This is a genomic window from Hypnocyclicus thermotrophus, assembly GCF_004365575.1.
Lineage (GTDB): Bacteria > Fusobacteriota > Fusobacteriia > Fusobacteriales > Fusobacteriaceae > Hypnocyclicus > Hypnocyclicus thermotrophus.
On sequence record NZ_SOBG01000005.1, the window covers coordinates 57,672 to 115,342 of the forward strand.

Here is a 57,671-nt window from a genome sequence, read left to right on the forward strand (position 1 = left end):
TTTCATGAATACTTTCTCCATTTGGGGTAAAATATTTTGCAATTGTTAATTTTATTCCATCACCATTTGCTAAATAAAATATATTTTGTACAGAACCTTTACCAAAACTTTTTTCTCCTACTAGTAATCCTCTTTTATAATCTTTTATTGCACCAGATACTATTTCACTTGCTGAAGCCGATCCTTCATTTATCAATATCACTAATGGAAAATCTCCTAAATAATCTCCTTCTCTTTTATATACATACTCTTTTCCTTTTGCATCTTTCATACTTACTATCTTACCTTCTTTTATAAATAAAGATGCTACTTTTATTGCTTCAGCTAATTGTCCACCAGGATTTGTTCTAAGATCAAATATAAGCCCTTTCATTCCTTGCTTTTTTAAATTTATTATAGATTTTTCTATATCTTTAGATACATTGCTACTAAATTGTGTAAGTCTAACATATCCTATTTTATTATCCAACATTTTACTTTTTACATACTTTAATTCTATTATATCTCTTTTAAGAGTAATATCTATTGTTTTATCTATACTTTCTCTATAAATTTTTATATTAACTGTTGTATCTTTAGCTCCTCTTAATTTTTTTTGACATTCTTCACTTGTAAGAGGTATAGTACTTTCTCCGTTTATTTCTAATATTCTATCTTTAGGCTTTATTCCAGCTCTAAATGCAGGTGTATCTTCTATTGGTGATACTACTAAAAGTGCTTCATCTTGTTTTTTATTTATTACCATTCCTACACCAACAAATTCACCTTCCATATCTTCTTCAAAACTTTCTAATTCTTTTTTTTCAAAATATGTAGTGTGTGGATCATCTAATACTGATATCATTCCTTTTAAAGCCCCTTGTAAAAGTTTCTCTTTTGTTACTTTATCTTGTTTTTCATATGTTAAAACAAAATTTTCATCTATTAAATTCATTACAGATTCTATTACTAACTCTACATATCTTTGCTCTACATCTTGTTTATTTTCCGTTTTACTAAAAGTAAAACTATTAATTAAGATTATTAATAAAATTATTATTCCTTTTTTATTTAGCATTTTTTTCCTCCTTAATTTTTTTTGCCTTTTCTAACAATTCATCAATATTTAAGTTTATATTTCCTTTTTCTTTATAAATGAATTTTGTTATATATTCTATATTTCCTTTTGTTCCTTTAATAGGAGATACATCTATATTAACTAAATAAAACCCTGTTTCTGTGGCTATTTTTAATACATTCTCGATAGCTAATTTATGTTTTGATATATCTCTTACTATTCCACCTTTTTCAATATTTTCAGGTCCTACTTCAAATTGTGGTTTAATAAGAGCCATTAATATGCCTTTTTCTTTAATAAATTTATTTAAATTAGGAATTATTTTAGTAATAGATATAAAAGATACATCCATTACTAAAATATCAACTTTTTCATTATCTATATCATTTAAAGTTAAATTTTTTATATGCATGTTTTCAATTGATTTTACTCTTTTATTGTCTCTTAATTTCCATGCGAGTTGATTTGTTCCTACATCTACTGCATATACGTATTTTGCACCATTTTGTAATGAACAATCAGTAAAACCACCTGTAGATGACCCTATATCAAGTACTATTTTATCTTTAAAATCTATATTAAACTCTTTTATTGCCTTTTCTAATTTATATCCTCCTCTACTTACATAAGGACAAACATCGCCTTTTATTCTTATTTCAGGTTCTTTCTCTTCATTATATTTTATAATAGTTCCCGCTTTATCAATTTTTTGATTATTAACTAAAATTAATCCCGCCATAATAGCTCTTTTAGCTTTTTCTCTACTATCAAAAAAACCTTTTTTTACTAGTAAAATATCTAATCTCTCTTTTATCATTAATTCCACCTAATTTATTTGAAATTTTTCATTTTATAACAATATTCTAATAATTCATTATCCAAAATAAGATTTTCAAAACCATTTTTTTCTACTTTTTTTAACAATGCTTCTGTTTCTTTTATTCTTCTAGAAAAGCTATAATCTCCATTTGGAACAGTTTTATTTTGATAATAATACTCTAAAAGTTCTTGATTATTTTTAAGCCCTAAATATATCTTAGCTCTTTTTAATCTATCATTTATTATTCCTTCTGTCTGACCTGTAATTTTAATGATTTGTTTTTTAGTATGCCCTTTACTCATTAATGCTACTATTTTTTTTGCTCCAATAGGATTTATTCTATGATACGTTGCTGAATATTTATCTGCTAAATGCACTATATCATCTTCTCTACTATTTGGAACAATTTTTCCCCACCTTCCATGATGAGAAAGAACTATATGTACTATTTTTTCAAATTTCCCATCCAAAATCTCAACTTTTGTGGCTTTCTCTACTTCTTTTAATATTTTTTCAGCTTCTTTTCTTACTTGTGCTGGATAATTTCTCATTAAATTACTATGCGAAATTTCATTATTCTTTAATCTTAAAGTAGCCTTTGTAGTATCGTGTATTATTACTCCTACTAAAATAACAAACATATCAATTTCTTTTGCTGCATTCTCCATTGTTCTATATCTTTTTTTCATCTCTTTAATTGAAGTTTTTAATACATCATAAGTATGCACAGCTACAGAAATCCCTTTGTCATCCACTAATTTAAGTTGCTGAATTGTAGGGTGAAAAACTAAATTTTGTAAAAATTCATCTACTAATGCTTTACTTTCCACCTTTTCTCCCTTCTAAAATTCTATTCAATAAATTTTGACCTCTTAATCCTTGTTCTTTTAATATTTCATCTCTTTTAGCATGCTCAATAAATTCTTGAGGTAGTCCTATTTTATTTATTTTTTTTAATATATTATTTTCATTTAAATAATTTATTAAATTAGCTCCAAATCCTGTTACTTCAATTCCTTCTTCTAATACGAATATATTTTCATATTTAGATATATTTTCTAAAATATATTCTTTATCAAAAGGTCTTATCCAAGCTGCGGATACAATTGTTGGGTTTAAATTATTTTTTATTATTTCATCATAAATATTTATTATTTCATAAAACATACTTCCTATAGCTATAATAAGATCTTTTTCTCCTGTTTTTATCTCATTCCATTTTCCTCTACTAACTTTAAAAGAATTTCCTTTATAATTAAAAGATTTTTCCCTTGGAATCCTTATGGCAATAGGATTATTAATATTAGTAGAATAATCTAATATATCAACTAATTCTCTACATGTTGTTGGAGCTACTATATCTATATGTGGTATAGTTAACAAATATGATATATCAAATAATCCATTATGTGTTTTTCCATCTTCTCCTACGATTCCTGCTCTATCTATAATAAGTCTTACTGGTGAATTTTGAATAGCTATATCATGAATTAATTGATCATAACCTCTTTGTAAAAATGTAGAATATAATGCTAAATATGGTTTTTTTCCTTCTAATGCAAGTGCAGAAGAAAAAGTTACCGCATATTCTTCAGCTATTCCTACATCAAATGCTCTTTCAGAAAATTCATTAAAAAATTCTAATAATCCTGTACCTTTTACCATTGCTGCTGAAATTGCCATAATATCTTTATCTTTTTTAGCTAGTTCTACTAAAGTTTTCCCAAAAACTTCAGAATAAGTTTTTTTATTACTTTTTTCAACTTCACCTGTTTTTATATCAAAAGGAGATATCCCATGAAATTTTTCTTTATTTTCTTCAGCATGCAAATATCCTTTTCCTTTTTCCGTTTTTACATGTAAAAAAACTGGTCCCTCTATTGTTTTTATATATTCAAGTATCTGTAAAAGTTTTTCAAAATTATTCCCATCTATTGGTCCAAAATATTTAAATCCTAATTTTTCTATTATACTAATAGGTGACACAAAATATTTTAATGAACCTTCTATTTTTTTTATAAAATCAGCTATTCCTTTTCCCATATAAATTTTTCTTATTAGGCCCTCTATATCATGTTTTAAATCATTATAAAACTTGGTATCCATTATTCCTTTAAATAATTTAGAAATAGCTCCTACATTTTTTCCTATAGACATTTCATTATCATTTAATATAATAATAACATTTTTTAAATTTCTTCCCCCTATATTATTGAGTGCTTCAAAATTTTCTCCATTTGCAAAAGAAGCATCACCTACAATAGCTATTATTTTATTATTTTTATTTACTTCAGCTATTCCTGCTGCTGCTGCAAGTGAATTTCCAGCATGTCCCGATATAAAATGATCATGTATGCTTTCTCTTCTATCTGTAAATGGCGTTAACCCATTTTTTTTTCTAATTGTATTTATTTTTTCTTTTCTTCCAGTTAAAATTTTGTGCACATAGCTCTGATGCCCTACATCAAACAAAAATTTATCTTGCGGAGAATTAAAAATTTTATGAAGAGCTATCGTTAATTCTACAACTCCTAAATTTGGTCCGAGATGTCCTCCATTAGTACTTACTACATTTATTAGAAGCTCTCTTATTTCTTGTGATGATTTTTCTAGTTCTTCTATATTTTGTGTTTTTATATCTAAATTCATTATTAAACCCCACTATTTCAATATATATGATTTCATTGCAAATGAAACAGCTATTCCAAGTAATGCTCCTACTAGTACTTCAATAGGCTCATGTCCTAATAACTCTTTTAAATCATTTTCCATCTCTTTCATATCAAAGTTATTATTTTTTAAATTTCTAACTATTTTATTTATTACCCCTGCCTGCTTACCAGCTGCTCTTCTTATTCCTGTAGCATCATACATAACAATAATCCCAAAAACAGTTGCAATAGCAAACTCTATACTATTTGACCCTTTTAAAATAGCTATAGAAGTCGCTATCGATGTAACAGTAGAGGAATGTGAACTTGGCATCCCTCCTGTTTCAAATAATCTATGAAATTTTAATCCTTCTTTTTTTAAAAACGGACTAATCACCTTATAAAATTGTGCTAAAAAAGCAGCTAAAAATGCTACATCTAATATTTTATTCCCAAAAATTATACCTTGCGTCATCCCGTTGTACCATCCTTATATTTTTTTTATTTTATCTGAATACACAGGTTTTTTTTCATTTTCTTTAAAGAATATAATTGTTTTTCCTATTATATCTACTATTTCTATTTCTGATTTTTTAGATATTTTTTCTGCAATTTCTCTTAATTCTTGTTTTGAAAGTTCTGCATTTTGAAGAGCTTTTACTTTTATTAACTCTTTTACTCTAATAGCATTTTCTATATTTTCTATTATATTATCTGTCAAACCATCTTTTCCTATTCTTACGACTGCTGTTAGATCATGTGCTTGTTGTTTTAAAAAACTTCTTTGTTTACTGTTTAATTTCATTTATTTTTAAACCTCCATTATGATTGGTAAAATTATCGGATTTCTTTTTGTTTCTTCATATAAATATTTACTTGCTGTATCTTTTATTGTTCCTTTTAAAATATTCCATTCTGTTACACTATTTTTTTCATGTACTTCTAAATTTTGTTTAATAAGTTTTGTTGTTTCATTTATTAAATTTTCTGATTCTCTAGAATAAACAAAACCTCTTGTTATTATATCAGGTCCTGATACTATCATACCAGTTTTCTTAGAAATAGTTACAACCACAATTACTATTCCATCTTGTGCTAAATGTTGTCTATCTCTAAGTACAATATTTCCTACATCTCCTACTCCAAGTCCATCTATTAATACATCACCTGACGGAACTTTTCCTACTTCCTTTGCGTATTCTTTTGTTAACTCTATTTTTTTACCATTTTCAGTAATAATAATATTTTCTACTGGTATTCCACACTCTATAGCTAATTGTCTATGTGCTTTCAACATTTTATATTCACCATGGACAGGCATAAAATTTTTAGGTTTTATTAAGTTAAGCATTAGTTTTAATTCATCTTGACTTCCATGACCAGATACATGTATTCCAGCTACTTTTTTAAAAACTACTTCTGCTTCTTTTTTTAGTAAATTATTTATATTACTATAAACAGCTTTTTCATTTCCTGGAATTGGTGTAGCTGATATTATCACAGTATCTTCTTCTCTTATTGTTATATGTCTATGCATATTTTTTGCTATCCTTGAAAGTGCTGCTAATGGCTCTCCTTGTGTCCCTGTACAAAGTATAACTACTTCATTATCTTTTCTATTTTCTACATTTTTTAAAGACACCATTAGCCCTTTAGGTACTTCTAAATATCCAAGTCTTGTAGCTATTTCAAAAACTTTTACCATACTTCTTCCATCTATGGCTATTTTTCTATTAGTTTCTTTTGCTACATCTACAATTTGTTGCAATCTATGTATATGTGATGCAAATGCCGCTACTATTATTCTTCCTTTAGCATTTCTAAATTCATTTCTAAGTGCTTCACCTACACTTCTTTCTGATGGTGTAAATCCTGGTATTTCAGAATTTGTACTATCTGCTAAAAGTAAATCTACCCCTTCTTCACCTAAAGCTGCAAGTCTTTGAAAATCAAATCCTACATTATCTACTGGTGTTAAATCCACTTTAAAATCTCCTGTATGAACTATTCTACCAGCTGGCGTATTTATACATATAGAATAAGCATCTGCTATTGAATGTGTTACTCTAATAAATTCTACTTCAAAATATTTTCCTATTTTTTTTACACTTCTATTAGTTATTTCATAAGTTTTTGGTTTATGTGATATTCCGCCAAAATTATCAAACTTTGACATAGCTAATGCTATACTTAATTTTCCACCATAGATAGGAACAGTACTATCTATTTTTTGATATAAATACGGAATTGCTCCTATATGATCCTCATGCCCGTGTGTAAGTACAAGTCCTTTTACTTTATCTTTATTTTTTTCTAAATAATTATAATCTGGAATTACCAAATCTATTCCATATAAATTCTCATCTGGAAAACTGCTTCCTGCATCTATAACAATTATTTCATCTCTATATTGAATAATTGTACTGTTTTTCCCTACTTCTTCTAACCCACCAAGTGGCATTATATATACTTTTTCTTCTTTTCTAGGTTTATCATTATTTTTTGTTCTTTCTATCTTTTTATTTATCTTATTTGTTTCTTTCATTAAAAAACCCCCGGACTCTTTCTATTTTATTTTATATTTTTCTTACCAATTCTTTATTTTGACATCCTTTCAAAATAAAGCTACACTCTTTTTTTATTAAAAACAAATCTAAAAAAACTTTTTTTCTCTTCTATTTTTTCTCCTGATTTTTCTAATAATTTTTTAAATTCATTTTCATTTAATCTTTCTACTTCTATTTTATTATTATTTAAACTTATTTTTTCAGGTACAGAAACTTCTCTTATTTTAGGATATTTTGCCATAATATTCGCTATTTTTATATGATTTAAATTTATTTCATTCGCCACTACTATAGCTTTATTATTTCCTTTAGAGCCAGCATGAATAAATCCTTTTGCTTTCCCAAAAATAAAAACACTTCCTGTAGCTATAAGCTCTGCTCCAATATTTAAATCTCCTAGCAAAATAACATCTCCATCAATTTCTATTTTCTGACCTGAATGTATTTTTTTCTCAATTATTTGTACTTTTTTATATATAATCTGTGGTGTTATATCTTTTATTAAATACAAAAAGTGTCCTTTTTCATTTAAAATATTATATATATCTTTATAATATTTCTTATTTTTTCTTTCTAAAAGAAAATCTGTTTCTACATCAAAAAAGTTTTTTTCTATATTTTCTTTTAGATCTAAAATATTTTTTTCATAATCTTCTATTTTTATTAAGATTCCGTCTTTTAGATATTTCAACACTTTTAACTCCCCCCCACAGATTTATTTATTTTCATAATACTTATCAATAAAAGCATTAACTGCTTTTGTTGCAATAGCTCCTCCAGAACCCCCTCCTTCAACAAATGAAACGAAAACAATTTCTGGATTATCTGCAGGAAAATAACCTGCTGCCCATGCATGTGTATCACTATACATTGAATTTTGTGCAGATCCTGTTTTAGCTGCTATTTTTACAAAATCTCTTCTCAATCTCCTTCCAGTTCCATGATTACTATCTACAACTTGTACCATTGCTTCTCGAAGTGTATCAAAATACTCTTTTTTACCGTTATATAATATAGAAATTTCATGTTCTATATTTTTCACTTTACCTTCACTATCTATCACTTTATCTAATATATGTGGTTTATAACCTATTCCATTATTAGCTAAAACATCATAGGCTAATAACATCTGTAAAGGGGTCACTAATAAATACCCTTGACCTATAGATAAGTTTACTGTATCTCCTCTATACCAACCTTCACCATAATGAACTTTTTTCCACTCTTTGTCTGGAAGTATTCCTACTTTTTCATCTGGTAAATCTATTCCTGTTTTTTTCCCCAATCCAAATTTAGATGCTGTTTCTATTATTGGTTTATGTCCTATTTTATCTCCCATTGTATAATAATATGTATTAACAGACTCAATAATAGATTTTTCCATATTAGTATAACCGTGTCCACCTCTTTTCCAACTTCTATATTTCCATTTTCCTATTTGATAATATCCTGGGTCATAAATTTCATAGTCTTTATCTATTCCTTGTTCTAAAAAACTCATAGCTACTAATGGTTTAAAGATTGAACCTGGTGGATAAGTACTTCCTGTAATTCTATTTATAAGAGGTCTGCTAGGATTTTTAATCAGCTTATTCCAGTCTTTTGTACTAAATTTTGAAGTAAACATATTTAAAGAATATTCTGGACTACTTACCATAGTTATAATTTTTCCTGTTTTAGCTTCCATTGCTAAAAATGCTGCTTTTTCATTTCCTAAAAAATCTGTAATGTATTTTTGTAATTCATAATCTATACTTAAATATAGATTACTCCCTGGTTTTACTTCTGCATTTTTTATTTTTTTTACAATTTTATTATATGCATTTACTTCAATGTATTCATAGCCATCTTTTCCTTGCAATAATTCATCATACTGTTTTTCAATTCCTTTTTTACCAGTATAGCTTCTTTTGGTATAGACTGGATTATCTTTTAATTTTTCATATTCTTTTTCTGTTATAGGCTTAATATATCCAAGTACATGAGATGCCAAATCATTATAAATATAGTATCTTTTCGAATAAGAAATAACATCTAAATATGAATATTTACTTATTTTTTCCATTATTTTATGTGCTTTTTCTATTTCTAAATCTTGCTCAAGTACGTTTTCTCCTGTATAAGTATATATTTCTCCATATTTTATTTTTTTTATCACACTCTCTTTTGAAATTCCTAATAACTCCGCTATATTTTTTACTATTTCATCATTATATCTTCTACCATTTAAATATACTAATCTATATCCAGCTATATTTTTTACTAATAATTTTCCATTTCTATCATATATATTTCCTCTGGGTGCTTCTATCCTTCTTATTTTTATCCTATTTTTTTTAGACTTTTCAATAAATTCTTCACGATTATATACTTGCATATAAAAAAGTCTTATAAGTACTAATCCATAAACTAAAATTATAAATATTTTTAAAATATTTAAACGAAATTTATAATTTTTTACTAAACTTATTTTTATTTCATTTTGCTTTTTTCTCATTTTTGCACCCATCTTTTTTCAAATTCTAGCTTTTTTCAAATTCTAATTTATAAAAAATATAATTCATTACATATACAAATAAAAACTCTTTAACAAATGAATATAAATTTAACAAACTGTATTCAAAAAAATTTATATATAAAAGATATAAAATCACCTCTATAAGTGTAATAATAAATATATTGATTCCTTGAAAAAGAATAAATTTATAAAAAATACGAAGAATAATAAAAAGAAATAAAAAAAACACAATAGGTCTTTCTACATGATAGCCTGAAAGACCTACAACAAATCCTATAATAAATAGATATGGTAGAGAAAAATATTCTTTTGTAAAAATAATATATCCAGCATAACTAAGAGCTACTGCATTATAAGGAAAATCTACATAAACACTAGTTTCTAAAAACACTAAAAAAATTATTATTATTAAATTCATTATTTTCTAATAACTTCCCTTGCGCTACTCCATAATTGTTCTAATGCATAGTATTCTCTATTTTCACTATTTAAAAGATGAATTACTATGTCATCATAATCAATTAATATCCATTTTGCTTCTTTGTAGCCCTCAATTCCTAATCTTTTTTCTCCCATTTCATTCATTTTTTTATTTATTTCATCAGCTATTGCTTGAGCATTTTTTTCAGAATTAGGAGTAGCTATAACTACTTTATCACATAAACTATTTTTTCCTTCAAAATCTAATACCAATATATCTTTTCCTTTTTTTTCTTCAATAGCATCTATTATCTTTAATATTTTTTCCTCCATTTTTTCCTCCATTATTTAAGTAGAATATTTATTTTATTATTAAGTTCATTGTTTTCTCTTAGATTTTCTATATTTAATAATTTTGATAGTTTATATGCAGTATAATAATCTTCACTATTGTATTCAATCATATTATCTGATATATCTATGTCTTTTTTTATTCTTTTTGTTGTAATATATCCTTCATTTTTTAGTAATTTATATACTTTTTCATCATAAGAATCTTTTCTAATGACATAAATATCTAATAAATTTTTTTGTTCCTTCCCTAATATGATTACTAAGTTTGCTATCGTAGGTAAATTTGCATTTTCTTTTACTTTTATATATTTTTCATTTATAGTTAACAATAATTTTTTTAAAGTTTCTTCTGATAATCCATTATTTATTATATACGTGTATTCTGTAAGTTCTTCATAATTTGCTGCATTATATTTAAATCCTAACTCTTCTTGTATTTTTTTACCTGTTGCAGTTGCATATCCTGTTTTACCATTAGCATTTAATATATCCACTATTATTTCTTCTGGTCTTATAGAATTTAATTCTTCTTTATCATAATAAAGTTTAGAAAAAACCTCTGTTAAACCAGAATTAAGTATATATTTTTTACCATTTTTTTCTATATAAGGTATTATTATTTGATGTTCTGTTTCTATTTTTATATCGCTATTATTTTTTACAACTATATAATTTTCTAACTTTACAGGTAGTACATCATTTAATACATTTAAAAGGTCTGCATATCTCTTTTCTTTTATATAATTTTTAAATTGCATATCTTTTGTTAAATAAACTTCCATAGGAAGCATTATAGATAGCTTTTTATCATAAACAATAAAAAGATTTCTTTTTCCTATTAAAACATAATTCTCCCATACAACATCTTTTTTTTGAGAATTTACTCTAAGAGTTCTATAAGAAAAAAATAAAAATACTATTACTATCAGAGATATTAGATATTTTTTTTGTTTTCTTTTAAATTTATTTTTTCTTATATTCACTATAAAGCAACCCCTTTGTCAAGTTATTTATTTTTACTTTTACAATTTGATTTACTTCTAATTCTTCATCTATTTTTACTTTTAAATAATTTCTACTATAACCGTATGATTTTCCTTCTTTTATCTCTTCTACTAACACTTCTAATTCTTTATTTAAATATATTTCTCTCTCTTTTTTATACATCTCTTTAGCTAATTTCTCTAAGTTTTTAGAACGTATTTTCTTTGTTTCTGCTGATACTTTTTCTTGATATGTCGATGCTAAAGTATTTTCTCTATCTGAATATTGAAAAATATGTAAATCTGAAAAAGATATATCTTTTATTAAATTATATGTGTTTTCAAAATTTTTATCTTTTTCATGTGGAAATCCTACAATAACATCTCCTGTAAATTTAATATCTTTTACCTCTTTTTTTATTTTAGAAAGGACATTTTTTACAAGTTTTGAATCATATTTTCTTTTCATTAAAGATAATATTTCATCATCTCCAGATTGAAGTGAGATATGAAGATGTGGCATAAGTTTATTATTTGTTTTTAACTGATTTATAAATCTATCTGTGATTTTATCAGGATAAATGGAACCTAATCTTATTCTTTCTATTCCATCTATTTTACTTATTTCATCTATTACATCTTCTATTCTTATATCTCCAATATCTTCTCCATAAGAACCAAGATTTATTCCAATCAAAATTATTTCTTTAAATCCTTCTTTTGCTAATTCTTTTATCTCTTTTATTATACTTTCTAGTTGTCTACTTCTTTTGTGTCCTCTAGCAAAAGGAATTTTACAATAAGAACAAAAATTATCACATCCATCTTGTATTTTTACATAAGCTCTATTCATCTCTCTAAAAGTAGTAAAACTATATTCTTTATAATCTTTTTCATCAAATATATTTTTTATATACATTTTTTTTGTATCAGAAATAAGATTAAAAATTTCGCCTTTATCTGTATTTCCTACTATATAATCAATATCATTTATTTTTTCCAATTCTTTTGCATTTGTCTGTGCATAACACCCCGTAACTATAAGCAGTGAATCTTTATTAATTTTTTTAGTTCTTCTCAGTATATTTCTAGTTTTTTTATCTGCCATAGCTGTAACAGTACACGAATTCACTACATATATATCCGCATAATCATCAAAGTCAACAACATTATATCCATTATCTACAAATTGCTTTTTTATACTTTCTGTTTCATATTGATTTACTTTACATCCTAATGTATAAAAAGCAACTTTTTTATTTAAACTCATTTACTAATATTCCTCCTGCTACAATAGCTGCTGTTTCAGCTCTAAGTATTCTTTTTCCTAATGTTGCTATTTCACTATTATTTAATTCTTTTAAATATTTAATCTCGTTTGTAGAAAAACCACCTTCTGAACCTATTATATATAATATATTTTGTATGTTTTTTCCTTTATATTTTTCTAAAACATTTAATATCTTATGTTCTTTATCCGCTTCATAAGGAATGATTATAAGATCATACATATCAAATTTTATATTTTTCAATTTTACAGGTTCCTCTATTATTGGTAATTTTACTCCTTGGCATTGTTTTAATGCTTCTTTTGCAATGATATCCCATTTTTCTTTTTTTTCTTTAATTTTTACTACTGTTCTTTCTAAAACAGTAGGAATAATTTTATCTATTCCTATTTCAGTTAATTTTTGAATTGTTAAATCCATTTTATCATTTTTTATAATTCCCATCGCAATTTCTATAGAAACATCTGATTTTTCAGGATTTTCATTTATTTCGTCTATTTCAAGTAATATATATTTTTTATCTACTTCTATTATATGAGTAATATACTCTTTTTCTCCATCAACAACTCTTACAATATCTGATATTTTTAATCTAAAAGAATTTTTTAAATGATTAATATCTTTTTTATTTGTAATCTCTATTATTTTACCATTTATATTCTTCTTTTCCACAAAAATACTTATCATTAAAACTCCTTAATATCATTATCAATAAGTTCTCTTAAAGTTGTATTTTTTAATATATCAGTTAACGCTTTATTCATTTTATCCCACAAGTAAATTGTTTTACAATTATCTCTTACACATGCTTTGGAATGTTTATCACACACAACAACTCTAACATCTGATTCTAATATTTCAAATATTTCTAAAATGTTTATTTCTGATGCTTTTTTAATTAATTTATATCCACCATTAGGTCCTCTTTTTCCTTCTATTATATTAGCTTTTTTTAATTTAAACAATATTTGTTCTAAATATTGAATTGATAAATTTTGATCTTCTGATATTTCTTTTATTCTGACTAATTTCCTCTCATTTTCTTCTATTTGAGTGGCAATATATATAAGCGCTCTAAGCCCATATCTTGTTTTTGTACTTATTTTCATATATTACTCCTTTTCTAAATGTTTATACGCTTTTTCTGTTATCATTCTACCACGAGCTGTTCTTTTTATAAATCCTATTTTTACTAAATACGGTTCATATACCTCTTCTAATGTCCTTCTATCTTCTCCTAATAATAATGATAGTGTCTCTATCCCCACTGGTCCCCCATTATAATTTTTTACAATAGCATTTAATATTTCTCTATCTAATTCATCTAAGCCCTCTTTATCTACTCCTAATAACTCTAATGCTTTTTGTGTTGTTTCTTTATTTATATATCCATCACCTTTAATTTCTGCATAATCTCTTACTCTTTTTAAAAGTCTATTTGCTATTCTAGGAGTTCCTCTACTTCGAAGTGCTATTTCATTTGCCCCATCATCTAGTATATCTATATTTAGTATTCTAGCTCCTCTTTTAATTATTTTTTCTAATTCCTCAATAGAGTAATAATCCATTCTATGAACCACTCCAAATCTATCTCTAAGAGGCGCGCTTAAAAGTCCTGCTCTAGTTGTTGCCCCTATAAGTGTAAAATCTGGAAGTTCAATTCTTATAGAACGGGCCGAAGGTCCTTTTCCTATAACTATATCTATTTCTCTATCTTCCATAGCTGGATAAAGTATTTCTTCAACTGATGTATTTAATCTATGTATTTCATCGATAAAAAGAATATCATTTTCTTCTAGCGATGTAAGAATTGCTGCTAAATCCCCTGCTTTTTCTAAAACTGGACCTGAAGTTATTTTCAAGTTTACTTCCATCTCATTTGCTATCACTCCAGCTAATGTTGTCTTTCCTAGTCCTGGTGGACCATAAAGAAGTATATGATCTATAGATTCTTCTCTATTTTTGGCAGCTTGAATAAATATATTCATTTTTTCTTTTAATTTTTCTTGACCTATGTATTCATCAAAATATTTAGGTCTTAAATTTTTTTGATATTCTTTTTCAGTATATATTTCATCAGTTGTAATAATTCTATCTTCTACCAACCTTATTTTCTCCTATTAATATATTTTTTCGCTTCTTCATAACTATTTTTTGAACTGTTTACCATCCCTAATTTTGTATAAATATCCCCTTGTAATATAAGAATATCATATCTATAAGTTGTATATGGATGAGTTAAAATTATTTTTTCTAGCCTATCTATACTTTGTTTATATACTTTTTCTAAAAATCTTTGTTTCTCCAAATATCCTATATCTTTTTTCTCTGAAATATTAATATTGCTTTTAATATTTTCCATTTCAAATTTTATGTTTCTATCTATTCCAAATAATGTAGCTTTTGCTTTTTTTAATTCATCTTTTATATCAATGTAATCTTTTTCATATGATTTTAACTGCTTCACTTCACTAAGTTCATATAAAACTTCTTCTGCCTTTGTAAGTTCTAAGTTGGCGATATAATCACGTATTTTTTGAATTTTTTCTTTTACTATCTTGTCTTGTTCTTCAATGCTTAAAAATTCAATATTAACATCTCTTATTTCACCAGCTTCTGTTAATTTTAATTGCGTTCTAACAGATAAATATCCAGGTTTTTCTGCAATTATATTTTTTAATCCTAATCCTTCTACTCTTTCAAACAATTTAGTTTTTATAGCATATCTTTTTCCATTTATTTTTAAAGTATAGTTTTCAATATTACTTCTAAATATCATTTTACCAATAGGTTTTATTTCAACATTTTTAATTACTGCTTCACCTTTTGATATTGTTATTTCTTCTCGTTTTGATTCATAACCTAATTTTTTAAATATAATATGATATTTTCCTTCTGGTATGTTTTTAAAATAATATTCTCCTTTATTATTTGTAGATTGCCATATAGCTAGTTCTTCTATTATTACAAGTGCATTTGATATTTTTTCTTTTTTATTCAATGATACTGTTCCGCTCAATCTACTAATTTTTGGCTCTAATTCTATATTAAAATTTTCATTTTCTATTGATTTATCTATTGTTTTAATTATTGTTTTTTCTTCAAAACCATTTGCTTTTACTCTAATAATTTTTCTACCTTCTACTTTTTCTTTTGTTTCTAATTCATAATATCCGTTCTCATCAGCTTTTGTTGTTGCTATAATTTTATTTTTATCTAAAAGCATTACTGTAGCATTACTATTAAATGGATAAATATAACCTTTTAAAAGATTTCCTTTTACGTCTCTTTTTAAATTTACTTCTAATTTATCTCCTACTTTTGCTCTTTTTATAATGGTTTCTTTATATTTTGGAGCATTAATCCTTATTTCATATTCTTTTTTATAATCTAGTGCTTCTAATATAACAAGTCCTTTAGTTGGTACTTCTTCTACAATATTTCCATCGTTATATATTTTTACTTTTGCTTCTATATTTTGCGGATATATATTTACATAAATATTATCAAATTTACTTAAATTTTCAAAAGGTATATCCTTTATAACACTCCCTTTTATCTCAATATTATCTACAAAATCCATTTTACCATAAGCTTTTATTTTTACTGTATAAACTCCAGACCTTAAAGGTTCTATCGTAAGATTTTTTGTACCATTTTTTATACGTTTTGAATACGCTAAATAATCATCTTTATAAAGAAGTATCACTCCATCTTTTATTTTATCATTAAATCTAAGAGTCAAAGTATTATAGTCAATAGGCTCCATATTATATGTCCCTATATTATTCACTTTGTCTTTTTCTACTTTAAAGCTTATTCCATTTTGATAAGCTCCTTCTTGAATAAGCTTAGCTTTATAGTCACCTTCTAATAAAGATGTTTTAAATTGAACATTTGGTTTTAATATTATCCCATAAGAGTCATCATTAAAATCTAAAAATATATCTTTATCTATTTTTGAATTTACTCTACCAACTACCGGATATCTAATATCTTTTCTTACATCTGGTATCTCAACAATCACTTCATTTACATTTTTTTCTATTTTTACTTTTTTCTTATAATCAGGAAGATCACCTTTTTGAAATACTAAAGTATATTCTTTTCCAAGAGTTAAATTATCAATATAAAAATTCCCTTCTTGATCACTTATATCATATAATAATTCATTTTCTACATAAACAAAAACTCCATAATCTTCATGATTTTCTACTTTTACAAAACCTTTTATTTCTGCTGCATTTACTAATATGGTTAAAATAAAAAATAATATAATAGATGATATTTTCTTCATTGTATATTTCTCCTTTTTTACATAATTTGAATTAAAAGGAATTGAACTACCCCTATTATCGCTCCTAATATAGCTCCAATTAATTCTATGTGTTTTAATTCTTTCTTTGCTATATTTATCGTCATTTTTTCAACTTCTTCAAGTGAAAATTGATTAATTTTATTAACTATTATTTCTTTAAAGTCTATTTCGTTTTCTAATTTATGTATTATTATATTTACTAATTCTTCTTTATTTTCTTCTATTACATCTTTTATATATCCCTTAATTTTACTTATCATAGAATCATTTACAAACATAGCTATCATTGGTATATTTTTAAATAAATCATCTTTTAATTTTTTTTCAACAATATCATCTACTATTTTATCTATTTCATCTTCTAATTCAATAGAATTTATTGTTTTAGTTATATCCTTCATAGAAATAAGGTCTCTATCAATTGTTTCTGCTATGTTTATTGCTATTTCTTCTCTTCTTTTTGGTATTACCCCTTGTAATTTGAAAAATCCTAAATTAATTGGTTCGTAAGGTTTGAAAAGTAGCTTAATTGCAACAAAATTTGTAAACCATCCTATTAAAGATGCTATAATTATTAGTGTAAAAAACGAAAGTATTCCTTGCATTTTCCCCTCCATAATTTAAATTTTAAAATTTGATTTAAAATTTTTATTTTTTTATATAATTATTTAAAATATTTTACCATATATGACTATATTTTTCAATGTAACATTATCTGTAAAATAAAAAAAACAGGTTTTAACCTGCTTAAATGTAATATATGGAGGCGACGACCAGATTCGAACTGGTGAATAGAGATTTTGCAGACCTCTGCCTTACCACTTGGCGACGTCGCCTTATTTAAATGGTGCCCAGAGGCGGAATCGAACCACCGACACGGGGATTTTCAGTCCCCTGCTCTACCGACTGAGCTATCTAGGCATAAATGGCGGGAGTGACGGGGATCGAACCCGCGACCTCATGCGTGACAGGCATGCGCTCTAACCAAACTGAGCTACACCCCCACAATTTGTATTATATTAAATAAATTTTACTTTGTAAAATTTATTTATGGTGGTCGCAACAGGACTTGAACCTGTGACCCCCTGCTTGTAAGGCAGGTGCTCTCCCAACTGAGCTATGCGACCCTCTTTACTAAAGCTTGTAAATTATATAACATTATCATATTTTTATCAAGCTAGGATAGATTGAATTAAATAAGATTATTATAAATTATATAAAAATATTTATCATTTTATAGCTTTTTCTTCTGATTTTTAATATTTTAAATTTTATATAAAAATATTTATTTTTTTGAACTTTTATATAATATATATTACAATATATTTAAGGGAGTAATTATATAAAATCATAAGTAATTAATAATTAAATTCTAAATAAAATAGAATAACTGTATAAGATTACTATAGCTACTCAAAATAATCTATAGAAAGGATAATGTATAATGAATATCCTATCTTTTCATTATACAAGGTAATAATAATGAAAATGTGTATTTTAGCAAAAAACAATAACATAAAAAAAATAGCTGAACTTAGTAATAAACCTAAATTTATATGCAAAAAATGTTTAAGAACATCGAATAAAAAAGAAAATCTCTGTAAAGCTGAAAAAATAAAAAAACTCATTAAGAAAGGAGATTCATTAATTTGAAAAATAAAATTTATGCTATTATTGAAATTTCCTATATGGAACTTATCTGTAAAATAATTGAAAAAAAATTAGATAATTCTTTTATAATATTAGAAAACATCTATCATCCTATTAAATTAACTGATGAATTTAAATTTGAAGATGTTAATAATTTATGTAATTTAATAAAAAAATTAGAAGTGAATTTAAAAACATATAATATACCTAAAATTAACATTAAAATTTTTGGTGTTAGTAGTCTTGGCGAATCACAAAATAAAATATTTTTTAAAGACATACTTATAATAAAAACTGGGTATAAAATAGAGTTTTTAGATTTAAATAAAAAAAATATTTTTATTTATAAATCTATTTTAAATTCTATAATAAATACTGAATTTTCTAATAAAACAAATCTTATAGTTGGTATAGATTATGGACATATTACTTTTTTTTTAATTAGAAATTTAAAAGTTATTTATTATCAAAATATCTCTTTAGGAACCATAAAACTAAAAAAAATTATTGAAGAATTAAATTTCAACCCTAATAATTTAGAAAACCTTATTTATGATTATTTTTCAAGTTATATTAATATAATTCAAAATTCTATTTCAAAATACAATATTGATAATATTTTTATTAGAGGAAGTTTATTTTACAAAATAACCTCTAAAATTTCTAACCGAGTCAATGATAATATTTATTCTTTACCAAAAGAAAATTTTATTAAATTTGCAAATGAAATAAAAAATTATTCTCTTCAATATCTAAGCGATAATTATAATCTTAGCGAAGAAAAATCAGAAATTATTTTTCCAAAAATATTTTTTACTAAATTATTAATATCATCTATACCTTATAAAAATTTATATAGTATAAACTTAACTTTAATTGATTCTTTGATCTACTCAACTATTTTCAGAAAACTTTCTTTAAAATACAATAAATATATTACAAACTCTATACTTGAAAATACTAAATATTTAGGAAGTAAATTTAATTATAATTTAGAACATGCTACTCAAGTAGCTAAATTTACAAATATTATTATTAATTCTTTAAAAACTAACTATAATTTTAATAAAAATGATATTCTTTATCTAACTATTGCTGCATTTTTACATGATATTGGAAAATATATATCTATTAAAAATCATTCTGAACACTCTTACAATCTTATTATGAATAATACTATTTTTGGTTTAAGTGCAGAAGCTAAAGAATTAATAGCTTTAATCTCTTTTTATCATAATAAAAAATTTCCAAATTTCTCATCAAAAATGTTTAAAAATTTTGATGAAGTAAAAACTATGAAAATTATTAAATTGACTTCTATTTTAAGAATAGCTGATTCTCTTGATAGAGCTCATAAAGTAAAAATTAAATCATTAAATGTTACTTTTGATAATCATACAATGATATTAAATATTACAACAAACGATAAATTAACTATTGAACATTGGAGTTTTAAGAAAAAATCAGAGCTGTTTACAGATATTTTTGGTTTAAAAACTATTTTATTAAATAAAAATTAAAGGAGTTAATCATGGTTTATTCAAATAAAAATTTTTTTAATAGAGAATTAAGTTGGCTGTATTTTAATGAACGAGTTTTAGATGAAGCTATTTTAGATAAAAATCCATTAGTTGAAAGATTAAAATTCATTGCTATTACCTCTTCAAATTTAGATGAATTTTTTATGATTCGAGTAGCTGGATTGAAAGCACAAATCGAAGAAAATTATATAAAAACTGATATTTCTGGTCTTACTCCAAATGAACAAATGGAAAAAATCAAAATTAAAGTAAAAAAATTAGTTGAAAAACAATATAATTGTATCATAAATACTCTTTTCCCAGAACTTGAAAAAGAAAATATTTTTATAAAAAAATATAATGAATTATCTTTAAAACAAAAAGACTTTGTCGAAAATTATTTTAATGAAACTATTTTCCCTATACTTACACCTATGGCAATTGATGCTAGTAGACCTTTTCCTCATCTTATAAATAAAAGCTTGAATATAATGACAAAATTATTAATTGATGGTGAAAATAGATTTTCCATTATTCAAGTACCTACTATAATTAATAGATTTTTAGAACTTCCTTCTAAAAACACAAAGGAATTTATTTTAATAGAAGACATCATCAAAGCTAATATAAATAAACTTTTTACTGGATATAAAATTGATATTACTGGTGAATTTAGAATAACTAGAGATGGTGATATGATAATTGATGAAGACGAAGCTGATGATCTACTTATCGAAATAGAGAATTCTTTGCAAAAAAGAAAATGGGGTTCTCCTGTTCGTCTTGAAGTTAAAGAAGATTTGGATAATGATATCTTAGAGTTTTTAACAGAATCTCTTAATCTTCATATCTCAAATATTTATAAATTAAACGGGCCGTTAGATCTTACATTTTTATTTAGTTTTTGTAATATAAATAATAATAAAAATCTTGAATTTAAACCTCAACCACCTATTTTAAGTAAAGCATTTTCAAAAGAAGAAAGTATATTTTCTTCAATTAGAAAAAAAGATATTATTTTACATCATCCTTATGATTCTTTTTCGCCTATTATAGATTTAATAGAAGTTGCTGCTAATGATCCTAAAGTATTAGCTATAAAACAAACATTATATAGAGTAAGTGGCGATTCTCCTATTGTAAAATCTCTTATAAAAGCTGCTAAAAATGGAAAACAAGTTACAGTTCTTGTAGAAATAAAAGCTAGATTTGATGAAGAGAGAAATATTAAATGGGCTAGAAAACTAGAAAAATCCGGTTGTCATGTTGTATACGGATTAAAAGGATTAAAAACTCATGCTAAATGTTTATTAATTGTAAGAAATGAAAATAACGGGATTAGAAGATATGTACATTTTGGAACAGGTAATTATAATGATTCTACTGCAAAACTTTATACTGATTTAGGATTTATAACTTGTAAAGAAGAATATTGTATTGATGCTACTAATCTTTTTAATAAATTAACTGGTTTTTCTTCTCCTAAATCATGGCACAAATTATCTATTGCTCCTGAAGGATTAAGAAATAAATTATATAAATTAATCGATAAAGAAATTCTAAATGCAAAAGAAGGACGAGAAGGAAAAATTATAGCTAAAATGAATTCTTTAGTAGATAAAGAAATTATTGAAAAATTATATGATGCTAGCAATGCTGGAGTAAAAATTACTCTTATTATTAGAGGAGCTTGCTGTTTACTTCCTGAAGTTAAAGGATTAAGTGAAAATATAAAAGTATATAGTATTGTTGGTAGGTATCTAGAACATAGTAGAATATATTACTTTTTTAATAATAATAATCCAAAAATATACCTTTCTAGTGCTGATTTAATGACAAGGAATTTAGATAGAAGAATAGAAACTTTTTTTCCTATTGAAGATAAAGAAGCGATTGATTTGATTAAAATGATTTTAGAATATAACTTAAAAGATAACTATAATTCGAGAATAATTAAATCTGATGGTAGCTATGAATTGATTAAAAATAAACATAAAACTTTTAATTGTCATAAAGAGTTTTATTCTTTTACTAAAAAAAATAATTAATTAATAAAACAAGCCCTAAAAAAGGACTTGTTTTATTAAACTTGTGTATATGAACAAAAATAATTATAATGCTTTTATTAAAAGTGAAGCTGATGCTAAATTTGTAGCAAGAGGTACATTATGTACATCACATATTCTAAGAAGTGCTGTAACATCTGGTTCATGAGGTTGTGCTGTCATTGGGTCTCTCATAAATATAACTGCTACTACTTCATCTTTTGCAATGTCTGCTCCTATTTGCTGGTCGCCTCCTAAAGGCCCTGACTGGTATCTAGTTATTTCTAGTCCTGTAGCTTCAGCAATTTTTTTCCCTGTAGTTCCTGTTGCTATTAATTCAAATTTTTTAAAAAATTCTTTATTTCTATTTACAAAGTTAATTAAATCAATCTTTTTTTGATCATGTGCTATTAATGCTATTTTATTTTTCATTTTACATTCTCCTTTGCATTACTTTAAACTAGTAATATTTTTTATTACTATATTTTTTTACTACTAAATAACTAAATTATAAATTAGGTATCTACAAATTTATTTTTATTTCTCTATCTAGTCTTTTAATAAATTCATACATAAACTTTTCTCTTGTTTTTGCTATTTCTTTTGCTGTTTTAGTATTCATTCTATCTTTTAATAAAAAAAGCTTATCATAAAAATGTTTTATTACTTCATTAAGATCACTTTTTATACTTCCACCATAAATAAAAGCTCTTGCTATACCTATAGCTCCTAATGCATCTAATCTATCTGCATCCTGTACTATTTTACCTTCTATACTTTTTACTATTTTACCTTTAGAAAACGATATAGTATTTACTATATCAATAATTTTTTCTATTTTTTCTTTTTCTATACTATAGTTATTAAGAATTTCTAAAATTATTTTTCTTCTATCATTATCATTATATCCAAATTTATGATCTGCAATATCATGAAGAAGTGCACTACACTCTATTATAAATTTATCTCCTGTTTTTTCTATTTCATATATCTCTAATGCATTTTTATATACTCTCATTGTATGTTGAAAATCATGTCCTGTTTTATCATATTTTAATCTTTTTTTTACTTCTTCTTTTATATTTTTGATTATATACATGTTTTCTCCAATGTTTTAAGACTTAAATAGATTTCTATACTCTATTTTACTATTATTTTAACTATTTTTTTCTTTCCTACTCTAAATACAAAATCTTTTTCTAATTTTACTATATAATTTAAATCAGTTATTTGATCTTCGTCTATTTTTACTGCACCTTGTTTTATCATTCTTCTAGCTTCACTTGTTGATTTACAAAATTCTAACTCTTTTACTATTAAATCTATAATTTTTATTTCACCTTTAGAAAATTCTTTTTCAGGTAAATCTACATTAAGATTTTTTTTAGAAAATACATTTTCAAACCATTCTCTAGCTTTTTCTCCCTCTTCTCTAGAATGGTACATAGCTACAATTTCAACTCCTAATCTTTTCTTTACATCCATAGGATGTAAAGTTCCATTCTCTACCCCTTTTCTTAATTTAGCTATCTCTTCTAGCTCTATATCAGTAGCAAGTTCATAATAATTCCACATAAGCTCATCTGATATAGACATTACCTTTCCAAACATATCATTAGGCGTTTCTCTAAGTCCTATATAATTTCCTAATGATTTCGACATTTTTTCCACACCATCAAGTCCTACTAATATTGGAGTCATCATACAAACTTGTTGTTCTTGACCTGCATTTTTTTGAAGGTCTCTTCCTCTTAGTAAATTAAATTTTTGTTCTGTTGCTCCAAGTTCTATATCTGCTTCTATTGCTACTGAATCATATCCTTGTAATATAGGATACATAAATTCTACAAGTGAAACTGGTTTCCCAGCTTCAAGTCTTTTAGCAAAATCTTCTCTTTGTATCATTTGCGCTACTGTAAATTGTGATAAAAGTTTTAATGTATCTTCTAATGTTAGTTTTTCTAACCAATCACCATTATATACTACTTCTATTTTATCAAGATCTAATATTATTTGTACTTGATCAAGCCATCCTTTTATATTTTTAGCTATTTCTTCTGAAGTAAGCATTTTTCTTGTTTCTGACTTTCCTGTTGGATCTCCTATTTTAGCCGTAAATGAACCTATTAAAAATTTTACTCTATGTCCTAATTCTTGAAATTTTTTTAATTTTCTAAGTTGTACAGCATGCCCAATATGTAAATCACTTCCTGTTGGGTCAACTCCTAATTTTACAACTAATGGTTTATTATTTTTTATTGAATTTCTTAATTTGCTTTTAAACTCTTCTTCTGAAATTAAATCTTCTACTCCTCTTGTAAGTATTTTAAACTGTCTTTCCACCTCTTTTTCGATATCTACCATACTTCTATCCTCCTAATTTTTTTATAAAAAAAAGCTCATAGGCACACTATGAGCTAATAATTTATTTATTTTCATAGAAATCCCTACACTTATGGCTATTATTTTTTATTAATTTTATTATAATAATAGCTATAATAATAATTTCTGTGCATATTAGACTCCTTTTTACTGATTTTTCTAGATTATATCATATTTTTTTATTCTATACAAGTGTTTCGAACTTTAGCATTTTTATACCTTTATAATTTTCTTTTTTTATATATTTAAAACCTATACTTTGAAAAACTTTTATTGAAATTTCATTTTCAGGAATAATATAAGAAATAAATCTATTTATATTATATTTTTGTTTATATACATTTAATACAGTTTTTAATATAGTTTTAGCATATCCCTTTCCTCTTATTTTTTTTATTAAATATATATTCACTATATTTTTATTCTCTATTCTTATCTCACCTAAATAATAATTTTTACTGTCAAGAATCAAATATATTATATATGATTTATCTAAAAGCTTTGTTTCATAGTTATGTTTGTACTCTTTTTCTAATTTATTATAGTCATTAATAAAATTTTTTTCTAAAAATTTTTTATTGATATTATCAAATATAATTTCTATATCTAATATATTAGCTTCTCTAAAATAAAATATTTCATTATTTATTTTTATTTTTCTTTTAGTTTCTACACTATCTATCATTAAAAATCCCTAACCTTTTAACTCATTTAATTCTAATTCTATCTCTTCCCATTGTGTCATTTTTTCTAATATTTCTTCTTCAAGCTTATCTAATTTTTCTTGATAATCTAATAGTTTAGATACATCGTTTATTTTCCCCGCTTCATCAAATTTTTCTTGAATTTTATCTTTTTTTAACTCTAATTCCTCAAGCTCTTTTTCTATTTGTTCAAATTTTTTTTCTAAAGAATTTATTCTATTTTTTATTCTCTTTTGCTCTTCATAATCATTATTTTTTTCTTTCTCATTTTCTACATTATTTTTTTTAAATTCTTTATAGCTATCATAGTTTCCATTAAAATATGTTGCACCATTTTCATGAACTTCATATATTTTATTTACAGTATTTTCTAAAAAGTATCTATCATGTGACACTACTATAATTGTTCCATCATAATCTTCCAAAGCCTCTTCTAAAACTTCTCTAGAATATATATCTAAGTGATTTGTTGGCTCATCTAATATCAAAACATTTGGCTTTTGTAAAATAAGCTTCATAAAACTTACTCTTGCTCTTTCTCCACCACTTAATTTAGCTATTTTTTTCTCTATTTTCTCTTCGTCAAATAAGAATCCTCCTGCTATTCTTCTCGCCTCTTCTTCACTTAATGAAAATGAATACATTAATTCATCTAATACTCTATAATCAAAGGATAAATTTGCATGTTCTTGATCATAATAAGCTATATCTAATTTCTCTCCTCTTTCAATAGTTCCACTAGTAAATGTATCTTTTTCTACTAGTATTCTAAGAAGAGTTGACTTTCCTACACCATTTTTCCCTATTATTCCTATTCTATCTCCTCTATAAATATCTAGATCTAGATTTTGAAATAACAATTTATCATTAAACTCTTTTTTTAACCTTTTTATTTTAAAAATTTTATCAGTACTAAGTCTAGCAGACTCAAATTTTAATCTCATCTTTCTTATATTTATTACTGGATTTTCCATTTTTTCCATTCTATCTAATAATTTTTGTCTTCCTCTAGCTTGTTTTGCCTTTACTCCTGCTTTATATCTTCTTACAAATTCTTCCATTTTTTTTAATTTTTCTTGTTCTTTTTCAAATGATTTTACCGCACCACTTAAATAAGCTTCTTTTTGGATTATATAATCACTAAAATTCCCATTATAAATATTAATTTTTTTATTTTCTAATTCATAAATTTTATTTACTACATTATCTAAAAAATATCTATCATGTGATATAAGTATAAATGCTCTATTATAAGATTGTAAAAATTTTTCTAACCATTCTATTGCATTTATATCTAAATGATTTGTAGGTTCATCTAATATTAATAAATCAGGCTCTTGTAATAATATTTTTCCAAGCGCTACTCTTGATTTTTGTCCTCCGCTCAGATTTTCTATACATAAATTATATTGATTTTCTTCAAAATTTAATCCATTTAAGATTTGCTTTACTTTATATTCTATTGCATATCCTTCTTCTTGTTCATATTTTGTTGATAATCTTGATAATTCTTCCATTATTTCATCAAATTTTTCTATATCTACAGATAACTTTTTATTTAATTTTTGTATTTTTTTATAATCTTCTTTTAAATAATCAAACACTGACATAAGTTCATCAAATATAGTATTTTCTTCATTTAATTCAAAATGTTGCGATAAATATCCTATTTTAAGATTTCTTTTTTTATTTATAGTTCCAAATTCTTTTGTTTTTTCACTTATATCATGCGATTCTTTATCTAATAATATCTTTACTAACGTGCTTTTTCCTGCTCCATTTACACCTATAAATCCTATTTTATCTTTTTCATCTATACTAAATGATACATCACAAAATATATACGTTCCTAAAAATTGTTTATTTAAATTGTTTACTGTAAGTAATGCCATTTCTACTCCTTTTTTAATATTTACTTAATTATCTTTGATTTAAATTAATATATATTTTCCATTATTTTTAATCATTTTATTTTACCTTAATTTAAATAATGTGTCTAGAAAATAATTTTTTTATATTACATCATAAATCTTTAAAAATTATAATATTTTTCATATATTCTCTTAAAAAAAAACTAGTTTCAATATATTGAAACTAGTTTTTTTATCTATCTATTGTATCGAAAGCTAAAAGTTTATCTATATTTTTTAATTCTTTATCTTTTAATCTATTATATTCATATCTATGTACATTTATTTCTAACTTTTTCTTTAATTGACCTTCTACTGCAAATAAATTAAGATTTATTTTTAATACATTTTCATTTTTATCAAATGCATCAGCTATAGCTAAATAAAGCTCATTATATATATTATCCATATTATCATCTTTCATAACAAATCCCATTATAAGACTATCATTAGCTATTTTAAATAATGTTGGTTTTATTGATTTAAACTCTAAAACATATGCTGTTTTTAATTCCTTTACGTATTTTACTACTTCTTGTTTTTCTTTTTCTTTTATTTCTTTTTTTACTTCTTCTATTTTTAGTTTTATAATATCTTTATTTTCAGGCTCTTCTTTTAATTTTTGTTTATAATAAGCTAATTTTTCTATTTCTGATAAATTTTCTTCTATTGTTTTTTCTGTAATAACTACTGCTGCTTCTGATGTAGTTTGATTATTTTGCGTTTCTTCTGTATACACTTCTTTTTTGATGCTTTTTTGTCTATCCACCATAAGCTTTGTAGCAAATATAGTTGATATTAAGAAAAAAGCTATAACTCCAGCAATATAATATTTATATTTAAATAATATATCTTTATATTTAGAAATATCTAACTTAGGTAAATTTATTTTCTTTTTCTCTTTTAATTTAGTTTCTTGTTTTGGAACTTCTTCTTCTTCTAAATTTGGAATTTCATCCACAAATTTTAATTCTTCTAATACTTCTTCTTCATCTGGAATATCTAATATTCCATTTTCTTCATCTATTCCTATTAATAGTTTTTCTAAATCTTCTTCTGATATTTCATCTTCTGATTTTTTCTTTTCTTGGAACTCTTTGACTTCTTGAGTTTCTTCATCTATTCCTGGCATAGATATCTCATCGCTTATATCCTCTTCATCTTCAACGTTATCATCAAATATCATTTCATCTATACTTTCCATTAAATCATCATTTTCTAACTCACTATTATTTATATCTAAATCATCTTTTATTTTTTCTAACATATCTATCCCTCCAAAAACTTTTAAATATATTTTTTTTGTGTTATACTTTAAAAAAACTTAGAAAGTAGGTCAATCTATGAAATACTTTATTATATTTTTTATCCTTTTTAATTCTGTATTTTCCTTAGATTATCATCACGATGGTATATCTAATATTTTACAAGAAAAAAACAAACCCTTTTTTATAAGTATCGGTAAAGATGGTAAAATCATTTCGTGGAATTTTGAGAAAAATAAAATTATTAATGAAATTTCTTTTAATAATGGTGCTTTAAATAATATAAGTTTCTCAAAATCTAATAATTATTTTGCTATTTCAAACTATTTTGGTAAAATATTTATATTAAACAAAAATAGTTTTAATATATTAAATATTTTTAATTTTAATTCTATGAGTATTGAAAATCTTTATTTCATATCAGATTCTAAGTTACTACTAGTATACCAGAATAAAAAAATAATTTTAATAGATATTTTTAAAAAAGAAAAAATAAATGAAATAAATTTGGATTATGAAATTCTTGACTCAACTATTTATAATAATAAACTTATTGTTTTGGATAGAAATAACAAGTTTTACTTTATTAACTTAAATAATTTAAATATTGAATCAAATTTAGAGTTTCCTTCTGATAAAATTATACATAAGTTTCTTATAAATAAAAATAAGCTTTTAATATCATATAAAAATAAATTAAAACTCTATGATATTAAAACTAAAAAAATTAATAAAATTATAACTTATCTAGATATAAATATAACTTCTTTAAATTTTTATAACGATAATTATTATATTGGTTTTAATAATGGACGTATTATTAGTTATGATAAAAATTTAAATAACTCTATTTTAGACTATAAATTACATAATGACAAAATCAATAAAATTATTGAATATAAAAATAAAATTATTTCTATTTCTGATGACGCTAGCGTTATTATTTATGATAAAAATAATAATAAATTAATAAATATTTTTAATGGACTTTAGTAGGAGGACAAATGAAAAAAATTTTTTTTACAATTTTAATTATATTTTTAACAGGCTGTAGCAATATAAACAAAACTAAAAATATTGAAACCTCTGAAAAACATTTTATAGATTCTGATATTTATGACCCTCTAGAACCCTTAAATAGAAGGATTTATTATTTTAATGCTGTAATTGATAGAAACATTATTTTACCTACAGCAAAATTTTATTCTAAAATAACTCCCGATTTTTTAGAAAAAGGAATCTCTAATTTTTTTAATAATTTAAATGAAATTCCTACTATTTTAAATAGTACGTTACAATTTAAATTTGATAAAGCTTTTGTATCCTCTGAAAGATTTTTGATAAATTCAACTATTGGTTTTTTAGGATTTTTTGATATTTCTTCAAACTCCTTTAATTTAGAAAAACATAAAGAAGATTTTGGACAAACTTTAGCTTTTTATCACATTCCACAAGGTCCGTATATTATTTTACCTATACTTGGTCCATCTACTGTTAGAGATACTGTTGGTACTACATTTGAATATATATCAAAACCCTATACTGACCCTTTACAACTTATAGATTATTCACAATCAACTCCTGAAATGATATTTATTAGTTCTATAAATAAAAGAAATAATTTAAATTTTAGATATTATCAATCAGCTTCACCTTTTGAATATGATTATATTAGATTTTTGTATTTTAAAACTAGACAATTTGAAAATATCAAATAAAAAAAGACTTAGAATTAAAAAATTCTAAGTCTTTTTTTATTTATAAATTTTTTGCTTTAATGTTGCTGTAGAGGTTTTAAATCCTTTAGTTTCTATATCATTATTTTTATTATCTTCATTTACTATTTCTGCTTTTATTTGTATAAATAAATCTCTTGTATTTTTTATTATACTTTCATATTTAAAGAATGTCCCAAATATCGGCATATCCCCTAATACAGGTACTTTATATATACTATTATTTACTGTTGTCTTTTTAAGTCCTCCAATAAATACTACTCCTCCATCTTCTAATGTAACTATAGACGTTAATTTATTTTTTTGTGCTGCTCCTAATGCATCTTCTTCTGTAGCATCTCCTAGGGTATTTGTCGATTTACTACTTAAAAAAGAACTAACTTCAGACGTGATTTCAAGTGTGATTTTATCTTTTTCTCCATCTCCATCTCTAATAATTGGTGTTACATTAAGTACTGTTCCAGCTTCTTTAAATAATGGTTCGGTTGTTGTATTTCCATCACTATCTGTACTACTTGTTGTTCCTACTTTTAATTCTGCTGATACATTAAGATTTGCTGTTTTTCCATTTAAAGTAACTACTGATGGCACAGCGTTTACACTAGCATCATCTGTTTGTTTTAACATATTTATTGTACTTGATATAACATTGTCTGTATTTCCTAAATATGATGTAAATGTAGCTATTGGATTTCCTGTAGCTACTGCTATTTGTCCTGTTATCCCACTTGAGACACTATCTTTATCTTGATAAGACCAATCAATTCCAAGCTCTTGAGTAAGAGTTCCTGTTATTTCTAAAATTTGTGCTGTTATCCTCACTTGTTTTATTGGCTTATCTAATTCTTTTATTAGATTTTTTGCAGTTTCTATATTTTCTGTACTACCTTTTAATATTATAAGATTTTGATCTTTTACAGATATCACTTCTAAGCTATTCTCATCAGTCATAGATGTAATAACTTGTTTTACTTCATCTGCAAAAGCATATTTTAAAGTAATTTTTTCTGTAAATCTTTCTCCGTTTTTATCTTTAATAATTCCAAGTTTTTTAGTATTTTCAGATGATGTAGATTTTTCAACTACTTCTATAAGACCTTTATTTTCTTTACTATCAACTGGATTTAAATATAAATTAATACTAAGTGTTTTCCCTTGTTCTATTTCTACTATATCTCCATTTGTTTCGTAGTTATTTGCTATACCTTTGATTATATACGTTCCTGGATTAATATTTTCAAATATATATGCCCCTCCGGCTTCACTTAAAACTTCTTTATATACATCATTATTTTTTATCAAAACTATTTTTGCACCTGTTATTCCTAGTTTATCTGTTGATAAAACTCTCCCCACTATTTGACCTGTGGTTTTTTCATCAGATTTTAATGTTTGTTCTAAAATAATTATATTATTTACTTCTTTTGCTTGTAAATTATTTGCCACCATTACAGCATCTAATATCTCTTTTAAATTTTGACCTTTTACAAAATAAAGGTCTATCATATTATCTTTTACTTTTGATTCTGCTACTATAGTTATCCCACTTGTTTTAGATATAATACTAAGAGCATCAGCTAATTTAACATTTTTAAAATCTAGTTCATTTGGATATATTACTCTTTCTAATCTATCCATCATTGCTCCTATTGATATATTGAAAATCACAATAAAAAGTATTAATAACTTAGCTAAATATTTTTTCTTCAAAAACCCTCACCGTCCCTCTTGTACATTTAATTTTAATATTTTTCCACTAGATATATCAGTTATTACAACACCTTTTTCATGTGGTTGTAAATAATATCTATAATCCCCTATTTTTATCGAGGTATTACCAAATATTACTTTTCTTTTTTCTATACCATCTTCAATATAATAAAGAATTCCACCCCACATATCTCCCTTTTTAATAATTGTATCTATTTTTTTAAATGTTGATGTTATTCTTCCAGTTGTTTGAATTATTCTTTGATTAATTTTTGTTTTATCTACTATTAATTCTTTGAAATAATTATTTTTTCCCTGAAATTTTTTTAACGATTCTTTATACACATCATCAGAAATATAATTATCTAAAGGATTTTTTGCAAAAGATACAAGATAAAATATGAAAAATATTATAAATACTAATCTATTCAAAATTTATCTCACCTTCTTCCTTGATAAAGTAAGCTCCTATTTTAAATTTCACTTGTACTTTATCATTATTAATTCTATTTATAAGTATACTACTTCCTTTTAAAGTTATTAAAAAATCAGAATTTTCTAAAAAATATAAAAATCTACTTATTTGTAAAATATCTCCTACAACAGTATAAGGAATATACTTTTTTGTATATCCTTTTTTATCTTCTCCAATTTCTATACTTCCTATCTCTATTATTTTTACTCCTATATATTCAGCAATATCATCTATCATTATTTTTAATCCTGTATTATCTTTTATTGTTGAATTTTTAAATTTTATCTCTAACTCTTTTAAATCTTTTTTTTGTGCTTCATATATTTCTAGTTGCTTATTATATTTCTTTTTTTCTTTTATATAAGTTGTCGTTATTTTTTGTAGATTTACTTCTACAGATTTTAATTCTTTTATCTTGCTTCTTATACTCAAAGAAGGCATTATAATCATTGGAACTAATAGAGCAATCAAAATAGCTATACTTAATATTATTATCGATATTTTTAATTGCTTTTCTGTAAAATCTGTATTTATTGAAAAATCTATATCCCTCCCAAAAATTTCCATCTATATCCCCCTTAATTTGAATTTAGTATAAGTTGATATTGAAATTCATTTACTTCATTATTTTTTATATTACTATATTTTATAAAATCTGCTTTAATAGTAGAAAATCTATTTGTACTTTTTAAATTTCTTTCAAATTTAAATATATTTTTTGCAGGATTAAGTTTTAATTGTTTATTTTTTATAGTTTTACCTGATAAAAATAAATTATTATTATCATACATTATACTATCTAGCCACATTCCACTTGGTATATTTTCTTGTAAAGTATAAAGTATCTCTGATACTCTTAAATTCTTTTGATTAAACACCTCTTCTATTATTTGAATATTACTTGTAAGGTCCGGTATTTCTTTCATTTTTTGTTTTACTTCTTTAATATTTTTTGTTATTTTTTTTATTTCTGCATTTTTATTGTTTATTATACTTTGTTTATTTTCAATTATTGAATTTAAATATAGATTTATACTAAAAAGTATTGTAAAAATAAGTAATATAACAAGTAAAATCATTCGTGAAATAGATTTTAACATTAGTTTTAACTTATATTCTTGTGTCAAAAAATTAATATCTATCATAACTATTTCACCTCTTCTATTATATTACCAAGTAACGCTATACATTTTGCTGTATCTATCTCTTCAAATTGTTCCATAATAATTTTACTATAACTAAAATCATCAATCTCTACTTCTAAGGATTTCTTTAATATGTTTCTAAAACCTTTAATTAGAGTTCCTCCACCTGTTATATATATTTTATCAAGCCCAGGTGTACTTTCATGACTTACATAAAATTCTATTGATACTTTTAATTGTTTTTCTAATTGACTGATAAGTTTTGCTAATTCTTGAAAAAGTTGCCTATCATTTTCATTTTCAATATCGTTATTATATTCATCTTTTGCAAGTTCTAAACTTTTTTTTATTCTTTCTGCTTCGATATAATCAATATTATAAATACGAGTAATAATATCATTTAGATCATTTCCACCAATAGCAATAATTCTCTGTAGTTTTATATCTCCACCTTTTTCAATAAAAAGCTTTGTAGCTTCTGCTCCTATGTCTACTACCATTATACTTTCTTCAGGTTCAATTTTATCTTTTTCTTTTTGAAATTGTAAAAAATTGTATAAAGATATAAAATCAGGTATTATTTTTACAATTGATAGTTTTGCAGCAGTCGCTATTTCTATTAAATTTTTTATTTTATCCTTATTTATTGTAATTGCTATTACTTCTTCGTTATCTCCTACAAAATTTAAAGATATAAATTCTGTTATAAAATCTTCTGGTATAAAATTTGGAATAAGTTCTTCTAACTCTCCTTCTATAATCGCCATTTTTTCTTTATCATCCACTAATGGAATACTTAAAAATTTCACAAAAAAATCTTGTACAGGTAATGAGATAACTACATTTTTATTTTTTAATTCTACTAATTCTACTAATTCTTTTAATCTATTAGTAAATTTATCATAATCCACTATATCCCCATTTAATATTGTTCCTTGTGATAATTCTAAAAGAGTCATTTTCTCTATTTTATTTTTTTTTAGTTTAAGCCCTTTAATTGCAGTGGTTCCTATATCTATAGCTCCATCTACTTTTGTTTTAAAAAACAAATTAATCACCCCTTATTTCTATTGCTTAAAACTCTTTCAAAAGCTTCAACTACTACTTTTAATATACTTACTTTCGTTTGTATATTTATTTCTCCTAACTTTGTAAATGTATAACCTTTTAATGTTGTAATATAATGTGCTGGTAATTTGTTTAATGAATATGCTTTTACATCTAATATATCTCTTTCTGATACATTTTTTCTTATATCTGGATTATTATTTAAAAAAGATTCTACTGCTTCATCAACCATTATTTCCATATAATTTTCTAATTTTGACATAATTTAATCCTCCTACCTATTTTTTTCTTTTTATTACCTCTATTTTATCAATGTTTTGAGAAATAATATTAATTTTATCCTTATCTATTGTTGTACTACTAGAATATCCCGCCAAGGTTTCTAGACTAATTGATTGATATACATTAATATCATAGATACTTTCCTCAACTATTTTTTTACCACTTTCTATTATTTCAGGAAATACCAAAGTTTTAATATATTTTACTTCAAAATCATAATTGTTTCCACTAGTAAAACTAGAAAAATCAGACATCCCATTAGGATAAGTAATATCTAATAATTTATATCCGCCTATACTTTGTTTTGTAGTACTTGGATCATACCATAATTTTACTACTTTATTTTCATAATTAGTCCAAGTTCTATTATCTACTTTTCCTGAAGTTTTGTTTTCTAAAATTATAATTGCTTGATCCGTACTATTAAAATCAACATTCCAATATGATGTAAAATAATCTATATAATTTCCTATTACTACTCCCGCTATAGCAGGTTCCGACGTTGTAGGTATGCTTGGAAAATATCCTAGTGAACTATAGTTTTCATATTTTGCTTTTTTACCAAAATAATCTTTTTTGCTTCCTGTAAATATAGTATTTGTATCATCATAAATATATCCCAATTTCACATATTTATCAGCTAAGTAAAGTTCATAATATCCTATACTTGAGCTTTCATCTATATAGCTTAAATGTTTCTGTCCTACTATTTTATATCCAGCTCTTTTACCTTTTTCTTCTGACATATAAAGTAAATTTAATGATATCGCCATAAAAAAAGACAAAAGTAAAATTACTAATATAAGGGCTGAACCATTTTTTTCTATTTTTTTATTATTCATAGTCCACCTCTAAAAATTAAAATCTATTCTTGTAACAGCAGAATCTCTTATAGTTCTTGTATAATCACCATTTTTAAGTTTTAAATATATTACAACTACATTTTTATCATATAAAAAATATCCATCTTCTACATTTGATAATATTGTATCTGAAGCTACTATACTTGAAGAAGATGTATCACTTTCCCCAACTTTAAGTTCATTTCCTACTATTTCAAATTTCACCCAATAAGGAATATATATACCTGATGAGTTTAAAACCGTTGTAGTCAAAACCAAAGCTGAAGAGGTTGTCCCTTCTATAGGTGTTATTATTGCTTTATTTCCATTGTAATTTTGAGATGAACGTACTACTTTTTTTATTATGTCAACTGTCTTACTCATTTCCAAATCCATATTATTTATCTCTTCTTGTCTTTTATGATTTTTACTAAACGATAAAGTAAATGGAATTATTAATGACAATATTATTGTAGTTATTGCTATCGCTAGTATTAACTCAACTAAAGAAAATCCATTCTTTTTTATATTGTTTTCATTTAAACAATTTTCTCGTTTCACCCTAATTCCCCCAATTTTCTATTGGTGATACTACAAAAGTAAGAAAATATTCTTTTTCTTTTCCTGTTATATTATTAGAATTAGCATCTCCTGTACCGATTATAACACTTCCATATATATATTCATCATATCCTGGATAAGTATCTTCTTCTTTATCTGTTAATGGATTATAATATTTATTACCCCCTTCTAATCCTACACCTTTTTTATCTAATCTTAAATATATAACAGTTTTTGAGAGATCAACACTTTTAGATGATAAAATAAATAAATGATCTATTCCAGAAGCTGTTGTAGTTAAATTAAAATCTGATTCAAAATTCTGATAACCACTAACACTAGTATCAATGATATATGCTGTAGATTCTAAACTATCTTTTTTAAATACATATTTCCCACTATATGTACCGCCATTATTATCTACAATGATTTTTAGATTATTATATCCTCTTGATTTTACATAATCTATCATAGTAAAAGCTAATCTACTTACTTCTTCATTTTGATCTGCTTTCTCTGACATTTTAAAGATTGAAGGGTATACGGAAAGAATAGGAAAAATAGCTATAGAAAATATAGCTAATGCAATTATTACTTCTAATAGTGAATACCCCTCTCTTCTCTTCATATTCTTGTTGTCAAAACCTTATAAACTTTATAAAACCTCTTTAACCCTCTGTTCAACATACCTTATTTTTACAAATGATACAATTTTTTTAAACTTAACTTTAAATTAATTAAGTATTATAACTTTAATCTTAGTAGTCACTTGATAAATAGTTATCATAAATATTAGATGATCTTCTATGAACTAATATAAGTATATTTTTTACGTTTTATAATGTTGCTGGTTTTGACAAACTTCCCCCCTCTTTATTTATTTCGTATTTCTAGATACTTTACGTTACAACTATATAATTTTTTCTAATTTTTTTAATATTTTATTAGCTGTTACTTTCTCTACAAGTATTGTTTATTCTATAAATTAAAAATAGAAGTATCTATTATCTAATGACAATTTTTTCTTTATGAATTTATACTTAATTCTTTATATATTTTTATTAGCTTTTTTATTTTAATATCATAATTATTGCTGCTAATACTAAAAATGGTCCAAAAGGTATCATATCCTTTCTTCCTTTTTGCTTTTTTATAAGTAAAATTACACTCACAATAGCTCCTATTACAAAACTAATAGTAAAAAATAAATGCAACTCAAAATAACCTCTATATCCAATAAAAGCACCTATTCCAGCTACTAATTCTAAATCTCCAAATCCTAAAATACTTTTATGAAGTATAGATTCGCCATACGCATAAATCATAAAAAATGGAAATAAATAAGTTGCTGCTCCTAAAAATGATTGTAATATTGTAATATCACTTATAAAGGCTAATGCAAACCCTAAAAATATTAATGAAAATGTTAATTTTTCTGGTAAATAATATGTTTGTAAGTCTATCATACCAAGTACTATAAGTATAGATACAAAAATAATATATTTTACAGTTAAAATAGTAAATCCATATTTAAAATACACTAATAAATACAATATCCCTGTAATTATTTCTATTACAGGGTAAATAAAAGATATTTTTATTTTACATACTCTACATCTTCCTCTTAATAGAAGATATGAAAAAACTGGTATATTATCATACCATTTTATTGGTTCTTTACAATTTGGACAATGAGACGGAGGGAAACTTACACTTGCCCCTCTAGGAATTCTATAAATACATACATTTAAAAAACTACCCACAATAAGTCCTAATAAAAATACATAAAATATTAGCAAAATTTGTTCCCCTCTCTAATACTCATTCCATTTTTTTCCTTTTGTATCTTTAAAATCGATACCACTACCCGTTGTCCCATCTATGTATAATTCTCCAACTATTGAATTATAATATAGCTCCGCTATATTTTTTTCACCACTAAAATCACCACGACCCACACTTTCTGTACCATCATCTTTTTTTACTGTTCCTGCTTTAAATTGTAATGATGTAACATTTCCAGAATTTATTCCAGTTGCCATTTGACTTTTTATATTATTAGATAAATAAGTAACTATATCTAGTATTGTGCTTGGTGGCTGAAAATCTGGATCATCAGTTTGATATATTGTTACACCACTTCTAAATGCTGATAGTACTGTTAATACTCTAGCATCTTTTGCTTTTTGTATTTGTTTTCCAAATTTTGGAACAGTAATAGATGATAATATAGCTATAATAGATACAACTATCATAAGTTCTATTAATGTGAATCCATTTTTTTTATTCATTATACCCTCACTATATTGTATCAAAAAGACGGTTTTACCGTCTTTTTGAATTTATATATTATAAATCTGACCAAGTTTTTCCTGATGTATTAGTTCCACTTGTAGTAATATTAATTGCTCCATCAGATGCACTTCCTTCATATTTAATAGTAATAGATGATGGTGAACCCGCTACTATATCTGCTTCAGTTACAGTACTTGATTCTGAAACAGTTGTTGTTGTTCCTTTTTCAAAAGTTTGATTTTGTGTTTGAGTGTCTACAGCCTCAGCTAAATCTCCAAAATCAGTAGCATAATCACCTTCATGATCAGTATAATAAAGTGTTGAAGCACTTCTCCAGTTACCTACTAAAGATAAGGCTTTTGCATCTTTTGCTTTTTGTATTTGTTTTCCAAATCTTGGTACCGCTACAGCTGATAGAATAGCTATTATTGCTACTACTATCATAAGTTCCACTAACGTAAATCCATTTTTTAATGTTTTTTTCATAAAATTCATCCTCCTTATATTTTATTTAACTTTAGCTTTATTTTTAAAGCTTATTAAAAACTTTTTATTTTTATAAATAACTATAATTTTAAAATCCATAAAAATTTTCTTTGAAAGTAAGTAATTATACAAATGTGAATAAATATTTTTTATAAATCAACAACTGAAATTTTTCTTGATTTTTTAAACTATAAATAAAATATTTTTTTCTCTAATATGTACCAATATATACTTTATATTTACTTAAATATAAACTCTTTTTGATATTGATTTCTTAATTATAAATATAGATATTTCCGAAAAACTCCTTTTATTATTCTATCATATTCTTTCTCAAATTTAAAGAATAATTTTATTTTTTTTATTCATTTTTTTATTTTGTATACTGTTTTGTATTCGTAAATTTTTCGTATTGCGTACTCTTTGTCTTTACTATTTCCGTATTTCAATATTATTTTCAAATAACGTTCTATTTTTGATAAAAGTATTTTACTGCTATTATCTTTATACCTCATTTCATACACTTTTATCAAGTATTTTATTAATTCTATATCATATCTTTCATTTAATATTTCATTTATTACTCTTTCTACTTTATCAAAATTATTTCCTTTTAACCCTCCTATTACTATTAAATATTTTCTTAATAATTCATTTTCTTTATTATATTCTACCCCTTTTACTAATATACTACTTGCCATATTATATTTTTTATATCTATTAATAAATGCTAAAATTGATGAACTAATATAATAATTTTGTAAAAAATATGGTGATAATTCTGCTATTTTTAGACTTGTTTCATATATTTTTTTCGTTTCTATCTCTACACTATTATTAAATGGCGTTCCTATTTCTAAGCTTTGTTTTATCCATAATAATGAAGTTGCTGCTTTTTTTATTCCAAATATTTTATATAAAAACACATCATAATTTTTTTCTTTAACACTTTTATCTTTAAAAATTTCTTTTTCTCTATTCTCTATAAAAATATTTGTTTTTACAAAAAATAACAAAATTATTATTATTAAAAAATATTTTGTAAAAAATTTATTTTGAATATTATTTTTTCTATTATACATATTTATCACCTATAATTTACGCTTATTAAATATAATTACTGATATTATAAGCACTAAAATTGTATAAAAAATAACATATAAAAAATCCATATAATCAAAAATATAATTATAATCCAAATTGTCTCTTAAATTTAAATAATGAAATTTTGGCATAATAAAATACAAAATTTTCATAATAGTTTTTATCAGTATATCTCCTGTTTTTTCCATTATATTTTTTATATCATAACTAGCATGTGCTATAAAATATATAAGAAAAGTAAATATATTCCCCGTAATATAAGAATCAGAAATTAAAGAAAATAATATCCCAATAGATATAAGAATAATAAATTTATACAAAATATATAAATACGATAAAAAATAAATTTTATTAAACATATAACCTTGAAATTTTAATACTAATGTTAATATTCCACCTAAAAAAAACTCATAACAAAATATAATTGATAATATACCTAAAAAAATTCCAAATACATATTCACTTCTATTTACAGGTTTTGTAAGTATTAAATATATTGATTTGTCTTTATGCGCTTTTATAATAATACTTGATGATAAAAATACAGTAATTAGAAGTAAAAAACTCTCAATAAAAAATAGTCCTATATCTTTTACCATTTCTAAGTTATTATCTATAGTTAATTCTTTTAATATACTAAATCCAAATAAAAGTATAATAGAAAAAACCAAAAAACCTATAGCTATTTTATTTGATAAATTTTCTTTTGCTGTATATTTTGCTATTACTAGACTTTTATTTTTCATTACTATCACCTTTTATTTTTTCTATAAAATATTCTTCTAAATTTTGAATTTTATCTTTTTTTATATTAATTTCCTCTACTATTTTACCTTTATTTATTATAATTATTCTTTCACCTATTTTTTCTATATCATCTAAAATATGTGTATTTAAAAATACAGTAGTTCCTTTTTCTTTCAACTCTTTTATTATATCTATTACTTTTTTTCTAGCTATTGGATCAAGCCCAGACATTGGTTCATCCCAAAACAATAATTTTGGTTTATTCATTAGTGATTGTGCAAGTCCTACTTTTTGAAGCATTCCTTTAGAAAACTCTTCTAGTCGTTTATTTTTGTATTGTTTTATATCAAATCTATCTAATACTTCATCTATTCTATATTTTAATTCACTTCCAGCTAACTCATATAAATAACCATAAAAATTCATTATATCTATAAGTTTTAAATCTTTTGGATAATAAGATATTTCAGGCAGATATCCAATATATTTTTTATTTTTGTTTATAAGCATGTTTTCGCCAAATATTTCTATTTTTCCACTATCATACTCTAAAAGTCCTAATATACATTTTAAAAGTGTTGTTTTTCCTGCACCGTTTAACCCTATTATTGAAAATATCTCACCTTCATTTACAGAAAATGAGATATCTTTTATTCCAAGACTATATTTTTTCCCTTTTAAATTTTTAAATATATCTTTTTCTTTATATATTTTAGTAAGATTTTCTACTTTTAGTATCATTTTAACCTCCTAGATTTTTATCCTACTAAATCACTTATTTGTGTAAGTGGTAAAAATAAACCTATTACTATACTTCCAACGAATACTGCCATTACTAATATTGCTAAAGGTTCTAATGCTGCTAATGCTTGTTGAATAGTTTCATTTACTTCTACATCCTGAAAATCTGACACTTTAGCTAGCATATCTATAAGTGTTCCACTTTCTTCTCCTACTTCTATCATTTGAGTAACCATTATAGGAAATTCTCCGCTTTCTTTTAATGGTTTTGCTAATGTATTTCCTTCTCTTATACTTATTTTAGACTTTTCTATAACCTTAGATATAACAGTATTTCCTGACGTATCACCTGCTATTTCAAATGCAGTTAATATATTTACTCCACTTTCAAGAAGAGTAGACATAGTTCTTGTAAATCTTGAAACTGCTACTTTTCTATTCAATGGTCCAAAAATTGGTAATTTTAATATAAATTTATGGAAATTATATTTTCCTTTCTCTGTAGATATATATTTATATATTAAAAATAATCCTACTCCTGTTAACCCTAATATAATTATCCAATTTTTAGCAAAAAAATCACTTACATTAAATATAAATTGTGTAAAACTAGGTAAATCTTTTCCAAATTGATCAAACATCATCTTAAATCTAGGTACAACAAACGACATAAGTCCAAATACTATTATAATTGATATTAATATTACTATTATAGGATAAGTCATCGCTCCTTTTACTTTTCCTTTTATCTCTTCAGACTCTTCCATACTTTTTGCAAGTCTTTTTAATACTGTTTCTAATGATCCTGATGCTTCTCCAGCTTTTACCATATTTACATATAATTTATCAAATTGATTTGGATATTTTGCAATAGATGTTGATAAATCTACACCACTGTTTAAATCTCTTACTACTCCTTCTAATATTTCTTTAAACTTTATATTTTCATTTTGTTCTGTCAAAATACTAATAGTTCTAAGAAGTGGTATCCCTGCATCAAGCATTGTTGCAAGTTGTCTAGTAAAAAGAACTATTTCTTTTCTTTTTATTGTACTAAATATACTATTTTTTTTTCTTTTTTTCCCACCTTTTTTTATAGGTACTGCTTTTACTAAGTTTATTCCCTCTTTTTTTAATTTTTTTCGAAGTTCAGATATGCTGTTAGCCTCTCTCTCACCTCTATATTTTTTACCCTTTTTGTCTATACCTTGATAACTATACCGCAACCTTTATTCCCCCTTTAGATAAGTGTAACTCTAAGTACTTCTTCTAATGTTGTTTCACCTTTTAAAGCTTTTTCTAAAGCTCTTTTACGAAGTGTTTTCATTCCATTTCTTTTTGCTGTTTCTCTAATCTCTTTTGTAGATGCTCTAGCAGATATAAGATCTCTAAGATCATCATCAAGTACCATTATTTCATGTAACCCAACTCTTCCTTTATATCCTGTACCATTACATTTACTACAACCTTCTCCATAATAAAATGGTATATTTTTATATTCTTCGTAATCTAAATTTATACTTAAAAACATTTCTTTATTATATGTTTTTTCTGTTTTACAATGTGGACATATTTTTCTAGCTAATCTCTGTGCTGTAACTGCAAGTAAACTAGATGATATCATAAATGGCTCTATTCCCATATTTAAAAGTCTATTAATTGTACTTGGTGCATCATTGGTATGTAACGTTGATAAAAGTAAATGCCCTGTAAGCGCTGCTTTTATTGATATTTCTGCTGTTTCTCTATCTCTTATCTCTCCCACCATTATTACATCGGGATCTTGACGAAGAAATGAACGTAATGCTGTAGCAAAATCTAACCCTATTTCTTGTCTACAATGTACTTGATTTATTCCTTCTATCTCATATTCTACTGGATCTTCTGCAGTAGAAATATTTATATCCCCACTATTTACTTCCATAAGCGCTGAATATAGTGTAGTTGATTTTCCACTTCCAGTTGGTCCTGTTACTAAAAACATTCCATATGGTTTTTTTAATACTGAACGTATTCTCCTCAAATCTTCTTCATCATATCCTAATAAATCTAAATCTAATTTTTGTGCTCCTTTATCAAGTATCCTCATTACAACTTTTTCTCCACTGATTATAGGTAATGTTGAAATTCTAAAATCTATATTTCTTCCATTTGCTCTTATTCTAAATCTTCCATCTTGTGGAAGCCTTTTTTCCGCTATATCAAGATCCGACATTATTTTTATCCTTGATACTACTGCATTATATGCTGATTTTGGAAAGCTATTTAATTCTATCAATACTCCATCTACCCTACATCTTACTCTTACCGTTTTACTATAAGGTTCTATATGGATATCACTTGCTCCTATTTTTACAGCCTTTCCTATTATGGCATTTACCACTCTTATTACTGGTGCGCTTTCTGATGACAATCCACTTTCTAATTCTTCTACTTCATTTGCAAACTCTTTATCTTCATCTGTCATATGTTCTAATTCAGATAATATACTGTCAACATCTTCATTTGTTTGATTATTTTTTCTTGTTTCATATTCTATTATTATCTCTTGGATATTTCGTTTTAATGCTAATATAGGTTTTATTACTTCTTTTGTTCTCATCTGTACTTCGTCTACTAAAAATACATTAGTCGGATCTGCAAATGCCACTAAAAGTTTATTTCCTTCTTTCCTAATAGGAATAACTGAATTATCATGCATAAATTCAGAAGGCAATTTTTCCATTAACTCTTCATCTATATCACTATAATTAATAATTATACTCCCAACACCAATATGCTCTGATAAAATCGGTAAAAGTTGATCTGCTCTAATATGTCCTAAATTTATTAGTGTTTCTCCTAATTTTTCTTTTACTTTCTTTTGTTCGATAAGTGCTATTTGAAGTTGCTCTTCCGTTATAAGCCCTTCTTGAATAAGCTTATCACCTATCATTAGTTGTCTTCTTACAATAACCATAGAATACACTGTTGCCAAAACCTTATAAAACTCTATAAATTTCTTTACTTTGCTATTTAATATATTTCATTTAGACTACTTTATTAATTTTACTATAATTAGATACTTTTTTCTATAGATACTCTTATTGCTTTGATTTTTATTATTTTAATAATTACTTGATTTAAATAATCATTTCTAATATTATATAATTTTCTATAAAGTAATCTACTTTGTGTTTTGAGTTTTATGATATTACAAGTTTTGACGAACTTCCTCCCTTCTTTACTTAATTTAAATTTTCTTGATATTTTACGTTTCAATCTATGCAATTTTTTAGAATTTTTATTACTTTACAAAGATTAAATTATAAACAAATCTTGCAGTTCTTAGTAAATTTCTATAGTTGTTACTCTTATTTTAAACCTGGTATAATTTTATTTTTTTAATGTTGTCATCTTTTAATAATTCCTTAATTATTTTCTTAATGTTTGATAAATTTTTCCTATTGATTTAAAAAAATTTTATTTAGTTTTTTTATCTCTTTATTTATAATAAGTAATATTTATTTTTAATATATCACTTTCTCTTTTAAATTACAATTTTTTATTTAATTTAAATTTTGCAAGTCCACCTATAGATGTTTCTTTATATTCATTTTTCAAATCTATTCCCGTTTCTTTCATTGTTATTACCACTTCATCAAAGCTTACTCTATGGCTTCCATCAGTAAATAATGTATACTCTGCTGAATTTATAGCTCTAATTGCTGCTACAGCGTTTCTTTCTATACATGGTACTTGAACATAACCACCTACTGGATCACACGTCATTCCTAAATGATGTTCCATTGCCATTTCTGCTGCATAATCAATTTGTTTATTATTTCCTCCCATAATATACGTTGTCATTGCTGCTGCCATAGAGCATGCAGATCCTACTTCTCCTTGACATCCTACTTCTGCTCCAGATATAGATGCATTTTTTTTAATAAGATTTCCTATAAGTCCACCTACTGCTAATGCTTTTGTTATTTCTTCAACGGTAAGAGCATACTCTTCTTTTAATGAACGAAGTACTGCTGGTATAACTCCAGATGAACCACATGTTGGGCCCGTTACAACTAGTCCTCCCATTGCATTTTCTTCTGACACAGCAAGAGCGTATGCAAATGTAAGTCCTGTCGATTTCATTCTACCTCTTTGCATTCTTGATTTTTTATAAAACATCGATGCTTTTTTAGGATATTTTAATTCTCCTGGAAGTACTCCTCCTTTTTGTATTCCTCTCTCAATTGCTTCATTCATTATATTCCATATTTTTTCAAGATATTCAAATATATCATCATCTTCTCTTTCAGCTACATATTCCCATAATTCTTTATTATTTTCTTCACACCAATTAATAATATCTTCTAATTTATCGTATTCATAAATAGATTTCTCATCTATTTTTTCACCTTTTGATACTATTGTGCCTCCACCTACACTATATACTTCAAAGTTATCAATTAATTCATTTTCTTTATTATACGCTTCAAAACACATTCCATTTGTATGAAATTCTTTTACTATCTCTGGTTTAAAAATAACTTCTGTTTTATCTTCTCCTAATGTTTTCTTTATTATCCAATCTGTTAAATGTCCTTTTCCTGTAGCTGCTAAACTACCATATAAATATACTATAAATTTTTTTGCTTCTTGATTTTTTTCTAAAAATAATTTTGCTGCTTTCTGTGGTCCCATAGTATGACTACTTGACGGTCCATTTCCTATTTTATAAATCTCTTTTATACTTTCCACTTTTACACCTCTTTATTTTTGTTTATATATATTAACTTAGATATAATTTAATAAAAACAAGTAAGAAAAAAGTAATCAAAATTACTGTTATTCTAAAAGTTCTATGTAAAAATCGTTTTTTCTTATATATTTTCACTTTATAATTTTGATGATATTCTTCTGCAGGATAAAAGTCATTCGCTTTTGATATTTTTGTTACTATTTTTTTAGAATATAATTTTATATCTTCTATATACCTGATAAACTCGTTAGCTTCTTTTTTTTGATTTTCGTTAGTATAAAAGATCTCGCTTCTATACCTAGTACCATTATCTTTTCCTTGCTTATTTAAACTCGTTGGATCATGCATTTTAAAAAATTCTTCTAATAATTCCCTATAAGTTACTATATTTTCATCATAGATAACTTTTACTGTCTCTGCATGTCCTGTATTATCTGTATATACTTCTTTATAAGTAGGATTTTTTACATGCCCTCCCATAAAACCTACCTCAGTGTCTATTACTCCTTTTATTCGTTGAAATTCATATTCTATTCCCCAAAAACATCCTCCTGCAAAATATGCTATCTCCATATTTAATTTCTCCTTATTTTTTATCTATAATTTAATGTCTTACTTAATATATATTTTATCATATTTTTTCTTTAACTAAAATATTTTTAAAATTATTTATTAAAGTCATATATTAACTCAAATAAATTATTAAAACTATATAAAATAAAAAAAGAGTCTAAAAATAGACTCTTTTTTTATTTACTTCTTAATTCTCCATTATGTTTTTTCTTAACAATTCCTAATATTTTTTCTATAGTTTTATTTATTGTATCTTCTTCTAAAGTTCCTTTTTTATCTCTAAGTACAATATTTATTGCTACTGATTTTTTACCAGTTTCTATTTTTTCACCTTCATATACATCGAAAAGTTCTACTTTTTCAATTAAATTTGATGATTTTTCTATATCTTTTAACATATTTCCTACTAATACACTATTATCTACTACAATTGCCAAATCTCTTTGTACTGCTGGATATTTTACTATACCTTCATATTTTATTTTATCTTTACCATACTTTAATATTTTTTCAAGATCTAGCTCTCCTACATAGGCTCTCTCTCTTTTTATATCCATTTTTTCAGCAAAATCAGGATGTATTTCTCCAAATGTACCAACTAAATCTCTTCCTACCATAATATCTGCACTTCTTCCTGGGTGATACATCGAGTTATTACTTCTTATTAATTGATAAGATTTCATTCCAAAACTTTCAAGTATTGATTCTACATAGGCTTTTATATCATAAAAATCATAAGATTTTGGTTTTATATCCCATATATTTCTATCTTTAGATCCTGCAAGAGCTATTGCTATTTTAGGTATTTCAATTGCTAATTTCTCATCTTTTTCAAATGTTTTAGCTATTTCAAATATTTTTAAATCATTAATATTTCTATTAAGATTATCTCTAATATTTAAAAGTAAGGAATAAATTAAAGTCGGTCTCATTATAGCAAAATCTTCTACAATAGGATTTTTTAATTTCACACAATTATTTATATCAAATCCCATAAAACTAATTATTTCTTCTGGAATAAAACTATAATTAATTACTTCTTGTAGTCCTGAACTTACTAAATAATTTTTAGCTCTATCTATAGCTTCTGTTTCTTTATAAACAGTTCCACTTTTTACAGTTTCATTAGGTAATTTATCTTCTATATTTTCAAACCCATACATTCTTATAATTTCTTCAAATAAATCTGCTTCTCTTGTAATGTCTCCTCTATATGAAGGTGGAATGATTGTTATTATATTATCTCTACTTTCAACAATTTGAAAATTAAGTCCAATAAATATTTTACCTATATCTTCTATACTTATTTCTTTTCCTACAAATTTATTTAATCTCTCTATATTTAATGTTACTTCTTTTTCTTGATATTTTTCGAAATATTTATCAATAACACCTTCTACTACATCTCCATTTGCTATTTCAGATATTAATGATGCTACTCTATTTGCTACTACTGTAGCATTTTCTATATCTACTCCTCTTTCAAATCTATAAGATGCATCTGTAGAAAGAACTAATCTTTTTGATGTTTGTCTAATTAATACAGGATTAAAATAAGCTACTTCAATTACTACATTTTTTGTATTTTCATCAATTTCACTATTTTTTGCTCCCATTACTCCCGCTATTGCTATAGCTTTTTGATTATCTGCTATTACAATATCTTTTTGACTTAGATTTCTTTCTTCTCCATCAAGAGTTATTATTTTTTCTCCTTCATTTGCTTTTCTTACAATAATTTCTCCATTATTTATTTTATTATAATCAAATGCATGTATTGGTTGATTATATTCCATCATTACATAATTTGTTATATCTACAACATTATTTATAGGCTTAATTCCTATTGCTTTTAATTTTGTTTGTAACCATTTTGGTGACTCTTTTATTTCTACATTTTTTATAATTCTAGCTACATATCTTTTACATCCTTCTTTATCATCTATAGTAACTTTTAAATTACTATCTATATTTTCTGATAAAGTTGTAAAATTCGCTGTAGGATATTTTACTTTTCTATTATAATAAGCTGCTATCTCTCTTGCTATTCCTAAATGAGATAAACAATCTGGTCTATTTGGTGTAATTTCTAATTCAAACACTACATCATCTAATTCTAAATAATCTTTTAACGGAGTACCAATTTTTGCATCTTCTGATAAAATCATAATTCCTTCATGAGACTCTCCTATTCCGAGCTCTTTTTCAGAACAAAGCATTCCATGCGATTCTACTCCTCTAATTTTAGTTTTTTTGATTTTAAAATCTCCTGGAAGTATAGCGCCTATTTTAGCTACTGCTACTTTATCTAAATTTTTATGATTTGTCGCTCCACAAATAATTTGTACTACTTCATCTCCTGTATCTACTTTTAATAAAGTTAGTTTATCAGAATCAGGATGTTTTCCATACTCTATAATTTGACCTACTACAACATTTTCTAAATTTTTTCCTTGTTCTTCAATAGCTTCTACTTCTTGACCTATCATAGTCAGAGCGTGTTCTAATTCATTTATATTTTCTTTTATTTCTATATAATCTTTTAACCATTTTAAAGAAATTAGCATATCAATCCTCCGTATTATTTTTTAAACTGTTTTAAAAATCTCATATCATTATCATAAAATGCTCTAAGGTCATCTATTCCATGTCTAAGCATTGCTATTCTTTCTATTCCCATACCAAATGCAAATCCAGATACTTCCTTGGGATCATATCCGCCCTCTTTTAGCACTTCAGGATCTACCATTCCACATCCCATTATTTCAAGCCATCCTGTATGCTTACAAAGTCTACATCCTTTACCTTTACATATTACACACTCTACATCCATCTCTGCTGATGGTTCTGTAAATGGAAAAAAATGTGGTCTAAATCTTACATTAGTATCTCCAAATACTTTTTTTACAAATTCTGTAAGTATAGCTTTTAAATTTGCAAATGATATATTTTCTCCTATCATTAATCCTTCTATCTGATGAAACATAGGAGTATGAGATACATCATAATCTGATCTATATACTCTACCTGTTGCTATCATTCTAAATGGTGGTTTATGCTCTTTCATATATCTAATTTGTACTGGTGATGTATGTGTTCTAAGTACTACATCATCAGCTATATAAAATGTATCTTGTAAGTCTCTTGATGAATGAGTTTCAGGAATATTTAATGCATCAAAGTTATAATATGTATCTTCAACTTCTGGTCCATCAGCTATATCAAATCCCATTTCTGTAAATATTCTTTTTAATAAGTTTTGTGTTTCTGTTACAGGATGATATCCACCTTTTCCTATTTTTCTACTAGGTAATGTTATATCAATAAACTCATTTTCTATTCTTTCTAATTTTTCTTTTTCTGATAATTCTTTTAATCTTACTTCTAATAATTTTGTTATATCTGATTTTATCTCATTTACAAGTTTACCAATAACAGGTCTTTCATCATTAGATAATGATTTCATCCCTTTCATTATGTCTGTTATTTTTCCTTTTTTCCCTAAAAGCTGTACTCTAATATCATCAAGTTCTTTACTTGATTCTACTTTTTTTATAAGCTCTTCTGCTTCTTTTCTTAATTCTAATAGCTTATCTTTCATTTTGCCTCCTAAAAATTTTTGCTCTATATAAATTATAATTTTTTATGTATAAATTCTATTTTTTCATCTTCTAATAAAAGTATTCCATATTCTCCATTTATTGCTGCACCTGGATTAAAATAATGAATATCCTTTAACTTTTCATAATAAGCTCTATGTGTATGACCAAATATCACTATATCGTATCCTTTATTTTCAGATTCTTTTTGTATTATATCATAATTTTTCTTTACTGCAAAAAGATGTCCATGAGTTATAAGGAATTTTTTATTTAATAGTTCTATTTCTATAATTTCTTTTGTATGAAAATCAAAAAAATCACAGTTACCTTTTACTATATAAAAATCTTCTTCTCTATCTACTGCAAAACTTAATTCTTTTCCATCTTTAGCATAATCACCAGCAAAAATAACTTTATCTGGATTTTCTTTATTATAAATACTATATATATTTTCAAAATGTGAATGACTATCACTAAGTATTAATATTTTCATTTACTACTCCTAATTTTTTTAATTTTTAAAATAAAAATATAGGTTTATTTATTTTTTCAATTATTTTTACTCCTATTTTCCCTGTAAGTTTTTCTAAAATAAACGAATATCTAAGGTTTCCTATAACTAATATATCTGCTTCGTATGCATAATCTTTTAATATTTCTACTTCATTCCCTATTTCTTCTTTATAGTTTATCTTTTTATCTATTTTATTTAAATATATATTCAAATCTTTCTTCGATTCAGTTTCACTGTTTATACTTAATGCTGTGAATTCTTTTATATCATCAAATAATTTTATAAATTCAAAAAATGATTTATTTATATTCAAACCATTGTCATCAGCTATTAAAATTTTTTCAAAATTATAATGTGCTAATTTAGGTACTGCAATTATAGGTTTATAATGAAGTTTAAATATATTCTTTATTTCATTTTTTAAGTATATTTCTTTTGCAAAAATAAGAAGGTCATGCAATTTCATCTCTTCTAACAATTCATCAGAAGCGTTTCCTTCTTTTGTATAAAATTCTCCTTCTATTTTATTTAAAAATTTTTCTTTTATCTGCTTTTCATGTTTTTGTTCAAGCTCATTCCACTCTGATAATATATAATTATTTGTACTGTCTATTACTAATCCTTCTACCATTGGTGGTATTACATCATACTTACTTATATCTTTTACATAAATTCCTGTTATTTCAATATTTTTATATTTTTTCTTTAATACTTCCATAAAACTTAGTAAATAATCTACCTCTTCCTCTGATGAAAAATATACAAGTACTCTATTTAACATTTTTATCACCCTCTTTTTTTGATTTTCACCCTCTACTTTTATATACCCTTTATATTCAAATATCCTTTATTCTTTTGATTATTTTAGCACATTAATTAAATAAATAAAAGAATGTTTTTGCTATTATTTGCTAAAACATTCTTTTAAATATGTTTTTATATTTTTATTTTCTATTTTGCAAGAACTACTGATGTATGTGCTGGTATTCTCACTTCACCATCTTTAACAATTACTTTACTATTTTCTATATGCTCTATACCCGCTTTTTCTCCATCTAATATAATTTTTGTATTTTTGTCTATAAACATATTTTTTATAATTAATTCATCTTTTTTTACATTATGAACAACCAATAGATATTTAAAATTAGTTTCATCAATATTATCTTTTTCTAAAGTATTATTAATAATAAATGCAATATATTTATTATTGTCTATAGACATATCTTTGTCAATAAATCTCACTGCTTTTTGAATATTTTCTGTATATTGATATCTAAATCCTTTTATAGCTCTTTTCATTTTTATAAGTCCACAATAATACTCATATACTTTTTTAAAATCTTTATCATTTTTTCTATTCCATCTATACATATTTACAAAATCTGATGAAGCATATGTATTTTCATGAAAATGTTTTATTCCTAAAGTATCTTCTATTTCAATAATATTTTCTGAAGTATGGGCTCTATTTGATTCTGGGTCATCTTTTGCAAGTGGTTTTGTTCGAGCTATTTCTACTCCTCCATGTATAATAATCTTTCCTTGAGATGTAAATAACATCACACTTGCTTGCTTTAATATTTTTATTTTTTCTTCTTTACTGCCTTTAAATGATAGATTTATCTTATCCCATAAAGTAAAACCATCATGAATAGATAAATATTGCAATACTTCATTTGGAGAATGTGCAAATCTATTGTAAATATCTTTATTAATATCTACATCCTTACCGCCATTATCAAAATAAATCAAATTTGCTATTATCCCTGTTCTACATATAGAGGCGAGAGAATAATCTCCTTGAACAAAGCCTTTATTTTCCATTCTTCCTGCATAAGCATCTCTTGTTGTATCATTAAACATTGCTAAATCTATCCCAAGAGGGTAATATTCTGGAAAACCTTTTATTGGTGCTTCTTTTACATCTAAGTCCGTAAAATTCCATGCTTCTCCGTGTAATATAATATTATCTCCTAACGCTCTTCTTATTTCTCTTATTGTTTTAGTATCAATAAATCCCATTAAATCAAATCTAAATCCATCTACACCATATTCATCTACAAAAAATTTTAGTGAATCAATAATTAATTTTCTTACCATTTCATTTCTTGTTTCAAGCGATGGTCCTGCTCCTGATTTTAATGATATATTTTTTTCTTTATCATATCTATAATATTTTCCTGGTGCTATATTTTCAAATATATCATAACCGTAAGTATGATTATATACTACATCTATTATCACACCTATTCCATTTTCATGTAATTTTTTTACTAAATATCTAAATTCTCTTATCCTAGTATATGGATCTTTTTCATCAGTTGATAACCATCCCTCTAATGTAAAATAATTATGCGGATCATATCCCCAATTATAGTATTTTCCTCCTCTATCTCTAAAATCTCTATCTCCTTCATTTACAGTATAATAATTTTGAATAGGCAAAAATTGAACATGTGTAATACCTAATTTCTTTAAATGTTCTATTCCTTCTGTATAGTTTGCAAATCCTAAAAAAGTTCCTTTTCCTTCTACATTAGTATTAATAGTAAAATCTCTTACATGTACTTCGTAAGCTATAAGTTCTAAACTATTTTTTAGATTATTCATCCCTATACTTCTGTCTTTTTCACCTGCTTTTTCACTCTCCATATCTATTATTGCTGCTTTACCTATTTTATCCTCTAAATGAGGATTAAATCCTGCCATTGATTTAGCATATGGATCAAGTCCTCTTCTTTTTTCTCCATTTTGAAGTTCTATCTCATATTGATAAAAATATCCATCAAAAGTAGAAACTTTCATTTTGCTATTTTCTAAATAAAATTCCCAATACTCTCCATTTTTATTCATATAAAAGCTATTTAACTCTTTATTTGAATCATTTTTATCATAAATATAAACTTTACACCTTTTTATATCTGGTGACCATAAATAAAAAAATACTCCATTTCTATCTAATGTAGCTCCTAATTTCTTATACATTTTACCATCTCCTATTTTTATTTTTCTTCTCTCTAAAAAAGAGTATACTATAATTTTATTTTTTTGAAAATGTTTTAATTAAAAAAATTATATAACCAAAAAAATATTTTCAATATAAAACCTAAACGTTCTATAATTGAAATTTTAATCTTTTTTTTAAACTTTTATTGACTTTTTGATATTTTTTATATATACTAATAATGTAGATTTAGTAAAACGTTTTACCAAAGTTGGTGATAATGATTTGAAAAAAATTACAATTAAAGATATTGCTAAATTAGCTGGAGTATCTCCTTCTACTGTTTCTAATGTTATTAATGGAGTTAGTAAATGTTCTACAGATACTCGAGATAATATTTTAGCTTTAATCGAAGAATTAAACTATAAACCAAATATTACTGCAAAATCTTTAGTGACAAAACGTTCAAAACTTATTGGTTTTGTGTTTAAGCAAGATAATGAAAATTCATTTTTACAAAATCTTTTGTATGGAATACAAAGTGGAATTAAAAATTTTCCAGAATATGATATTATTACTACAAATATAAATAATAGTTATAATTTAGAAGAATGGATAACAAAACGAAATCTAGATGGTATTATATTTTTAGGAATGTTTTCTAGTAATTTAATATCAAAAATTCAAAGATTAAATATTCCAATTCTTCTTATTGATAATTATTTTGAACAAATACCTAATATAAATTATGTCTATTCTGAAGATACACTTGGTGGTTATTTAGCTACAGAACATTTAATTAAAAAAAAATGTAAACATATAGCTCTTGCTACAGGTTCTTTAAAAGAAAATGAACTCTTTTTTAGAAGATATCTTGGTTATAAAAGTGCTTTAGAAGACTATGGTATAAAATTAGATGGAAATTTAATATTTGAAAGTAAACATATTGATTTTAATTCTGGAAAAATATTAGGTGAGCTAATAACTCAAAATAAAAATATCGATGGCATCGTTTCTTTAGCAGATATTTTAGCAATTGGTATAATAAAAAGACTCAATAAAGAATATAATAAAATACCAGATGATATTTTAATAATTGGATTTGATAATATCCCTGGTTGTGAATACACTACACCACAACTTTCTACTATAGATCAAGGAATATATGAAAAAGGTTATAAATCAATAAATATATTAATAAATAAAATAGAAAATAATAATAAAGATTCAATAGAAGTACAAATCCCAATCAAAATTATTGAGAGGGAAAGTACGAAAAAATAATAAATTTAAAAAGAGGAGTTGATTACTTTGGCTGGAGTAATTTTAAAAAAAGTTGAAAAAACATATCCTAATGGTTTTAAAGCTGTTCATGGAATTGATTTAGAAATTAAAGATGGAGAATTTATGGTATTTGTTGGTCCATCTGGATGTGCAAAATCTACTACACTTAGAATGATTGCTGGATTAGAAGAAATAACTGGAGGAGAAATTTGGATAGGAGATAAATTAGTAAATGATTTACCTCCAAAAGATAGAGGAATAGCAATGGTTTTCCAAAACTATGCATTATATCCACATATGAATGTATATGATAACATGGCGTTTGGATTAAAACTTGCTAAAGTTCCTAAAGATGAAATAGATAAAAGAGTTAAAGAAGCAGCTGAAATGCTTGAGTTAACTGATTTATTAGATAGAAAACCAAAAGAAATGTCTGGAGGACAAAGACAAAGGGTTGCAGTTGGAAGAGCTATTGTTAGATATCCGGAAGTATTCTTATTTGATGAACCATTATCAAACCTTGATGCAAAATTAAGAGTACATATGAGAGTTCAAATTACTCAATTACATCATCAATTAAAAGAAATGGGAAAAACTGCTACAATGATTTATGTAACACATGATCAAGTAGAAGCTATGACAATGGGAGATAGAATATGTGTTCTTGAATTTGGTAGAATTAAACAAGTTGATACTCCATTAAATCTTTATAATAAACCAAAAAATAAATTTGTTGCTGGATTTATCGGATCACCTGCAATGAATTTATTAGAAGCTACTTTAACTGAAAAAGATGGAAAAATATATGTAGATGTTGCTGGTACAGAATTCTTATTACCTAAAGAAAAAGCTGAAAAAGTAAAATCACATGTTGGTAAAAAAGTATGGTTTGGTATTAGACCTGAAAATATCTTAAATAAAATTACTAATCCTAATGAAACAGCTAACTATGCTAAAGGAAAAATATCTGTTGTTGAACAAATGGGTAATGAAGTATTCTCTTATTTTTCAATTAATGGTGTTCAATATACTTCAAGAATTCCTTCTGATAAATCAGGAGAAATTGGTAATGGTATAGAATACGATTATTGGTTTGAAATGGATAGATGTCATATATTTGACTATGAATCAGAAGAAAATATCAGTTTATAATATAGTAAATAAAAAGACAGCATATAATGCTGTCTTTTTATTTATATTAATATCTAGAAACATTTATCATGAATAATTAAAATTTCCAAAAATAATTTTAAAATAGGGAAAAGCTGCCATGATAGCAGCTTTTTGTGTGGGTAATTGGTTGGGTGTGGTTAAAAGGTATTCAATTAGTCAGTTAAATTAAAAAATATAACTTTCTAACAATTTGTTCTTCTATAGGATTCAATTCCTATTTCCAGACAAAAATATTCTATCATATTTATTCATAAATTACAAGCTTTTATTTTCTATTATAAAATGATTTTATCAAAATTTTTAAATTATTATAAATTTTTCTTCATAAAAACTTCCCTTATCTAAACCTATCGTTACTATATTTTTTCTACAATTTTTACATAATGAATATACTCGAATACTATCCTCTTTTTTATCAATCTCATTACTTACTTCTCTTTTTAATTTTATTATTTCTTCTTTACTTAGTTCTGATTCAAATACACTATATTGCACTCTAATACCATAACGTTCTAAACATTTAACTAATTTTTAAAAAATATATAAATTTTAATAATTTAAATAAAAATATCACTTTTTTACTTTAATTTTATTTTACCTTAATAATTTTCTTAAATCAAATAATTTTACAAAATATTTTTATCTACTTTTTATTTATTCAGTTTATTTTTTAATTCTTTTGCAAATACATATATGTCATTGTATTTTTTTACATTGAAGTAAATTTTTTCTTCTTCTATTTTTCCATGGCCAGTTCTAACAAATACAGGTTCAATTCCTAATTTAATCGCTCCCTCTAAATCGCTAAGTTTATCTCCTATCATATATGAATTTAAAAAATCTATATTATATTTTTCTTTAGCTTTTATAAATAACTCTGGTTCTGGTTTTCTACACTTACACTCTATAGCATATTCTTTAATTTCTCCTTTAATATGATGTGGACAATAATAAAAATCATCTATTTCTATATCATATCTTTCTTTTAATATCTTATTTATATACTCATGTAATATTTTTACATCATTTTCACTATAATATCCTCTTGCTATTCCCGATTGATTAGTAATAACAATAACTAAATATCCTAGTTCTTTAAATATTTTAATTGCTTTTTCACTATTTTTAATAAATTCAAATTCTTCTATTTTATGTAAATAATTCTTTTCAATATTGATAGTCCCATCTCTAT

56 protein-coding genes, 4 tRNA genes and 1 pseudogene (2 of these 61 cut by a window edge) are annotated in these 57,671 nt (G+C 24.7%); 7 read left to right on the plus strand and 54 right to left on the minus strand.

Going from position 1 to position 57,671, the window contains the following annotated elements; translation table 11 throughout:
* The 22 genes from EV215_RS06385 to EV215_RS06490 form a co-directional block, all read right to left on the minus strand.
* Positions 1–1,057, minus strand: partial view of a S41 family peptidase gene (locus tag EV215_RS06385; RefSeq protein ID WP_134113169.1) — the 5' portion only. 233 nt of this gene lie to the left of the window's left edge; 1,057 of the gene's 1,290 nt are visible here — the first part of the coding sequence; the start codon lies at positions 1,055–1,057; its stop codon lies beyond the left edge, outside the window.
* On the minus strand, positions 1,047–1,874 hold the full coding sequence (locus EV215_RS06390) for a TlyA family RNA methyltransferase (protein WP_208320354.1): 828 nt from the start codon (positions 1,872–1,874) through the stop codon (positions 1,047–1,049). The genes EV215_RS06385 and EV215_RS06390 overlap by 11 nt, the downstream gene beginning before the upstream one ends.
* A 14-nt stretch (positions 1,875–1,888) precedes the next feature.
* Positions 1,889–2,707 (minus strand): HD domain-containing protein, encoded by an 819-nt coding sequence (locus EV215_RS06395; RefSeq protein WP_134113170.1) that lies wholly within the window; start codon positions 2,705–2,707, stop codon positions 1,889–1,891.
* The gene (dxs, locus tag EV215_RS06400; RefSeq protein WP_134113171.1) at positions 2,697–4,526 is read right to left on the minus strand and encodes a 1-deoxy-D-xylulose-5-phosphate synthase; all 1,830 of its coding nucleotides are present in this window, start codon (positions 4,524–4,526) and stop codon (positions 2,697–2,699) included. The genes EV215_RS06395 and dxs overlap by 11 nt, the downstream gene beginning before the upstream one ends.
* 12 nt (positions 4,527–4,538) lie before the next feature.
* Positions 4,539–5,003 (minus strand): divergent PAP2 family protein, encoded by a 465-nt coding sequence (locus tag EV215_RS06405; protein WP_134113172.1) that lies wholly within the window; start codon positions 5,001–5,003, stop codon positions 4,539–4,541.
* A 15-nt stretch (positions 5,004–5,018) separates the two neighbouring features.
* Positions 5,019–5,333 (minus strand): ribosome assembly RNA-binding protein YhbY, encoded by a 315-nt coding sequence (gene yhbY / locus EV215_RS06410; RefSeq protein WP_134113173.1) that lies wholly within the window; start codon positions 5,331–5,333, stop codon positions 5,019–5,021.
* Positions 5,334–5,339: 6 nt separating this feature from the next.
* A complete protein-coding gene (locus tag EV215_RS06415) occupies positions 5,340–7,073 on the minus strand; it encodes a ribonuclease J (protein ID WP_134113174.1) in 1,734 nt (577 codons plus the stop codon).
* Positions 7,074–7,153: 80 nt separating this feature from the next.
* On the minus strand, positions 7,154–7,789 hold the full coding sequence (locus EV215_RS06420) for a septum site-determining protein MinC (RefSeq protein ID WP_166667366.1): 636 nt from the start codon (positions 7,787–7,789) through the stop codon (positions 7,154–7,156).
* Positions 7,790–7,810: 21 nt separating this feature from the next.
* Positions 7,811–9,592: a penicillin-binding protein 2 gene (gene mrdA, locus EV215_RS06425; RefSeq protein WP_134113176.1), complete on the minus strand. Its 1,782-nt coding sequence runs from the start codon at positions 9,590–9,592 to the stop codon at positions 7,811–7,813.
* Between the two features lie 25 nt (positions 9,593–9,617).
* Positions 9,618–10,031: a hypothetical protein gene (locus tag EV215_RS06430; protein WP_134113177.1), complete on the minus strand. Its 414-nt coding sequence runs from the start codon at positions 10,029–10,031 to the stop codon at positions 9,618–9,620.
* Positions 10,031–10,366 (minus strand): ribosome silencing factor, encoded by a 336-nt coding sequence (rsfS, locus tag EV215_RS06435; RefSeq protein WP_134113178.1) that lies wholly within the window; start codon positions 10,364–10,366, stop codon positions 10,031–10,033. The genes EV215_RS06430 and rsfS overlap by 1 nt, the downstream gene beginning before the upstream one ends.
* A gap of 11 nt (positions 10,367–10,377) precedes the next feature.
* Positions 10,378–11,370: a LytR C-terminal domain-containing protein gene (locus EV215_RS06440; protein WP_134113179.1), complete on the minus strand. Its 993-nt coding sequence runs from the start codon at positions 11,368–11,370 to the stop codon at positions 10,378–10,380.
* Positions 11,351–12,640, minus strand: a complete 1,290-nt coding sequence (mtaB, locus tag EV215_RS06445) for a tRNA (N(6)-L-threonylcarbamoyladenosine(37)-C(2))-methylthiotransferase MtaB (RefSeq protein ID WP_134113180.1) — start codon at positions 12,638–12,640, stop codon at positions 11,351–11,353. The genes EV215_RS06440 and mtaB overlap by 20 nt, the downstream gene beginning before the upstream one ends.
* Positions 12,627–13,346: an RsmE family RNA methyltransferase gene (locus EV215_RS06450; RefSeq protein WP_134113181.1), complete on the minus strand. Its 720-nt coding sequence runs from the start codon at positions 13,344–13,346 to the stop codon at positions 12,627–12,629. The genes mtaB and EV215_RS06450 overlap by 14 nt, the downstream gene beginning before the upstream one ends.
* Complete coding sequence (locus tag EV215_RS06455; RefSeq protein WP_134113182.1) at positions 13,346–13,768, minus strand: RrF2 family transcriptional regulator; 423 nt, start codon at positions 13,766–13,768, stop codon at positions 13,346–13,348. The genes EV215_RS06450 and EV215_RS06455 overlap by 1 nt, the downstream gene beginning before the upstream one ends.
* Positions 13,769–13,771: 3 nt before the next feature.
* Entirely contained in the window at positions 13,772–14,764 is a 993-nt protein-coding gene (ruvB, locus tag EV215_RS06460) for a Holliday junction branch migration DNA helicase RuvB (protein ID WP_134113183.1), read from the minus strand.
* A gap of 2 nt (positions 14,765–14,766) precedes the next feature.
* Entirely contained in the window at positions 14,767–16,956 is a 2,190-nt protein-coding gene (locus tag EV215_RS06465; RefSeq protein ID WP_134113184.1) for a carboxypeptidase-like regulatory domain-containing protein, read from the minus strand.
* A gap of 17 nt (positions 16,957–16,973) precedes the next feature.
* A complete protein-coding gene (locus EV215_RS06470; RefSeq protein WP_134113185.1) occupies positions 16,974–17,582 on the minus strand; it encodes a DUF445 domain-containing protein in 609 nt (202 codons plus the stop codon).
* Between the two features lie 156 nt (positions 17,583–17,738).
* Positions 17,739–17,813, minus strand: a tRNA-Cys gene (locus EV215_RS06475).
* 9 nt (positions 17,814–17,822) lie between these two features.
* Positions 17,823–17,898, minus strand: a tRNA-Phe gene (locus EV215_RS06480).
* Between the two features lie 5 nt (positions 17,899–17,903).
* Positions 17,904–17,981: transfer RNA gene (locus EV215_RS06485), tRNA-Asp, on the minus strand.
* A gap of 47 nt (positions 17,982–18,028) precedes the next feature.
* A tRNA-Val gene (locus EV215_RS06490) sits at positions 18,029–18,104 on the minus strand.
* Between the two features lie 355 nt (positions 18,105–18,459).
* Between EV215_RS06490 and EV215_RS10515 the strand changes: the two genes are divergently transcribed.
* The 3 genes from EV215_RS10515 to EV215_RS06500 are packed head-to-tail and all read left to right on the plus strand — an operon-like array spanning position 18,460 to position 22,195.
* Positions 18,460–18,630 carry a hypothetical protein gene (locus EV215_RS10515; protein ID WP_166667367.1) on the plus strand — a complete coding sequence of 57 codons (171 nt, stop codon included), beginning with the start codon at positions 18,460–18,462 and terminating at the stop codon, positions 18,628–18,630.
* A complete protein-coding gene (locus EV215_RS06495; RefSeq protein WP_134113186.1) occupies positions 18,627–20,147 on the plus strand; it encodes an HD domain-containing protein in 1,521 nt (506 codons plus the stop codon). Before EV215_RS10515 ends, EV215_RS06495 begins: the two co-directional genes overlap by 4 nt.
* 11 nt (positions 20,148–20,158) lie before the next feature.
* Positions 20,159–22,195 (plus strand): RNA degradosome polyphosphate kinase, encoded by a 2,037-nt coding sequence (locus EV215_RS06500; RefSeq protein ID WP_134113187.1) that lies wholly within the window; start codon positions 20,159–20,161, stop codon positions 22,193–22,195.
* Positions 22,196–22,258: 63 nt separating this feature from the next.
* Here the strand turns inward: EV215_RS06500 and mgsA are convergent, their stop codons facing one another.
* The 6 genes from mgsA to EV215_RS06530 all read right to left on the minus strand — a co-directional run bounded on the left by mgsA (position 22,259) and on the right by EV215_RS06530 (position 28,455).
* Positions 22,259–22,624 (minus strand): methylglyoxal synthase, encoded by a 366-nt coding sequence (gene mgsA / locus EV215_RS06505; protein WP_134113188.1) that lies wholly within the window; start codon positions 22,622–22,624, stop codon positions 22,259–22,261.
* Positions 22,625–22,715: 91 nt separating this feature from the next.
* Positions 22,716–23,291, minus strand: a complete 576-nt coding sequence (locus EV215_RS06510; protein WP_134113189.1) for an HD domain-containing protein — start codon at positions 23,289–23,291, stop codon at positions 22,716–22,718.
* Positions 23,292–23,332: 41 nt separating this feature from the next.
* Positions 23,333–24,556 carry a tyrosine--tRNA ligase gene (gene tyrS / locus EV215_RS06515; RefSeq protein ID WP_134113190.1) on the minus strand — a complete coding sequence of 408 codons (1,224 nt, stop codon included), beginning with the start codon at positions 24,554–24,556 and terminating at the stop codon, positions 23,333–23,335.
* A gap of 202 nt (positions 24,557–24,758) precedes the next feature.
* Positions 24,759–25,259 carry a GNAT family N-acetyltransferase gene (locus EV215_RS06520; protein ID WP_134113191.1) on the minus strand — a complete coding sequence of 167 codons (501 nt, stop codon included), beginning with the start codon at positions 25,257–25,259 and terminating at the stop codon, positions 24,759–24,761.
* 9 nt (positions 25,260–25,268) lie between these two features.
* Positions 25,269–27,170: an ABC-F family ATP-binding cassette domain-containing protein gene (locus tag EV215_RS06525; RefSeq protein ID WP_134113192.1), complete on the minus strand. Its 1,902-nt coding sequence runs from the start codon at positions 27,168–27,170 to the stop codon at positions 25,269–25,271.
* 211 nt (positions 27,171–27,381) lie between these two features.
* Entirely contained in the window at positions 27,382–28,455 is a 1,074-nt protein-coding gene (locus EV215_RS06530; RefSeq protein ID WP_134113193.1) for a hypothetical protein, read from the minus strand.
* A gap of 76 nt (positions 28,456–28,531) precedes the next feature.
* Between EV215_RS06530 and EV215_RS06535 the strand changes: the two genes are divergently transcribed.
* Together EV215_RS06535 and EV215_RS06540 are read left to right on the plus strand one after the other, a co-directional pair.
* Positions 28,532–29,446: a WD40 repeat domain-containing protein gene (locus EV215_RS06535; protein WP_134113194.1), complete on the plus strand. Its 915-nt coding sequence runs from the start codon at positions 28,532–28,534 to the stop codon at positions 29,444–29,446.
* A gap of 11 nt (positions 29,447–29,457) precedes the next feature.
* On the plus strand, positions 29,458–30,171 hold the full coding sequence (locus EV215_RS06540) for an MlaA family lipoprotein (protein ID WP_134113195.1): 714 nt from the start codon (positions 29,458–29,460) through the stop codon (positions 30,169–30,171).
* A gap of 36 nt (positions 30,172–30,207) precedes the next feature.
* Here the strand turns inward: EV215_RS06540 and EV215_RS06545 are convergent, their stop codons facing one another.
* The 24 genes from EV215_RS06545 to EV215_RS06660 all read right to left on the minus strand — a co-directional run bounded on the left by EV215_RS06545 (position 30,208) and on the right by EV215_RS06660 (position 54,063).
* Positions 30,208–31,899, minus strand: coding sequence for a secretin GspD/PilQ domain-containing protein (locus EV215_RS06545; protein WP_134113196.1), 1,692 nt, complete (start codon positions 31,897–31,899; stop codon positions 30,208–30,210).
* Between the two features lie 6 nt (positions 31,900–31,905).
* Positions 31,906–32,331 (minus strand): hypothetical protein, encoded by a 426-nt coding sequence (locus EV215_RS06550; protein ID WP_134113197.1) that lies wholly within the window; start codon positions 32,329–32,331, stop codon positions 31,906–31,908.
* The gene (locus EV215_RS06555; RefSeq protein WP_134113198.1) at positions 32,324–32,941 is read right to left on the minus strand and encodes a hypothetical protein; all 618 of its coding nucleotides are present in this window, start codon (positions 32,939–32,941) and stop codon (positions 32,324–32,326) included. The genes EV215_RS06550 and EV215_RS06555 overlap by 8 nt, the downstream gene beginning before the upstream one ends.
* A gap of 11 nt (positions 32,942–32,952) precedes the next feature.
* On the minus strand, positions 32,953–33,519 hold the full coding sequence (locus tag EV215_RS06560) for a PilN domain-containing protein (protein WP_134113199.1): 567 nt from the start codon (positions 33,517–33,519) through the stop codon (positions 32,953–32,955).
* Positions 33,520–33,521: 2 nt separating this feature from the next.
* Entirely contained in the window at positions 33,522–34,568 is a 1,047-nt protein-coding gene (gene pilM / locus EV215_RS06565; RefSeq protein WP_166667368.1) for a pilus assembly protein PilM, read from the minus strand.
* A gap of 5 nt (positions 34,569–34,573) precedes the next feature.
* Positions 34,574–34,849 carry a late competence development ComFB family protein gene (locus tag EV215_RS06570; protein ID WP_134113201.1) on the minus strand — a complete coding sequence of 92 codons (276 nt, stop codon included), beginning with the start codon at positions 34,847–34,849 and terminating at the stop codon, positions 34,574–34,576.
* Between the two features lie 16 nt (positions 34,850–34,865).
* Positions 34,866–35,711 (minus strand): hypothetical protein, encoded by an 846-nt coding sequence (locus tag EV215_RS06575; protein WP_134113202.1) that lies wholly within the window; start codon positions 35,709–35,711, stop codon positions 34,866–34,868.
* Positions 35,712–35,720: 9 nt separating this feature from the next.
* On the minus strand, positions 35,721–36,272 hold the full coding sequence (locus tag EV215_RS06580) for a prepilin-type N-terminal cleavage/methylation domain-containing protein (RefSeq protein ID WP_166667369.1): 552 nt from the start codon (positions 36,270–36,272) through the stop codon (positions 35,721–35,723).
* 1 nt (position 36,273) lies between these two features.
* The gene (locus EV215_RS06585) at positions 36,274–36,900 is read right to left on the minus strand and encodes a type II secretion system protein (RefSeq protein WP_134113204.1); all 627 of its coding nucleotides are present in this window, start codon (positions 36,898–36,900) and stop codon (positions 36,274–36,276) included.
* A 442-nt stretch (positions 36,901–37,342) separates the two neighbouring features.
* Positions 37,343–38,071: a prepilin peptidase gene (locus EV215_RS06590; RefSeq protein WP_134113205.1), complete on the minus strand. Its 729-nt coding sequence runs from the start codon at positions 38,069–38,071 to the stop codon at positions 37,343–37,345.
* A 15-nt stretch (positions 38,072–38,086) separates the two neighbouring features.
* The gene (locus tag EV215_RS06595; RefSeq protein WP_134113206.1) at positions 38,087–38,563 is read right to left on the minus strand and encodes a type II secretion system protein; all 477 of its coding nucleotides are present in this window, start codon (positions 38,561–38,563) and stop codon (positions 38,087–38,089) included.
* Between the two features lie 58 nt (positions 38,564–38,621).
* The gene (locus EV215_RS06600; RefSeq protein WP_166667370.1) at positions 38,622–39,053 is read right to left on the minus strand and encodes a type IV pilin protein; all 432 of its coding nucleotides are present in this window, start codon (positions 39,051–39,053) and stop codon (positions 38,622–38,624) included.
* Between the two features lie 365 nt (positions 39,054–39,418).
* On the minus strand, positions 39,419–40,135 hold the full coding sequence (locus EV215_RS06605) for a hypothetical protein (protein WP_134113208.1): 717 nt from the start codon (positions 40,133–40,135) through the stop codon (positions 39,419–39,421).
* Between the two features lie 9 nt (positions 40,136–40,144).
* Positions 40,145–40,903, minus strand: coding sequence for an ABC transporter permease (locus EV215_RS06610; RefSeq protein ID WP_134113209.1), 759 nt, complete (start codon positions 40,901–40,903; stop codon positions 40,145–40,147).
* Positions 40,893–41,645, minus strand: coding sequence for an ABC transporter ATP-binding protein (locus EV215_RS06615; protein WP_134113210.1), 753 nt, complete (start codon positions 41,643–41,645; stop codon positions 40,893–40,895). Before EV215_RS06615 ends, EV215_RS06610 begins: the two co-directional genes overlap by 11 nt.
* Positions 41,646–41,662: 17 nt before the next feature.
* Positions 41,663–42,871 (minus strand): type II secretion system F family protein, encoded by a 1,209-nt coding sequence (locus EV215_RS06620; RefSeq protein ID WP_134113211.1) that lies wholly within the window; start codon positions 42,869–42,871, stop codon positions 41,663–41,665.
* Between the two features lie 14 nt (positions 42,872–42,885).
* A complete protein-coding gene (gene pilB / locus EV215_RS06625) occupies positions 42,886–44,613 on the minus strand; it encodes a type IV-A pilus assembly ATPase PilB (RefSeq protein ID WP_243832405.1) in 1,728 nt (575 codons plus the stop codon).
* Positions 44,614–45,179: 566 nt separating this feature from the next.
* Complete coding sequence (locus EV215_RS06630) at positions 45,180–46,385, minus strand: L-serine ammonia-lyase (RefSeq protein WP_134113212.1); 1,206 nt, start codon at positions 46,383–46,385, stop codon at positions 45,180–45,182.
* A 31-nt stretch (positions 46,386–46,416) separates the two neighbouring features.
* Complete coding sequence (msrA, locus tag EV215_RS06635) at positions 46,417–46,959, minus strand: peptide-methionine (S)-S-oxide reductase MsrA (protein ID WP_208320355.1); 543 nt, start codon at positions 46,957–46,959, stop codon at positions 46,417–46,419.
* A 176-nt stretch (positions 46,960–47,135) separates the two neighbouring features.
* Positions 47,136–49,526 (minus strand): phenylalanine--tRNA ligase subunit beta, encoded by a 2,391-nt coding sequence (gene pheT / locus EV215_RS06640; protein WP_134113214.1) that lies wholly within the window; start codon positions 49,524–49,526, stop codon positions 47,136–47,138.
* A 14-nt stretch (positions 49,527–49,540) separates the two neighbouring features.
* Positions 49,541–50,560 carry a phenylalanine--tRNA ligase subunit alpha gene (gene pheS, locus EV215_RS06645; protein ID WP_134113215.1) on the minus strand — a complete coding sequence of 340 codons (1,020 nt, stop codon included), beginning with the start codon at positions 50,558–50,560 and terminating at the stop codon, positions 49,541–49,543.
* Between the two features lie 32 nt (positions 50,561–50,592).
* Complete coding sequence (locus EV215_RS06650; protein WP_134113216.1) at positions 50,593–51,054, minus strand: YfcE family phosphodiesterase; 462 nt, start codon at positions 51,052–51,054, stop codon at positions 50,593–50,595.
* Positions 51,055–51,079: 25 nt separating this feature from the next.
* The gene (locus tag EV215_RS06655; RefSeq protein WP_134113217.1) at positions 51,080–51,856 is read right to left on the minus strand and encodes a hypothetical protein; all 777 of its coding nucleotides are present in this window, start codon (positions 51,854–51,856) and stop codon (positions 51,080–51,082) included.
* Between the two features lie 170 nt (positions 51,857–52,026).
* Entirely contained in the window at positions 52,027–54,063 is a 2,037-nt protein-coding gene (locus tag EV215_RS06660) for an alpha-amylase family glycosyl hydrolase (protein ID WP_134113218.1), read from the minus strand.
* 244 nt (positions 54,064–54,307) lie between these two features.
* Here EV215_RS06660 and EV215_RS06665 point away from each other — a divergent pair, with 244 nt between their 5' ends.
* On the plus strand, positions 54,308–55,306 hold the full coding sequence (locus EV215_RS06665) for a LacI family DNA-binding transcriptional regulator (protein WP_134113219.1): 999 nt from the start codon (positions 54,308–54,310) through the stop codon (positions 55,304–55,306).
* A gap of 27 nt (positions 55,307–55,333) precedes the next feature.
* Positions 55,334–56,458: an ABC transporter ATP-binding protein gene (locus EV215_RS06670; RefSeq protein ID WP_134113220.1), complete on the plus strand. Its 1,125-nt coding sequence runs from the start codon at positions 55,334–55,336 to the stop codon at positions 56,456–56,458.
* Between the two features lie 321 nt (positions 56,459–56,779).
* On the opposite strand, the pseudogene cas2 reads toward EV215_RS06670, so the two are convergent.
* Positions 56,780–56,998: pseudogene (gene cas2 / locus EV215_RS06675) on the minus strand (CRISPR-associated endonuclease Cas2); the annotation flags it as partial.
* Positions 56,999–57,129: 131 nt separating this feature from the next.
* Positions 57,130–57,671, minus strand: partial view of a D-glycero-beta-D-manno-heptose 1,7-bisphosphate 7-phosphatase gene (gmhB, locus tag EV215_RS06680; RefSeq protein ID WP_134113222.1) — the 3' portion only. It continues 22 nt past the right edge of the window; 542 of the gene's 564 nt are visible here — the last part of the coding sequence; its start codon lies off the right edge, out of view; it ends in the stop codon at positions 57,130–57,132.

What these genes read in the sequence shown, in the direction of transcription:
- EV215_RS06390 (WP_208320354.1), bottom strand. Translation starts at nt 1,874, where the DNA reads ATGATAAAAGAGAGATTAGATATTTTACTAGTAAAAAAAGGTTTTTTT.
- dxs (WP_134113171.1), bottom strand. Translation starts at nt 4,526, where the DNA reads ATGAATTTAGATATAAAAACACAAAATATAGAAGAACTAGAAAAATCA.
- EV215_RS06405 (WP_134113172.1), bottom strand. Translation starts at nt 5,003, where the DNA reads ATGACGCAAGGTATAATTTTTGGGAATAAAATATTAGATGTAGCATTT.
- yhbY (WP_134113173.1), bottom strand. Translation starts at nt 5,333, where the DNA reads ATGAAATTAAACAGTAAACAAAGAAGTTTTTTAAAACAACAAGCACAT.
- EV215_RS06415 (WP_134113174.1), bottom strand. Translation starts at nt 7,073, where the DNA reads ATGAAAGAAACAAATAAGATAAATAAAAAGATAGAAAGAACAAAAAAT.
- mrdA (WP_134113176.1), bottom strand. Translation starts at nt 9,592, where the DNA reads ATGAGAAAAAAGCAAAATGAAATAAAAATAAGTTTAGTAAAAAATTAT.
- EV215_RS06430 (WP_134113177.1), bottom strand. Translation starts at nt 10,031, where the DNA reads ATGAATTTAATAATAATAATTTTTTTAGTGTTTTTAGAAACTAGTGTT.
- rsfS (WP_134113178.1), bottom strand. Translation starts at nt 10,366, where the DNA reads ATGGAGGAAAAAATATTAAAGATAATAGATGCTATTGAAGAAAAAAAA.
- mtaB (WP_134113180.1), bottom strand. Translation starts at nt 12,640, where the DNA reads ATGAGTTTAAATAAAAAAGTTGCTTTTTATACATTAGGATGTAAAGTA.
- EV215_RS06450 (WP_134113181.1), bottom strand. Translation starts at nt 13,346, where the DNA reads ATGATAAGTATTTTTGTGGAAAAGAAGAATATAAATGGTAAAATAATA.
- EV215_RS06455 (WP_134113182.1), bottom strand. Translation starts at nt 13,768, where the DNA reads ATGAAAATAAGTACAAAAACAAGATATGGGCTTAGAGCGCTTATATAT.
- EV215_RS06465 (WP_134113184.1), bottom strand. Translation starts at nt 16,956, where the DNA reads ATGAAGAAAATATCATCTATTATATTATTTTTTATTTTAACCATATTA.
- EV215_RS06470 (WP_134113185.1), bottom strand. Translation starts at nt 17,582, where the DNA reads ATGCAAGGAATACTTTCGTTTTTTACACTAATAATTATAGCATCTTTA.
- EV215_RS10515 (WP_166667367.1), top strand. Translation starts at nt 18,460, where the DNA reads ATGAAAATGTGTATTTTAGCAAAAAACAATAACATAAAAAAAATAGCT.
- EV215_RS06500 (WP_134113187.1), top strand. Translation starts at nt 20,159, where the DNA reads ATGGTTTATTCAAATAAAAATTTTTTTAATAGAGAATTAAGTTGGCTG.
- mgsA (WP_134113188.1), bottom strand. Translation starts at nt 22,624, where the DNA reads ATGAAAAATAAAATAGCATTAATAGCACATGATCAAAAAAAGATTGAT.
- EV215_RS06510 (WP_134113189.1), bottom strand. Translation starts at nt 23,291, where the DNA reads ATGTATATAATCAAAAATATAAAAGAAGAAGTAAAAAAAAGATTAAAA.
- tyrS (WP_134113190.1), bottom strand. Translation starts at nt 24,556, where the DNA reads ATGGTAGATATCGAAAAAGAGGTGGAAAGACAGTTTAAAATACTTACA.
- EV215_RS06520 (WP_134113191.1), bottom strand. Translation starts at nt 25,259, where the DNA reads ATGATAGATAGTGTAGAAACTAAAAGAAAAATAAAAATAAATAATGAA.
- EV215_RS06525 (WP_134113192.1), bottom strand. Translation starts at nt 27,170, where the DNA reads ATGGCATTACTTACAGTAAACAATTTAAATAAACAATTTTTAGGAACG.
- EV215_RS06530 (WP_134113193.1), bottom strand. Translation starts at nt 28,455, where the DNA reads ATGTTAGAAAAAATAAAAGATGATTTAGATATAAATAATAGTGAGTTA.
- EV215_RS06535 (WP_134113194.1), top strand. Translation starts at nt 28,532, where the DNA reads ATGAAATACTTTATTATATTTTTTATCCTTTTTAATTCTGTATTTTCC.
- EV215_RS06540 (WP_134113195.1), top strand. Translation starts at nt 29,458, where the DNA reads ATGAAAAAAATTTTTTTTACAATTTTAATTATATTTTTAACAGGCTGT.
- EV215_RS06555 (WP_134113198.1), bottom strand. Translation starts at nt 32,941, where the DNA reads ATGGAAATTTTTGGGAGGGATATAGATTTTTCAATAAATACAGATTTT.
- EV215_RS06560 (WP_134113199.1), bottom strand. Translation starts at nt 33,519, where the DNA reads ATGATAGATATTAATTTTTTGACACAAGAATATAAGTTAAAACTAATG.
- EV215_RS06570 (WP_134113201.1), bottom strand. Translation starts at nt 34,849, where the DNA reads ATGTCAAAATTAGAAAATTATATGGAAATAATGGTTGATGAAGCAGTA.
- EV215_RS06575 (WP_134113202.1), bottom strand. Translation starts at nt 35,711, where the DNA reads ATGAATAATAAAAAAATAGAAAAAAATGGTTCAGCCCTTATATTAGTA.
- EV215_RS06585 (WP_134113204.1), bottom strand. Translation starts at nt 36,900, where the DNA reads ATGAAGAGAAGAGAGGGGTATTCACTATTAGAAGTAATAATTGCATTA.
- EV215_RS06595 (WP_134113206.1), bottom strand. Translation starts at nt 38,563, where the DNA reads ATGAATAAAAAAAATGGATTCACATTAATAGAACTTATGATAGTTGTA.
- EV215_RS06600 (WP_166667370.1), bottom strand. Translation starts at nt 39,053, where the DNA reads ATGAAAAAAACATTAAAAAATGGATTTACGTTAGTGGAACTTATGATA.
- EV215_RS06605 (WP_134113208.1), bottom strand. Translation starts at nt 40,135, where the DNA reads ATGTATAATAGAAAAAATAATATTCAAAATAAATTTTTTACAAAATAT.
- EV215_RS06610 (WP_134113209.1), bottom strand. Translation starts at nt 40,903, where the DNA reads ATGAAAAATAAAAGTCTAGTAATAGCAAAATATACAGCAAAAGAAAAT.
- EV215_RS06615 (WP_134113210.1), bottom strand. Translation starts at nt 41,645, where the DNA reads ATGATACTAAAAGTAGAAAATCTTACTAAAATATATAAAGAAAAAGAT.
- msrA (WP_208320355.1), bottom strand. Translation starts at nt 46,959, where the DNA reads ATGGAGATAGCATATTTTGCAGGAGGATGTTTTTGGGGAATAGAATAT.
- pheT (WP_134113214.1), bottom strand. Translation starts at nt 49,526, where the DNA reads ATGCTAATTTCTTTAAAATGGTTAAAAGATTATATAGAAATAAAAGAA.
- pheS (WP_134113215.1), bottom strand. Translation starts at nt 50,560, where the DNA reads ATGAAAGATAAGCTATTAGAATTAAGAAAAGAAGCAGAAGAGCTTATA.
- EV215_RS06650 (WP_134113216.1), bottom strand. Translation starts at nt 51,054, where the DNA reads ATGAAAATATTAATACTTAGTGATAGTCATTCACATTTTGAAAATATA.
- EV215_RS06655 (WP_134113217.1), bottom strand. Translation starts at nt 51,856, where the DNA reads ATGTTAAATAGAGTACTTGTATATTTTTCATCAGAGGAAGAGGTAGAT.
- EV215_RS06660 (WP_134113218.1), bottom strand. Translation starts at nt 54,063, where the DNA reads ATGTATAAGAAATTAGGAGCTACATTAGATAGAAATGGAGTATTTTTT.